Origin of the sequence: Candidatus Pelagibacter sp. HIMB1587 (assembly GCF_052047775.1) — a bacterium.
In the GTDB taxonomy this organism is placed as follows: Bacteria; Pseudomonadota; Alphaproteobacteria; order Pelagibacterales; family Pelagibacteraceae; genus Pelagibacter.
This window is the reverse complement of sequence record NZ_JBNAJJ010000002.1, coordinates 70,172-125,716: the sequence shown is the minus strand read 5'-3', so window position 1 is coordinate 125,716 and position 55,545 is coordinate 70,172. Positions and strand designations below refer to the sequence as shown.

General features: G+C 28.0%; 71 protein-coding genes and 2 tRNA genes (2 of these 73 only partly in view). 49 read left to right on the top strand and 24 right to left on the bottom strand.

All coding sequences use genetic code 11. From position 1 onward, the window contains the following. Together ACTTBE_RS05170 and ACTTBE_RS05165 are read left to right on the top strand one after the other, a co-directional pair. A protein-coding gene (locus ACTTBE_RS05170; protein ID WP_440677459.1) for an ATP-binding protein crosses the window boundary here: on the top strand, window positions 1-2,046 show its 3' portion. The gene continues 24 nt to the left of window position 1, outside the view; only the last 2,046 of its 2,070 coding nucleotides appear in the window; its start codon lies off the left edge, out of view; the stop codon is at window positions 2,044-2,046. A 2-nt stretch (window positions 2,047-2,048) separates the two neighbouring features. After that, window positions 2,049-3,329 carry an ActS/PrrB/RegB family redox-sensitive histidine kinase gene (locus tag ACTTBE_RS05165; protein WP_440677458.1) on the top strand — a complete coding sequence of 427 codons (1,281 nt, stop codon included), beginning with the start codon at window positions 2,049-2,051 and terminating at the stop codon, window positions 3,327-3,329. On the opposite strand, the gene ACTTBE_RS05160 is transcribed toward ACTTBE_RS05165, so the two are convergent. The 3 genes from ACTTBE_RS05160 to ACTTBE_RS05150 are packed head-to-tail and all read right to left on the bottom strand — an operon-like array spanning window position 3,326 to window position 6,617. Beyond that, the gene (locus tag ACTTBE_RS05160) at window positions 3,326-5,125 is read right to left on the bottom strand and encodes a cobaltochelatase CobT-related protein (RefSeq protein WP_440677457.1); all 1,800 of its coding nucleotides are present in this window, start codon (window positions 5,123-5,125) and stop codon (window positions 3,326-3,328) included. The two genes, ACTTBE_RS05165 and ACTTBE_RS05160, sit on opposite strands and share 4 nt — an antisense overlap. Beyond that, window positions 5,126-6,100: a cobaltochelatase subunit CobS gene (cobS, locus tag ACTTBE_RS05155; protein ID WP_440650635.1), complete on the bottom strand. Its 975-nt coding sequence runs from the start codon at window positions 6,098-6,100 to the stop codon at window positions 5,126-5,128. It lies immediately after the preceding gene. After that, on the bottom strand, window positions 6,084-6,617 hold the full coding sequence (locus tag ACTTBE_RS05150; RefSeq protein ID WP_428079254.1) for a J domain-containing protein: 534 nt from the start codon (window positions 6,615-6,617) through the stop codon (window positions 6,084-6,086). The genes cobS and ACTTBE_RS05150 overlap by 17 nt, the downstream gene beginning before the upstream one ends. A gap of 17 nt (window positions 6,618-6,634) precedes the next feature. Between ACTTBE_RS05150 and ACTTBE_RS05145 the strand changes: the two genes are divergently transcribed. Continuing rightward, window positions 6,635-6,895, top strand: coding sequence for a BolA family protein (locus ACTTBE_RS05145; RefSeq protein WP_440677456.1), 261 nt, complete (start codon window positions 6,635-6,637; stop codon window positions 6,893-6,895). Here ACTTBE_RS05145 and aroB read toward each other — a convergent pair. Both aroB and ACTTBE_RS05135 read right to left on the bottom strand, forming a co-directional pair. Further along, window positions 6,887-7,990, bottom strand: a complete 1,104-nt coding sequence (aroB, locus tag ACTTBE_RS05140) for a 3-dehydroquinate synthase (RefSeq protein WP_440677455.1) — start codon at window positions 7,988-7,990, stop codon at window positions 6,887-6,889. The genes ACTTBE_RS05145 and aroB overlap by 9 nt on opposite strands. Further along, window positions 7,977-8,489 (bottom strand): shikimate kinase, encoded by a 513-nt coding sequence (locus ACTTBE_RS05135; RefSeq protein ID WP_440677454.1) that lies wholly within the window; start codon window positions 8,487-8,489, stop codon window positions 7,977-7,979. Before ACTTBE_RS05135 ends, aroB begins: the two co-directional genes overlap by 14 nt. A gap of 57 nt (window positions 8,490-8,546) precedes the next feature. On the opposite strand from ACTTBE_RS05135, the gene ACTTBE_RS05130 reads away from it, so the two are divergent. The 5 genes from ACTTBE_RS05130 to truA are packed head-to-tail and all read left to right on the top strand — an operon-like array spanning window position 8,547 to window position 12,669. Then, the gene (locus ACTTBE_RS05130) at window positions 8,547-8,729 is read left to right on the top strand and encodes a hypothetical protein (protein ID WP_075505937.1); all 183 of its coding nucleotides are present in this window, start codon (window positions 8,547-8,549) and stop codon (window positions 8,727-8,729) included. Beyond that, window positions 8,704-10,461, top strand: a complete 1,758-nt coding sequence (locus ACTTBE_RS05125; RefSeq protein ID WP_440677453.1) for a hypothetical protein — start codon at window positions 8,704-8,706, stop codon at window positions 10,459-10,461. Before ACTTBE_RS05130 ends, ACTTBE_RS05125 begins: the two co-directional genes overlap by 26 nt. A gap of 24 nt (window positions 10,462-10,485) precedes the next feature. Further along, window positions 10,486-11,004: a peptide deformylase gene (gene def, locus ACTTBE_RS05120; RefSeq protein WP_440677452.1), complete on the top strand. Its 519-nt coding sequence runs from the start codon at window positions 10,486-10,488 to the stop codon at window positions 11,002-11,004. Window positions 11,005-11,007: 3 nt separating this feature from the next. Further along, window positions 11,008-11,928 carry a methionyl-tRNA formyltransferase gene (gene fmt / locus ACTTBE_RS05115; RefSeq protein WP_440677451.1) on the top strand — a complete coding sequence of 307 codons (921 nt, stop codon included), beginning with the start codon at window positions 11,008-11,010 and terminating at the stop codon, window positions 11,926-11,928. Next, on the top strand, window positions 11,929-12,669 hold the full coding sequence (truA, locus tag ACTTBE_RS05110) for a tRNA pseudouridine(38-40) synthase TruA (RefSeq protein ID WP_440633280.1): 741 nt from the start codon (window positions 11,929-11,931) through the stop codon (window positions 12,667-12,669). Here the strand turns inward: truA and ACTTBE_RS05105 are convergent. The 10 genes from ACTTBE_RS05105 to rpmH are packed head-to-tail and all read right to left on the bottom strand — an operon-like array spanning window position 12,649 to window position 20,035. Then, complete coding sequence (locus ACTTBE_RS05105; RefSeq protein WP_440633281.1) at window positions 12,649-13,140, bottom strand: SET domain-containing protein; 492 nt, start codon at window positions 13,138-13,140, stop codon at window positions 12,649-12,651. The genes truA and ACTTBE_RS05105 overlap by 21 nt on opposite strands. A 31-nt stretch (window positions 13,141-13,171) precedes the next feature. Beyond that, window positions 13,172-14,101 (bottom strand): histone deacetylase family protein, encoded by a 930-nt coding sequence (locus ACTTBE_RS05100; protein ID WP_440677450.1) that lies wholly within the window; start codon window positions 14,099-14,101, stop codon window positions 13,172-13,174. Further along, on the bottom strand, window positions 14,098-15,255 hold the full coding sequence (dapE, locus tag ACTTBE_RS05095; RefSeq protein WP_440677449.1) for a succinyl-diaminopimelate desuccinylase: 1,158 nt from the start codon (window positions 15,253-15,255) through the stop codon (window positions 14,098-14,100). Before dapE ends, ACTTBE_RS05100 begins: the two co-directional genes overlap by 4 nt. A 1-nt stretch (window position 15,256) precedes the next feature. Continuing rightward, window positions 15,257-16,084, bottom strand: coding sequence for a 2,3,4,5-tetrahydropyridine-2,6-dicarboxylate N-succinyltransferase (dapD, locus tag ACTTBE_RS05090; protein WP_440619350.1), 828 nt, complete (start codon window positions 16,082-16,084; stop codon window positions 15,257-15,259). Between the two features lie 4 nt (window positions 16,085-16,088). Next, window positions 16,089-16,760: a pyrimidine 5'-nucleotidase gene (locus tag ACTTBE_RS05085; RefSeq protein ID WP_440677448.1), complete on the bottom strand. Its 672-nt coding sequence runs from the start codon at window positions 16,758-16,760 to the stop codon at window positions 16,089-16,091. Continuing rightward, window positions 16,757-17,623 (bottom strand): acetylglutamate kinase, encoded by an 867-nt coding sequence (argB, locus tag ACTTBE_RS05080; RefSeq protein ID WP_440677447.1) that lies wholly within the window; start codon window positions 17,621-17,623, stop codon window positions 16,757-16,759. The genes ACTTBE_RS05085 and argB overlap by 4 nt, the downstream gene beginning before the upstream one ends. Next, a complete protein-coding gene (gene yidC, locus ACTTBE_RS05075) occupies window positions 17,623-19,299 on the bottom strand; it encodes a membrane protein insertase YidC (RefSeq protein WP_440677446.1) in 1,677 nt (558 codons plus the stop codon). The genes argB and yidC overlap by 1 nt, the downstream gene beginning before the upstream one ends. Window position 19,300: 1 nt before the next feature. Continuing rightward, window positions 19,301-19,549, bottom strand: coding sequence for a membrane protein insertion efficiency factor YidD (gene yidD / locus ACTTBE_RS05070; protein ID WP_075505949.1), 249 nt, complete (start codon window positions 19,547-19,549; stop codon window positions 19,301-19,303). Continuing rightward, window positions 19,549-19,890, bottom strand: a complete 342-nt coding sequence (rnpA, locus tag ACTTBE_RS05065) for a ribonuclease P protein component (protein WP_440633287.1) — start codon at window positions 19,888-19,890, stop codon at window positions 19,549-19,551. The genes yidD and rnpA overlap by 1 nt, the downstream gene beginning before the upstream one ends. Before the next feature lie 4 nt (window positions 19,891-19,894). Then, window positions 19,895-20,035: a 50S ribosomal protein L34 gene (gene rpmH / locus ACTTBE_RS05060; protein WP_023854404.1), complete on the bottom strand. Its 141-nt coding sequence runs from the start codon at window positions 20,033-20,035 to the stop codon at window positions 19,895-19,897. Window positions 20,036-20,130: 95 nt separating this feature from the next. Here rpmH and ACTTBE_RS05055 point away from each other — a divergent pair, with 95 nt between their 5' ends. The 33 genes from ACTTBE_RS05055 to ACTTBE_RS04895 all read left to right on the top strand — a co-directional run bounded on the left by ACTTBE_RS05055 (window position 20,131) and on the right by ACTTBE_RS04895 (window position 38,961). After that, on the top strand, window positions 20,131-20,853 hold the full coding sequence (locus ACTTBE_RS05055; RefSeq protein WP_440677445.1) for a TVP38/TMEM64 family protein: 723 nt from the start codon (window positions 20,131-20,133) through the stop codon (window positions 20,851-20,853). Window positions 20,854-21,024: 171 nt separating this feature from the next. Then, the gene (locus ACTTBE_RS05050) at window positions 21,025-21,225 is read left to right on the top strand and encodes a hypothetical protein (protein ID WP_440677444.1); all 201 of its coding nucleotides are present in this window, start codon (window positions 21,025-21,027) and stop codon (window positions 21,223-21,225) included. A 97-nt stretch (window positions 21,226-21,322) separates the two neighbouring features. After that, complete coding sequence (dcd, locus tag ACTTBE_RS05045; RefSeq protein WP_440677443.1) at window positions 21,323-21,883, top strand: dCTP deaminase; 561 nt, start codon at window positions 21,323-21,325, stop codon at window positions 21,881-21,883. Between the two features lie 3 nt (window positions 21,884-21,886). Continuing rightward, window positions 21,887-23,149, top strand: coding sequence for a UDP-N-acetylglucosamine 1-carboxyvinyltransferase (murA, locus tag ACTTBE_RS05040; RefSeq protein ID WP_440677442.1), 1,263 nt, complete (start codon window positions 21,887-21,889; stop codon window positions 23,147-23,149). Next, window positions 23,146-23,538: a DUF2948 family protein gene (locus tag ACTTBE_RS05035; protein WP_440677441.1), complete on the top strand. Its 393-nt coding sequence runs from the start codon at window positions 23,146-23,148 to the stop codon at window positions 23,536-23,538. The genes murA and ACTTBE_RS05035 overlap by 4 nt, the downstream gene beginning before the upstream one ends. Before the next feature lie 2 nt (window positions 23,539-23,540). Beyond that, window positions 23,541-24,827, top strand: a complete 1,287-nt coding sequence (gene hisD / locus ACTTBE_RS05030) for a histidinol dehydrogenase (protein WP_440677440.1) — start codon at window positions 23,541-23,543, stop codon at window positions 24,825-24,827. A gap of 2 nt (window positions 24,828-24,829) precedes the next feature. Next, window positions 24,830-25,045: a translation initiation factor IF-1 gene (gene infA, locus ACTTBE_RS05025; RefSeq protein WP_440677439.1), complete on the top strand. Its 216-nt coding sequence runs from the start codon at window positions 24,830-24,832 to the stop codon at window positions 25,043-25,045. 5 nt (window positions 25,046-25,050) lie between these two features. After that, a tRNA-Phe gene (locus ACTTBE_RS05020) sits at window positions 25,051-25,125 on the top strand. A 116-nt stretch (window positions 25,126-25,241) separates the two neighbouring features. Further along, the gene (locus tag ACTTBE_RS05015; RefSeq protein ID WP_075505957.1) at window positions 25,242-25,454 is read left to right on the top strand and encodes a cold-shock protein; all 213 of its coding nucleotides are present in this window, start codon (window positions 25,242-25,244) and stop codon (window positions 25,452-25,454) included. A gap of 227 nt (window positions 25,455-25,681) precedes the next feature. Then, window positions 25,682-25,753: transfer RNA gene (locus tag ACTTBE_RS05010), tRNA-His, on the top strand. Window positions 25,754-25,761: 8 nt separating this feature from the next. Continuing rightward, window positions 25,762-27,150, top strand: a complete 1,389-nt coding sequence (gene hisS / locus ACTTBE_RS05005; protein WP_440677438.1) for a histidine--tRNA ligase — start codon at window positions 25,762-25,764, stop codon at window positions 27,148-27,150. Next, window positions 27,128-28,174: an ATP phosphoribosyltransferase regulatory subunit gene (locus tag ACTTBE_RS05000; RefSeq protein ID WP_440677437.1), complete on the top strand. Its 1,047-nt coding sequence runs from the start codon at window positions 27,128-27,130 to the stop codon at window positions 28,172-28,174. The genes hisS and ACTTBE_RS05000 overlap by 23 nt, the downstream gene beginning before the upstream one ends. Next, the gene (gene hisG / locus ACTTBE_RS04995; protein WP_440677436.1) at window positions 28,171-28,863 is read left to right on the top strand and encodes an ATP phosphoribosyltransferase; all 693 of its coding nucleotides are present in this window, start codon (window positions 28,171-28,173) and stop codon (window positions 28,861-28,863) included. The genes ACTTBE_RS05000 and hisG overlap by 4 nt, the downstream gene beginning before the upstream one ends. Before the next feature lie 197 nt (window positions 28,864-29,060). Continuing rightward, window positions 29,061-29,228 (top strand): hypothetical protein, encoded by a 168-nt coding sequence (locus tag ACTTBE_RS04990; protein WP_440677435.1) that lies wholly within the window; start codon window positions 29,061-29,063, stop codon window positions 29,226-29,228. Beyond that, complete coding sequence (locus ACTTBE_RS04985) at window positions 29,225-31,996, top strand: M16 family metallopeptidase (protein WP_440677434.1); 2,772 nt, start codon at window positions 29,225-29,227, stop codon at window positions 31,994-31,996. Before ACTTBE_RS04990 ends, ACTTBE_RS04985 begins: the two co-directional genes overlap by 4 nt. 80 nt (window positions 31,997-32,076) lie before the next feature. Beyond that, on the top strand, window positions 32,077-32,331 hold the full coding sequence (locus tag ACTTBE_RS04980; RefSeq protein ID WP_440677433.1) for a hypothetical protein: 255 nt from the start codon (window positions 32,077-32,079) through the stop codon (window positions 32,329-32,331). Between the two features lie 48 nt (window positions 32,332-32,379). Beyond that, window positions 32,380-32,712 carry a hypothetical protein gene (locus tag ACTTBE_RS04975; RefSeq protein ID WP_440677432.1) on the top strand — a complete coding sequence of 111 codons (333 nt, stop codon included), beginning with the start codon at window positions 32,380-32,382 and terminating at the stop codon, window positions 32,710-32,712. A gap of 20 nt (window positions 32,713-32,732) precedes the next feature. Next, window positions 32,733-33,278 carry an MORN repeat-containing protein gene (locus ACTTBE_RS04970; protein ID WP_440677431.1) on the top strand — a complete coding sequence of 182 codons (546 nt, stop codon included), beginning with the start codon at window positions 32,733-32,735 and terminating at the stop codon, window positions 33,276-33,278. A gap of 133 nt (window positions 33,279-33,411) precedes the next feature. Next, window positions 33,412-33,864, top strand: a complete 453-nt coding sequence (locus ACTTBE_RS04965) for a hypothetical protein (protein WP_440677430.1) — start codon at window positions 33,412-33,414, stop codon at window positions 33,862-33,864. 69 nt (window positions 33,865-33,933) lie between these two features. After that, entirely contained in the window at window positions 33,934-34,113 is a 180-nt protein-coding gene (locus ACTTBE_RS04960) for a hypothetical protein (protein WP_440677429.1), read from the top strand. Beyond that, window positions 34,100-34,288: a hypothetical protein gene (locus tag ACTTBE_RS04955; RefSeq protein ID WP_440677428.1), complete on the top strand. Its 189-nt coding sequence runs from the start codon at window positions 34,100-34,102 to the stop codon at window positions 34,286-34,288. Before ACTTBE_RS04960 ends, ACTTBE_RS04955 begins: the two co-directional genes overlap by 14 nt. Next, complete coding sequence (locus ACTTBE_RS04950; RefSeq protein WP_440677427.1) at window positions 34,272-34,451, top strand: hypothetical protein; 180 nt, start codon at window positions 34,272-34,274, stop codon at window positions 34,449-34,451. The genes ACTTBE_RS04955 and ACTTBE_RS04950 overlap by 17 nt, the downstream gene beginning before the upstream one ends. A gap of 32 nt (window positions 34,452-34,483) precedes the next feature. Next, entirely contained in the window at window positions 34,484-35,281 is a 798-nt protein-coding gene (locus ACTTBE_RS04945; RefSeq protein WP_440677426.1) for a hypothetical protein, read from the top strand. 1 nt (window position 35,282) lies between these two features. Further along, the gene (locus ACTTBE_RS04940) at window positions 35,283-35,633 is read left to right on the top strand and encodes a hypothetical protein (protein WP_440677425.1); all 351 of its coding nucleotides are present in this window, start codon (window positions 35,283-35,285) and stop codon (window positions 35,631-35,633) included. 62 nt (window positions 35,634-35,695) lie between these two features. Then, the gene (locus tag ACTTBE_RS04935) at window positions 35,696-35,947 is read left to right on the top strand and encodes a hypothetical protein (protein ID WP_440677424.1); all 252 of its coding nucleotides are present in this window, start codon (window positions 35,696-35,698) and stop codon (window positions 35,945-35,947) included. Continuing rightward, the gene (locus ACTTBE_RS04930) at window positions 35,947-36,123 is read left to right on the top strand and encodes a hypothetical protein (RefSeq protein ID WP_440677423.1); all 177 of its coding nucleotides are present in this window, start codon (window positions 35,947-35,949) and stop codon (window positions 36,121-36,123) included. The genes ACTTBE_RS04935 and ACTTBE_RS04930 overlap by 1 nt, the downstream gene beginning before the upstream one ends. Continuing rightward, window positions 36,124-36,297: a hypothetical protein gene (locus tag ACTTBE_RS04925; RefSeq protein WP_440677422.1), complete on the top strand. Its 174-nt coding sequence runs from the start codon at window positions 36,124-36,126 to the stop codon at window positions 36,295-36,297. It begins immediately after the preceding gene. A gap of 95 nt (window positions 36,298-36,392) precedes the next feature. Next, window positions 36,393-36,863 (top strand): hypothetical protein, encoded by a 471-nt coding sequence (locus ACTTBE_RS04920; protein ID WP_440677421.1) that lies wholly within the window; start codon window positions 36,393-36,395, stop codon window positions 36,861-36,863. Next, on the top strand, window positions 36,860-37,033 hold the full coding sequence (locus ACTTBE_RS04915; protein ID WP_440677420.1) for a hypothetical protein: 174 nt from the start codon (window positions 36,860-36,862) through the stop codon (window positions 37,031-37,033). The genes ACTTBE_RS04920 and ACTTBE_RS04915 overlap by 4 nt, the downstream gene beginning before the upstream one ends. After that, complete coding sequence (locus tag ACTTBE_RS04910; protein WP_440677419.1) at window positions 37,026-37,193, top strand: hypothetical protein; 168 nt, start codon at window positions 37,026-37,028, stop codon at window positions 37,191-37,193. The genes ACTTBE_RS04915 and ACTTBE_RS04910 overlap by 8 nt, the downstream gene beginning before the upstream one ends. 475 nt (window positions 37,194-37,668) lie before the next feature. Then, window positions 37,669-38,202: a hypothetical protein gene (locus ACTTBE_RS04905; RefSeq protein ID WP_440655280.1), complete on the top strand. Its 534-nt coding sequence runs from the start codon at window positions 37,669-37,671 to the stop codon at window positions 38,200-38,202. Between the two features lies 1 nt (window position 38,203). Beyond that, window positions 38,204-38,578: a hypothetical protein gene (locus tag ACTTBE_RS04900; protein WP_440655282.1), complete on the top strand. Its 375-nt coding sequence runs from the start codon at window positions 38,204-38,206 to the stop codon at window positions 38,576-38,578. 5 nt (window positions 38,579-38,583) lie between these two features. After that, window positions 38,584-38,961, top strand: a complete 378-nt coding sequence (locus tag ACTTBE_RS04895) for a hypothetical protein (protein ID WP_440677418.1) — start codon at window positions 38,584-38,586, stop codon at window positions 38,959-38,961. Here the strand turns inward: ACTTBE_RS04895 and ACTTBE_RS04890 are convergent. Continuing rightward, complete coding sequence (locus ACTTBE_RS04890) at window positions 38,958-39,410, bottom strand: hypothetical protein (protein ID WP_440677417.1); 453 nt, start codon at window positions 39,408-39,410, stop codon at window positions 38,958-38,960. The two genes, ACTTBE_RS04895 and ACTTBE_RS04890, sit on opposite strands and share 4 nt — an antisense overlap. A gap of 39 nt (window positions 39,411-39,449) precedes the next feature. Between ACTTBE_RS04890 and ACTTBE_RS04885 the strand changes: the two genes are divergently transcribed. Further along, complete coding sequence (locus ACTTBE_RS04885) at window positions 39,450-39,632, top strand: hypothetical protein (protein WP_440655286.1); 183 nt, start codon at window positions 39,450-39,452, stop codon at window positions 39,630-39,632. A gap of 1 nt (window position 39,633) precedes the next feature. Here ACTTBE_RS04885 and ACTTBE_RS04880 read toward each other — a convergent pair whose 3' ends face one another. Genes ACTTBE_RS04880 through dndA form a run of 4 tightly spaced genes read right to left on the bottom strand, consistent with a single transcriptional unit; the run spans window position 39,634 to window position 42,664 of the window. Beyond that, on the bottom strand, window positions 39,634-40,239 hold the full coding sequence (locus ACTTBE_RS04880; RefSeq protein WP_440647260.1) for a hypothetical protein: 606 nt from the start codon (window positions 40,237-40,239) through the stop codon (window positions 39,634-39,636). A 40-nt stretch (window positions 40,240-40,279) separates the two neighbouring features. Beyond that, on the bottom strand, window positions 40,280-40,951 hold the full coding sequence (locus ACTTBE_RS04875; protein ID WP_440677416.1) for a DarT1-associated NADAR antitoxin family protein: 672 nt from the start codon (window positions 40,949-40,951) through the stop codon (window positions 40,280-40,282). Then, window positions 40,944-41,531: a DarT ssDNA thymidine ADP-ribosyltransferase family protein gene (locus ACTTBE_RS04870; protein ID WP_440655290.1), complete on the bottom strand. Its 588-nt coding sequence runs from the start codon at window positions 41,529-41,531 to the stop codon at window positions 40,944-40,946. The genes ACTTBE_RS04875 and ACTTBE_RS04870 overlap by 8 nt, the downstream gene beginning before the upstream one ends. Beyond that, window positions 41,531-42,664: a cysteine desulfurase DndA gene (gene dndA, locus ACTTBE_RS04865; RefSeq protein WP_440677415.1), complete on the bottom strand. Its 1,134-nt coding sequence runs from the start codon at window positions 42,662-42,664 to the stop codon at window positions 41,531-41,533. Before dndA ends, ACTTBE_RS04870 begins: the two co-directional genes overlap by 1 nt. Window positions 42,665-42,745: 81 nt before the next feature. Between dndA and dndB the strand changes: the two genes are divergently transcribed. From dndB to ACTTBE_RS04840, 5 genes are read left to right on the top strand one after another with little or no spacing between them, the layout of a single operon-like run. Further along, window positions 42,746-43,831, top strand: coding sequence for a DNA sulfur modification protein DndB (gene dndB, locus ACTTBE_RS04860; RefSeq protein ID WP_440677414.1), 1,086 nt, complete (start codon window positions 42,746-42,748; stop codon window positions 43,829-43,831). Further along, the gene (gene dndC / locus ACTTBE_RS04855; RefSeq protein ID WP_440677413.1) at window positions 43,821-45,308 is read left to right on the top strand and encodes a DNA phosphorothioation system sulfurtransferase DndC; all 1,488 of its coding nucleotides are present in this window, start codon (window positions 43,821-43,823) and stop codon (window positions 45,306-45,308) included. The genes dndB and dndC overlap by 11 nt, the downstream gene beginning before the upstream one ends. Next, entirely contained in the window at window positions 45,308-47,275 is a 1,968-nt protein-coding gene (gene dndD / locus ACTTBE_RS04850) for a DNA sulfur modification protein DndD (protein ID WP_440677412.1), read from the top strand. The genes dndC and dndD overlap by 1 nt, the downstream gene beginning before the upstream one ends. Beyond that, entirely contained in the window at window positions 47,275-47,652 is a 378-nt protein-coding gene (dndE, locus tag ACTTBE_RS04845) for a DNA sulfur modification protein DndE (protein ID WP_440677411.1), read from the top strand. Before dndD ends, dndE begins: the two co-directional genes overlap by 1 nt. A 5-nt stretch (window positions 47,653-47,657) precedes the next feature. Then, a complete protein-coding gene (locus ACTTBE_RS04840; RefSeq protein WP_440677410.1) occupies window positions 47,658-49,586 on the top strand; it encodes a DNA-directed RNA polymerase subunit alpha C-terminal domain-containing protein in 1,929 nt (642 codons plus the stop codon). Here ACTTBE_RS04840 and ACTTBE_RS04835 read toward each other — a convergent pair. From ACTTBE_RS04835 to ACTTBE_RS04820, 4 genes are read right to left on the bottom strand one after another with little or no spacing between them, the layout of a single operon-like run. Further along, window positions 49,583-50,098 carry a hypothetical protein gene (locus ACTTBE_RS04835; RefSeq protein ID WP_440677409.1) on the bottom strand — a complete coding sequence of 172 codons (516 nt, stop codon included), beginning with the start codon at window positions 50,096-50,098 and terminating at the stop codon, window positions 49,583-49,585. The genes ACTTBE_RS04840 and ACTTBE_RS04835 overlap by 4 nt on opposite strands. A 4-nt stretch (window positions 50,099-50,102) precedes the next feature. Continuing rightward, on the bottom strand, window positions 50,103-52,067 hold the full coding sequence (locus ACTTBE_RS04830) for a hypothetical protein (RefSeq protein WP_440677408.1): 1,965 nt from the start codon (window positions 52,065-52,067) through the stop codon (window positions 50,103-50,105). After that, complete coding sequence (locus ACTTBE_RS04825; protein WP_440677407.1) at window positions 52,068-52,229, bottom strand: hypothetical protein; 162 nt, start codon at window positions 52,227-52,229, stop codon at window positions 52,068-52,070. 2 nt (window positions 52,230-52,231) lie between these two features. After that, window positions 52,232-54,322, bottom strand: a complete 2,091-nt coding sequence (locus ACTTBE_RS04820; RefSeq protein WP_440677406.1) for a DEAD/DEAH box helicase family protein — start codon at window positions 54,320-54,322, stop codon at window positions 52,232-52,234. A 244-nt stretch (window positions 54,323-54,566) separates the two neighbouring features. Between ACTTBE_RS04820 and ACTTBE_RS04815 the strand changes: the two genes are divergently transcribed. After that, window positions 54,567-55,190: a hypothetical protein gene (locus ACTTBE_RS04815; RefSeq protein WP_440677405.1), complete on the top strand. Its 624-nt coding sequence runs from the start codon at window positions 54,567-54,569 to the stop codon at window positions 55,188-55,190. Next, window positions 55,180-55,545, top strand: partial view of a DGQHR domain-containing protein gene (locus tag ACTTBE_RS04810; protein ID WP_440677404.1) — the 5' portion only. Its footprint extends 1,272 nt past the window's final position; the window shows 366 of its 1,638 coding nt (coding positions 1-366); its start codon is at window positions 55,180-55,182; its stop codon lies beyond the right edge, outside the window. Before ACTTBE_RS04815 ends, ACTTBE_RS04810 begins: the two co-directional genes overlap by 11 nt.

Genomic DNA, 55,545 nt, shown 5'->3' with positions numbered 1-55,545 from the left:
GCTGACTCCATTAAGGTTTTAAAAGGTCTTGAAGCAGTCAGAAAAAGACCAGGGATGTATATAGGGGATACTGATGATGGTACCGGTTTACATCATATGGTTTATGAAGTTGTAGATAACTCGATAGATGAGGCATTAGCAGGTCATTGTAAAAATATTAATGTAAAAATTAATTCTAATGGGACAATTACTGTAAATGATGATGGAAGAGGTATCCCTGTTGACATGCACAAAGGGGAAAAAAAATCTGCAGCCGAGGTAATTATGACTCAACTTCATGCTGGCGGTAAGTTCGATCATGACTCATATAAAGTTTCTGGTGGACTACATGGTGTTGGTGTTTCAGTTGTTAATGCATTGTCGGAAAAACTGGAATTAGAAATAAATAGAGATGGAAAGAAACATTTTATAGAATTTAAAAATGGTGAAGCAAAATCCCCTCTTAAAGTAGTTGGAAAATCTAAAAATACAGGAACTCAAATAACATTCTTACCTTCAAAAGATATATTCTCATCAATTAAATTTAGTGCAAATATTTTAATTAAAAGGATGAGAGAGTTGGCATTTTTAAACAAAGGCATAAAAATAATTTTTACTGACGCTAGTCAAAAAAAAGAAAAGACATCTGAATTTAAATTTGATGGTGGTGTTTTAGAGTTTGTAGACTTTTTAGACGAGAAAAGAGAAAAATTACAAAATAAAAATGGTAATGATTTATTTCGAAAACCAATTTATATTGAAGGAAAAAAGAATAATATTGAAATAGAGTGTTCCTTAAAATGGAATGCTGGTTATGTAGAAGATATATTTCCATACACAAATAATATTTATCAAAAAGATGGTGGAACACATTTATTAGGTTTTAGAAGTGCTCTTACAAGAGTAGTAAATAAATATGCAAATGAAAATAATTTATTAAAAAAAAATAAATTAGCTATTTCAGGAGATGATATTAAAGAAGGCTTAACGTGTGTGCTTTCAACTAAAATCCCTGATCCTAAGTTTTCTTCACAAACGAAAGATAAACTAGTTTCGTCTGAGGTAAGAATGATTGTTGAAACTTTGGTAAATGAAAAATTATCAATTTGGTTTGATCAAAATCCATCAATTGCCAAAATAGTTTTGGCTAAAGTAATTCAAGCAGCTATGGCTAGAGATGTTGCAAGAAAAGCTAGAGAAAATGTAAGAAGAAAAGGAGCACTTGAATTAAGTGGATTACCAGGAAAATTAGCTGATTGTCAGATAGGAAAACAAGAGGGTACGGAATTGTTTATAGTTGAGGGAGATTCAGCAGGTGGTTCCGCTAAACAAGGAAGAAATAGAGCAAATCAAGCTGTTTTGCCCTTAAGAGGTAAAATTTTAAACACTTATGTCGAGGATATGAATTTAAAAAAGAATGGTAACGGCAACGGTAATGGTAACGGTTCAGATGTAAGAACAAAGGCTCTTGCAAAAATGATATCTTCAAATGAGATAGTAACATTAATTAATGCACTCGGACTTGATCCTAAATCTCAGGAAATAGATTTAAAAGATCTAAGATATGGTAAAATAATTATAATGACTGATGCCGATGTTGATGGTTCTCACATAAGAGCATTGTTGTTAACTTTTTTTAATAACAAACCATTTAATAAATTAATTGAAAATGGTCATGTTTACTTAGCTCAACCACCATTGTTTAAAATTAATAAAGGTTCAAGAGGGATTTATATTAAAGATGAAAAAGAATTAGAGGATTATATTGTAAATAATAACAAGGAATTAAAGAAATTGAAAAGAGGGTCAAAAGATTATTTAAATGCTTTAGATTTAGAAAAATCAAAAATGAACATACAAAGGTTCAAGGGTCTTGGTGAAATGAATCCAGAAGAGTTGTGGAATACAACTTTAGACCCCGAAACTAGAAATTTGCTTCAAGTACAGTACTCTAAAGATCTTAAAAAAGATCAAAGTCTTATCCATACACTAATGGGAAGTGATGTTGCGTTAAGAAAAGATTTCATAGTCTCAAATGCTATCAATGTAAAAAATCTTGATATTTAAAAATGAAGTTTTTTGAAACTTCAAAACACAATTCATTCAAAAAATCTACTTATATTACCTTAAGATGGATTGGTATAATTGGACAGTTAATTGCAGTCAATTTTGTATACTTTGTTTTAGATTTTAAATTTGATTTTATAACTTCTAATTTAGTTATATTGGTTGGTATCATAAGTAATTTTTATTTAATTTTTATTTACAGAAAAACTCAATTATCAGATAGATCAGCTTTTATTTTTTTAGTAATTGATATTTTGCAATTAGCTATTTTACTTTACTTGTCAGGAGGAATTCTTAATCCATTTGTTATTTTTATAATTATTCCAAGTGTATTTTCATCGTCTAATTTAAGTTTTAGAACAAATACTTTGCTTGTATTGTTAACAGCTTTCTCAATTATTTTTTTAACTTTTTATTCAAAAGAATTACCCTCTCCACTTAACGATCATTTTCATGTAAGCCCTTATTATTATTATTCTATTCCAATTGCTTTGATTGTTGCTCTTGTTTTTTTAAATTATTTTGCAATGACATTTGGAACTCAATCTAGGTTAAGAAAAGAAGCTCTTACGAAAATGGAAGAAGTAATGGCCAAAGAACATGAACTATTGTCCTTAGGTGGTCAAGCTGCTGCAGCTGCTCATTCGTTAGGAACACCTCTTTCAACCATAAAAATAATCACCCAAGAATTACTAAAACAATTTGAGGGTAATAAAGACCTAGAAAAAGATATTAATTTATTATCTAGTCAGGTTGAAAGATGTAATGAAATATTAAAAAAATTAACATTAAATCCAGATGAAGAAGATCAATTCATTGATAAGGATATTTCAATTAGAGATTATTTAAATGAAATTTTAAATTCATTTAAAGAAATAAGTACAAAGAACTTTATCTTTAATTTTGATCAAGACTCTAACTCCAAAAAAATAGTTAAATCCATAGAAATTGTCTATGGACTACGAAATTTCCTTGGTAATGCTAATAAATTTTCTGATGAAAATATTTTCATAAATTTAAAGAGTGATAGTGAAATTACCGAGATAAGTATTGAGGATGATGGTCCAGGCTATCCAAAAGATATTTTATCAAAAATAGGAGAACCGTATTTAAAATCAAATAATCCTCAAGATAAATCAAAAACAGGTCTTGGTCTAGGTTTGTTTATAGGAAAAACATTGTTAGAAAAAAATTTTGCCAATGTGATTTGTAGAAACTCCAAAACAAGATCTGGTGCTGAAGTGATAATTAAATGGAGAAATGCAGATTTATTTAATATTTAATGAAATTTTTTCTTTGTTTCGAACAAAGAGCTAAGTTGAGATATCATTACATCTCCTAACTCATTTACATCAGTAATTTTTATAGCTCTGTTGTAATACCTCGAAACATCGTGGCCAATACCAATAGCTAAAATTTCAATATCAGATTTATTCTCAATAAATTTAACCATCTTCTTCAAATGTTTTTCTAAAAAATCTCCTGAATTTACTGAAAGTGTTGAGTCATCAACTGGAGCTCCATCAGAAATTACCATTAAAATTTTTCTTTCTTCTTTTCTCTTTTTAATACGGTTGTATGCCCAAGATATTGCTTCTCCATCAATATTTTCTTTTAACAAACCCTCTTTTAACATCAGGCCTAAATTATTTTTTGCCTGTCTCCAATGTGTATCAGCACCTTTATAAATTATATGTCTTAGGTCGTTAAGTCTCCCAGGTGTCTTTGGTTTTGAATTTTTAGTCCAAAATTCTCTACTCTGTCCACCTTTCCAGTTTTTTGTAGTAAATCCTAAAATCTCTACTTTGACCGAACATCTTTCGAGTGTCCTTGACAAAATATCTGCACAAATAGCAGCAATCGTTATTGGTCTTCCTCTCATAGACCCAGAATTATCAATAAGTAAAGTTACAACTGTGTCTTTAAAGTCTAGATCTTTTTCTTTTTTAAATGACAAAGAGTTATATGGATCCATTATTATTCTTGGCAACTTTGAACTATCAAGTAAGCCTTCTTCTAAATCAAATTCCCAAGCTCTATTTTGTTTTGCTAGTAATTGTCTTTGAAGTTTATTAGCTAACTTGGTAATTACATCTTGGAAACCAATTAACTGCTGATCTAAATTTTTCCTAAGTTTGGTAGCTTCATCTGCATTTTCTAGATTTTCAGCTTTAACAACCTCATCATATTGTGTTGTAAATATTTTGTAATCAAGATTTACATTATCAATTTTTTTTTGAATTACCTGCTCAGAGTTTTGTTCATCAGAATCAACATCAGACAACTGCTCATCCAAATTAAACTCGTCTATACTATAATCAGCATCAACAGAAGCCTCAGTTTGCTGCTCATTATTTTCATCTTTGCTATCTTCATTGTCTTTATTTTGGTCATCATTTGAGGGATTATCTTGACCTTGATCTTGATTTTCTTCCTCTTCTTGATCTTCTTCATCGCTTTGAAAAATATCCATTTCTTCTAATATTTCAGAAAATTTAGAGCTGTATGTATTTTGATTTTCTAAATTATTTAATAAAAACTCTTTATGTTGCTTAATTGATTGCTCAAAATCTTTTTCCCAGAAATTAAGCATTCTAGATGTTAAAGGATTTAGGTCTATATTATGAAAATTTTTAAGCATATATAGCTCAAATGCTTCAGCAACAGGAACGTCTTCTTTTGTTTTAAGCTGATCTTTTCTTTTACGATTAATTATTTGTGAATAGTTTTCAGAAAAATTTTTTTGAATTCCTTTCAACATTTTGCCCCCAAGGGCCTCATATCTAATCTTTTCAGCTATATTATATAAAGATCTAGAAGAAGTGTTAGAAGGCAAATTTTTTCTATAAATTTTTTCATTAGAAAACCTTTTTTTAAGTGCTGTAGAGTCTGTTTCAGCCCTTAATTTTATAAAATCACTTGGACTAGTTAGATCATTTATTTCAAAAGATGAAACATCTTTCATTTTTTTATCTTCAGAAGATTTATTGTTTATATCAATATCGTCTGAGATTACTTTTGCTGTTGAAGATAAAGCAATTCTAAATTTTTCTTTTAAATTTGTTTCTTTATTGCTCATTTAAATTTGAATATTGATCAAAGACTCAGGCAATTCTTCACCAAAACATCTTTGATAATATTCTGCGATTGTATTTTTCTCAATATCATCGCACTTATTTAAAAAGGTTACTCTAAATGCATATCCGGTATCCTTAAAAATTTCAGAATTTTCAGCCCAATGAAGAACTGTTCTTGGACTCATTACAGTTGATATATCTCCAGCAATAAACCCTTTTCTAGTTAATGATGCTACTTTAATCATATTAGCAACTTTTTCTTTTCCCTTAGCATTATTTAAATTTTTATTCTTTGCTAAAACTATATCCATTTCTCTATCTAGGCTTAGATAGTTTAATGTTGTTACAATATTCCATCTATCCATTTGACCCTGGTTAATCTGCTGTGTCCCGTGATAAAGTCCAGTAGTATCACCAAGCCCAACGGTATTAGATGTAGCAAATAACCTGAAATACTTATTTTGACTAATTACTTTGTTTTTATCTAGTAGTGTGAAATTTCCTTCAGCCTCCAACACTCTTTGAATAACGAACATAACATCGGGTCTTCCAGCGTCATACTCGTCAAATACTAAAGCAACTGGATTTTGAATTGACCATGGAAGAATACCCTCATTAAACTGTGTTACTTGTTTTCCATCTTTAAGGACAATTGCATCCTTACCTATTAAATCTATTCTACTTACGTGACTGTCTAAATTTACTCGAATACAAGGCCAGTTTAATCTAGCAGCTATTTGCTCTATGTGTGTTGATTTTCCAGTACCATGATATCCTTGTACCAATACTCTTTTATTGAATGCAAATCCTGAAATGATTGCAAGAGTAGTATCTCTATCAAATTTATAATTTTTATCTATTTCAGGCACATATTCACTTCTTTTTGAAAAGGCATCCACTTCCATTTCGGAATCTATTCCGAAAGATTGTTTTAAAGAAACTTTTATGTCAGGTTGGATGTTAAGATTTGGAGTCAATTTTTTCCCTATAAGTGTTTTTTAGCTGTGTGTAAGCTAAAGTTATCAGTTTTAATTTTTCCTCGTATTTTTTATTTCCGGCATTCATATCAGGGTGAAATTTTTTAACAAGCACTTTGAATTTTTCTTGTATTTTTTGCCACTTTAAACCCACAGATATTCCCAATATTCCAAATGCTTTAATATCTTTATGATCAAATTTAAATTGACGCATATGATTATAGTCTCCATTGAATTTATCTTTATCAAATTCATCTTTTAAAGTTGTGTTCCATAGCACTTTAAAAAAATTATCTGAAGAACTAAAATTTTGAGTGGGTTTATGCCAAGTCATATCTGACTTTAAAAAATTGATTACTTGATTATCACTCATCCCAGAAAAATAATTCCAGTTTTTGTTAAATTCTTTAACATGTTCCAGACAAAGCATTCTATATTTCCTACTATTATCCTTCTCAATTGGCGCTCTGTATTCACCAATTTCATTACAATTATTCCAGTCACAAATATTTTTCATGATATAATATTTACTATATGGATATAAATGAATTAATTGCAATTATAAAAAAAAAATTATCAGATCAAATAAATATTCAAAGTATAGATATAGAAGATAAATCTTTTCTTCATAAAAATCACAAAGGTAATCAGGAAGGCAAATATCATTTAAAATTAAGTATAGTTTCTGATGAGTTAAAAAATATGAACAGAATTGAAAGCAATAAAAAAATTTATAAAATATTAGATAAAGAGTTGAAAGAAACTATTCACTCAATTCAAATTCAATTATCTTAAGTAATCATTAAAAAATTTTTTCAGTCTTTGTTTTGGATATTCAATATTAATTTGTGGAGAGCCAATTTTTTTTAAAAGTACTAAATTAATTTTTTGAGATTTATTTTTTTTATCCTTTGTCATGAAAAATAATATTTTATTTATATCTTTTTTTTTAAAAAATTTATTAACAGATATTGATAGATTTAGATTATTGATATGATTTAATATTAGGTTGTAATCACTTATTTTAAGTATTTTTAAATTTAAACTAAAACTTAATGCTGTCTTTATCCCTAGGATTACTGCTTCACCATGATTTAATTTCTTATTGTAATTTAAGCTTGCTTCATAAGCATGGCCAAATGTATGTCCGAAATTTAAAACTTTTCTTAAATTTTTTTCTTTCTCGTCTTTTTCAACTACATTTTTTTTAATTTTACAGCTTTCATAAATTGCTTTTTCAATAAATGGAGAACTCAGTTTGGTAATTTTATTCACATTCTTATTTAAAAATTTAAAGAAATTTTTATCTCTTATCAGAGAATGTTTTAAAATTTCACCATATCCACAAACAATCTCTCTTTTTGGCAACGATTTAAGAAAATCAACATCTGATATAACTAGGTTCGGTTGATAAAAACTACCAATTAGGTTTTTCCCATAATGTGAATTTATGCCAGTTTTACCACCAATTGAAGAGTCAACTTGGGATAAAAGCGTTGTTGGTATGTTTATAAATTTCATACCTCTTTTAAAAATACTAGATGCAAAACCACTTACATCACCTGTAATGCCCCCACCTATTGATATTATACAGTCATCTCTAGAAAAGTTTTTATTTAATAAAATTTCTAAGATCTTATTAATAATATTAAAGTTTTTATTGGCCTCGCTGGCATTAAAAAAACATATATGTATTTTCTTTTTTTTTAATGAATTTTTTATTTTAGTGATAAATATTTTTGGTACATTTTTATCAACTACAAGAAGACATTGATTGAATGTTAAGGAATTATTCTTAATTATTTTTGATAGGTTGGTAATTAAATTTGATCCAATTATTATTGGATATTTTTGAGTTTTTGTTTCAATTTTTAATTTAATTGGTTTCATAAATTTCTTTAATTTTTCTTACTATTTCATTTTTTGTAAGATTATCACATTTGATTTCATATAAGGCTTTAGAATAAATGTTAGTTCGTTTTTTAATTAAATCAATTAAATCATTATCTGTAGCATTAATTGTTAAAGGTCTTTTTTTGCTATTTTTAATTCTTTCAACTAAAATTTTTTCATTCCAATTTAACCAAAATGAATAATGATTTTTTAATACTTCATTTCTAATATTTTTATTTGCAAAAGCACCTCCCCCAAGAGAGACAACTGTAGAACTAAGTTTTAACTTTTTAAGTGTAGTTTTTTCCTCAATTTTTCTAAAATACTCTTCTCCTTTTGTTTCGAATATTTTTCGAATTGTTGTATTTAAATTTTTCTCTATTTCTTTATCTACATCTACAAAATTTAATTTAAATTTTTTTGCTACTAAAGAGCCTATAGAACTCTTACCAGATCCCATCATACCTAGAAAAACTAGATTTTTTTTTGATTTCATAAGTTTAAATATTGAAAAAACACAAATATGTCTTAATTTGAAATTAACTAAAGTTATATGCAATTCAACAAAAATACAAGTTCAGGTAAAAAAAGTATAATCGGACTAGTTGTTAAATCTATTTTTGGACTAGTAATTGTTCTTGGCGTTGTTTTAATTCTCAATTCAATTGATTTTCCTGCCCCTAAAAAGGAAATTGAAAAAATTATTCCTAATGAAAATTTTAAAATTGTTAAATAAAAAATTCTTTTTTATTTTTTTAAGCTATCTAATTATTTTAAATCCTATTCAAGCAGAAGATAATCCAATTGATATATGGAATCTTGAAAAAAAAGAAAATGAAACTGTTGAGGAAGCAGTTATTATCGAAGGTGAAAATAATAATGATCAAATAAGTGTTTTTGATATGCAGTCAGATAAAAATACTGGCTCGATAGAATTAGATGAAAATTTAATATCAAAAGAAGTCAAAATAGTAGGATTATACGATCCCGCAGAACACGGTTTGACTATTGATATGTGGACGAATTCTGATGGTCAAAAGTTAAAAAATTTATTTAACAGTTTAGAGAAAATTAATCTTTCTAATGATGCATTAGAAATTATGGAAGTCTCATTATTAACTAACGCTCATTATCCTAATCAAAATATTACTGAAAATGAATTTTTAAAATTTAAATCTGATTGGTTAATCAAAAATTCTAATTTAGAACTCATTGAAGAATTTTTGGTTAATAATCAAATTGTAAATTCTCATCCCAAACTAACCAGACACTTATTAGATAACTATTTATCAGATAAAAATATAAAGAAGACTTGTGAATTTTTTACAAAAATTAAAGAACCAGTTGAAGATGAATATTTATCTAAATTAAATTTATATTGTTTAGTAAATTATGGAAAAAATGAAGAAGCCCAATTAATTCTAGATCTTAAAAAAGAGTTAGGTTTTCAAGATGAGTATTTTGAAAATAAAATGAATTACCTGTTTGGTTATATTGAAGAAGCATCCAAAGAAGTCTCTGAAAGTTCAGTATTTGAGTTTCATTTAGCTCATAGAACAAATCCAGAATTTTCATTTGAACCCAATGAAAATACGCCTAAATTAATTTGGAAATATCTATCAAATTCAAATTTACTACCAGATCTAAGTAATGTTGATATAAATGATCAAGATAAAATCTTAATTATTGAGAAAGCTGCAAATTATAAAATTTTCTCAGAAAAAGACTTATTTGAATATTATAAAAAATTTCAATTTAATATTGATCAATTGTTAAGTGCAACTGATACTTACAAGTTGCTGTCTCCGTTAGAAGCCAGAGCATTAATTTATCAAAGAGCACTTTTAACGAGTGAACCAGAATTGAAATTGAAATTTTTACAGTTGTTGAAGCAGTTATTTGAGGATAACAAAATTGGTTTAGCTTTTGATAAAGAGCTCAATAACTTTTTGAATGAAATTGAAGTTGATAATGTTCCTTCAGATTATTTAAGTTTTTATAATAACTATTCAAAAAATCAGAATTCAGAGTTCAAAAAAATTCAATACAACAATAATATTTTACATCAATCTAAGTGGGTAAATTATTTTAGAGGAGATTATTCAAAATCTGAAATACAAGAAGATTTAAAAAAATTTCTTGATAGAATAATTTTTAGTAATGAAACTTTGTCCATTAAAGATATAATTTTTATAGAAAGTCTGAAATCAGATGGAGTAGAAATACCAAGTGAGTATGAAAGTTTGTATTCACAAAAACCTTTTGAATTAGACGAAAATTTAGCTGAGTTGATAGAAGCAAATGAAGTTGGAACAGTTTTATTATCTTTAATTGAGATAATAGGTAATGACAAAATAGAAAATATTGATGAAAAAAGACTTTATTTTATTTCGAATACCTTAAATCAAATAAATGCTGACTTAATTAGAAATAAGCTATTGCTGAAAGTTCTTCCTTTAAAAGTATAAAAATTATAATAACATACAAATTTTATGGCGATAAGAACGATTATTACAGAACCAAACAAATTACTTCGACAAGTATCAAAACCTGTAGAATCCGTTGGAAGTGAAGAGCAAAAATTAATGAAAGATATGCTCGATACAATGTATGATGCTAATGGTATTGGTCTTGCAGCAATTCAGATTGGTATACCAAAAAGAATTATAGTGATGGATATAAGCAAAGATGAAAACAAAAAAGAGCCTAGATACTTTGTAAATCCAGTAATAAAAAATAAAGATCCACTTAAGGCAACTTATGAAGAAGGGTGTTTATCTGTGCCAAATCAATTTGCTGAAATTGATCGACCAAGCAAATGTGAAGTAGAGTATTTAGATTACAATGGAAAGAAACAGTTGCTAAAGGCAGATGGATTACTTGCAACATGTATACAGCATGAAATGGATCATTTGGAAGGGATATTATTCATCGATTATCTCTCAAAACTAAAAAAATCAATGATCATAAAGAAACTTTCAAAATTAAAATCAAATACAGCTGAAGTTTAAAAAATGTCAAAAAAGTTAGTTTTTATGGGTACACCCATGTTTGCTGTACCAATTTTAAAATCTTTATATCAAAATGGATATAATATTTCTTATGTTTATACACAGCCACCTCAAAAATCAAAAAGAGGACAAAAAATTAATAAGTCTCCAATACAAGGTATTTCTGAAACTTTAAATTTGGAATATAGAACGCCGCCAGTTATAAATAATGAAGAGGAGTATAATTTTTTAAATTCTTTAGATGCTGATTTAGCAATAGTTGTTGCTTACGGACAAATCATACCTAAAAAATTTCTAAACCTAACTAAAAAAGGTTTTATAAATATACATGCATCTTTACTGCCTAAATGGAGAGGTGCCGCACCAATTCAAAGGTCAATTATGAATTTAGATCAGGAGACTGGAATAAGTATAATGAGAATTGCTGAAAAATTAGATACAGGACCAGTTTGTAATAATTATAAAATCCAACTTAATGAAAATTTGAATGCGTTAGAAATTAGTGAAAAGCTTTCTAGCTTAGCAGCAGAAAAAATTTTAGATAACGTAGATGATATTTTAGATGGTAAAGCAAATTTTATTGAGCAGGATCATTCGAATGCAACCTATGCATCTAAAATTCAAAAAACTGAAGGTCAAATTAACTGGGATGAAAATGCTGAAAAAATTATTGGTAAGATAAACGGTTTATATCCATCACCAGGAGCATTTTTTATGTTTAATGGAGAAAGATATAAAATTCTAAAAGCTCAAGTTGGAAGAGCTCAAGGAAATCCAGGGTTAGTATTGAGTGATAATCTTGAAATTGCTTGTGGTAATAATCAATCAATAATTATTAAGGAAATTCAGAGGCAAGGGAAAAGACCTCAAAATATTGGTGAATTTATTCAAGGTTCGCAGATAAAAAAAGGCTCAAAAATATAAATGTTTAGATATCAGCTTTTGATAGAATATTTAGGCACAAATTATAAAGGTTGGCAAATTCAAAAAAAAAATAAAACTATTCAAGGAATACTTCAAGACAAAATTAGAAAGTTATTAAAAGAAAATATTACCATAGTTGGATCAGGTAGAACAGATGCTGGTGTTCATGCTATCGAGCAGTCAGCACATTTTGATTTAAAAAATAAATTATTGAACTTAGATAAATTTATTAACTCAATTAATCACTTTTTAAAAAATGAAAATATTACAATTCTTAAAATAAGAAAAAGAACTAGTAACTTTCACTCAAGATTTTCTGCAAAAAAGAGAGTTTATAAATACTTCATTTTAAATAGAACAAGTTCACCTGTGATTGAAAAAAATCAAGTTTGGCATGTAAGAAAAAAATTGGATTTAGATTTGATGAAATTAGGTGCAAAAAAATTAGTTGGTACTAAAGATTTCTCAACATTTAGGGCTTCAAGTTGCAATGCTAAGAGTCCAATTAGAACGATGGATTTTGTAAAATTAAAATCTTTAAATGATAAAATAGAAATTCATTTTAAATCTCAATCTTTTCTTCAACAGCAAGTACGATCTATGGTTGGTTGTTTAAAATATTTAGGTGAAAAGAAATGGGATTTAAAAAAATTTGACAAAGCTCTAAAGTCTAAAAAAAGGTCACTGTGTGCTCCTCCAGCACCACCTACAGGATTATTTTTATCTAGAGTTTTTTATTAGATTTTTTTTATTACTCATGGCAAATTTTTTATTTATTCGCCATCTAGACTCTGCTCTTACAATGTACCCACAACAATTTTTTGACTTACACTTACAGGGAAATTGTTTGTAATTTTCATCATAACCAAAACCATAATCGCAGGTAAATTCTTCACCTTTTTTGATATCTCTAATTGCTTTAACCCAAATTTTTAGACCCTTACCATCATAATCACAATTATTGTCACAAGAATGATTAATTAATCCTGCAGTATTCCATGAAAAATCTCCATCAAGATCATACCTTTTGTTGATAGTAAATAAATAGATTGGTTTACTATTGTCATATTTATCAGACTCTTCAGTTTGTTTTTTTGTAATTAGTTTACCAACGTAATCGATTATCTTTGTACCTTCTTTGATATCTTTAGTAGCATAAAGTCCTCTACCTTTTTTATCGATATCAGATTTTTTAATTTTATATAATTTCATTGAGTTTTATTTAGTTTTTTATTGGGAATTATCAATTAAATTCTATTAAAGCATCAACATGTCTTTGTGTACTATCTTGTAGTGCTTTTAAGTCATATCCACCTTCCAGTATAGATACTACATTACCTCTACAAAATGATTTTGAAATTTCTAAAGTTCTTTTTGTAATTGTATAATAATCTTCAGCATTAAGTTTTAATTGTGCCAAAGGATCATCAATATGAGCATCAAAACCTGCAGAAAATAAAAGAAATTCTGGTTTAAATTCATTTAATTTTTTTAATACCAGTTCATATGCATTTAAATATTCTCTAGCACTTGTTCCAGCTTCAAGTGGAATATTTAAAATATTATTAAATTTTCCAATCTCTTTTTCTGAACCTGAACCTGGATAATATGGAAATTGATGAGTGGAAATATATAAAACTTTTTCATTATTGAAAAAAATATCTTGTGTCCCATTTCCATGGTGGACATCAAAATCAATTATAGCTATTTTTTTATAACCATATTTTTCAATTAAATAATTAGCCCCAACTGCAACATTGTTGTAAATACAAAAACCCATTGCTTTCTCTTTTTCTGCGTGATGGCCTGGAGGTCTTACTGCACAAAAAGCATTTTTGAATTCTTTTTTTTCAACACCGTCTATCGCTGCTATAATTGATCCAACAGCATCTTTTGTTGCTTCTTTACTACCAGGAGAGATAACTGTATCTCCATCTAAGAAATTAAATCCATTTTGAGGGTACGATTGATCGACATGATCAATATACTTAGAAGAGTGAGTTTTTATTAATATTGATTTTTCAAATTTGGAAGGCTTTTTCCAAATTAAATTTTTGTTATCTAATCTTTTAAAGTTATCAATAACAGCTGTAACTCTATCTATTTTTTCAGGATGTCCATCTCCTGTATTGTGATTTTTGTATGTATCAGAAGTAATTAAAGCTGTTTTCACTTAAAATAATTCTTTAAAATATTTGAATAAATTAAAGTTAATTTTTTTAAATCACCTAAAGAAACTGCTTCATCTACTTTATGCATTGTTTTTCCGACCAAACCAAATTCTAAACAGGGAGCAATCTTTCTAATAAATCTTGCATCAGATGTGCCTCCTGTTGTTGAGAGTTCAGGTTTAATTTTTGTAATCTTTTTAATTATATCTTGTATCATATATGTAGTTTGATTTGGTTTAGTAAAAAAAGCTTCACCAGATACACTATATTCAATTTTGTAATTTGACTTATTTTTATTACAAATTTTCTTCAATATTTTATTTATTTTTGTTTTAATTGAATTCGATGAATGTTTGTTATTAAACCTAATGTTAAATGTTGCATTAGCTAAACCTGGAATTACGTTATCGGCAGTATTATCAATATTTATTTTTGTAACTTCTAGGTTTGTTGGCTGAAAATCTTTTGTTCCTTTATCAAATTTAATTTCCTTCAATTCTTTCAATATTTGAACAAGAGTAGTTGATGGATTGTTAGCTCTATGAGGATAAGCAACATGACCTTGAACACCTATAATTGAAAGTCTGCCGGTCATACTTCCCCTTCGACCAATTTTAATCATTTCTCCCAATTTATTTGGATTAGTTGGTTCTCCAACTAAACAAAAATTAATTTTCTCTTTTCTTTTTTTTAAGTATTCAACAACTTTTTTTGTACCGTTAATAGCAATTCCTTCTTCATCACCTGTAATTAGTAAGCTTATAGAGCCATTAAATTCTTTGTTATTTTTAACAAAAATGCTGACAGCAGAAACAAAAGCTGCAATAGAGCTTTTCATGTCATTTGCTCCTCTTCCAATTAAATGTCCTTTTTTAATTGAGGGTCTGAAAGGATTTACTGTCCAATCTTTTAAGTTTCCAGCAGGTACAACATCTAAGTGACCAGCGTAGCAAAAATTTGGACCTTTGTTTCCAAGTCTCGCATAAAGATTTTTTACTGGTTTAGTGTTTTTTTCTTTAAACTCTAATATTTTAGTTTTGAAACCAACTTTTCTTAATTGTTTTTCTAAGAATTTCATTACTCCAGCATCTATTGGTGTTATAGACGGGTAACGAATTAGCTCTTTGGCTAATTGTAATTCATTAATGGTTTGCATTTTAATCTCTTAAAAGATCGTTTACTGATGTTTTAGATCTTGTTTTTTCATCAACTTGTTTGATGATCACTGCACAATATAACGAGGGTGCAGCAGGATTATTTTTGTCTGGTAATGATCCAGGAACAACGACTGAGTATGGAGGTATTTTACCGTGAGTTACTTCACCAGTTTTTCTATTAACGATTTTAGTTGATTGTCCAATATACATACCCATACTTAACACTGAACCTTCACCAACTATTACCCCTTCCACAACTTCTGACATAGCACCTACAAAAACATTATCTTCAATAATAGTCGGAAGCGCTTGTGCTGGTTCTAAAACTCCACCAATACCAGTTCCTGCTGAAATATGACAATTTTTTCCTATCTGACAGCAACTACCTGCACGACTAAATGTATCCATCATTGTTCCTTCATCTATGTAAGCACCAATATTTACATAACTTGGCATTAGAACAACATTTTTAGCAACATATGATCCTTTTCTCATTGCAGTATTTGGTACCATTCTAAAACCTGCTTTTTCAAAATCAGCGTTTGACCATCCGGCTGTTTTTCCTTTTAACAAATGAGCTTTATCTCTCCAAGCTGAGTAGGGACCATCTAAAGTTTCCATTCCATGAATTCTAAAACTTAGCATAATTGCTTTTTTTAGGTGTTGATGAGTTACCCATTCACCATCAATTTTTTCAGCAACTCTAGATTTACCACTATCTAGATCTTCTATTACTTGATTAATAGTATCTTTTAATTTTTGATCTGAATTTTGATTAACTTGATCTTTGTTTTCCCAAGCTTCATTTATAATGTTTTCTATACTCATAGTATTATTGGTTTTTTAATAACCTTATTTCTTTTAAAAATAAAGTAAGATTTTCAATTTTATAATCAATATATTCTTTATTAGATTCTTTTTTGCCCCATTCCTCATCATTAATTAACCAAGCAGTAATTGTTCCTCGCTCTTTACCTATCGATAAGTTTTTTGCTATATCTTCAATGTACAAAGTTTCTTTTGGATCAATTTTGAATTTTTCTACCATTAAATCGAAAGCTTTAGCTTCTGGTTTTGGGTGATATTCTGCATCTACGATATCAAATATGCCTTCAAATTGGTCGTCAATTCCTAGTGTTGTAGTGATGTGCTTTACATGATTGTAACTACCATTAGTGAAGACAAATTTTCTTAAATTTATATTCTCTAACTCATATCTTAATGCCGTATCTTTTTTTAAAAAAGATAAATCAATATCATGAACAAAATCTAAAAATTCTTTAGGATTAATTTCATGATGTATCATTAGACCATTTAAGCTTGTGTTATATTTGTGAAAGTAATTTGTCTGAAGTTCTTTGGCTTTTTTTAAATCTACATTAAGTTTACTTGAGATATATTCAGTCATTTTTCGACTTACTTGGCCAAATACTGCCTCTAGGTCACTATAAAGTACACCATCACAATCAAATAGAATATTTTTAATATGGCTTAAATTTTTCATTGTCTAATTAAAGTTCCAGATCCCTCATCTGATAAAAGTTCAAATAGAACAGAATGATTTTTTCTTCCATCTATTATAACAACTCCTTTTACTCCGTTACTAGCAACATCTAAGCAATTATTTATTTTTGGAATCATACCACCAGTAATTGTTTCATTATCGATTAAGTTTTTTATAGACACTGAATTGATTTCCGGAATTAGATTTTTATTGTTATCCAAAACACCTTCTACGTCACTTAATATAATCAACCTTCTGGCACTAATTTTTTTAGCAATATAGCCAGCTGCAGTATCTGCATTGACGTTATAAGTTTGATCATTTTTATCTAAACCTAAGGGGGCAATAATAGGCACTTTTTTATCTGCTATAATTTTATCTATTATTGATTGATCTACATTTGTAGGAGAGCCCACAAAACCAAGCTCTTCATTTTCTTGGACAACTGTTAAAATATTATTTTCTTTGGAATTAATACTCTGACTTTCGCAATTTTGCTTATCTAGAGCATTGATAATTTCTTTATTAAAATCAATTAATACTTCTTCTACAACTTTAATAGTATCTTTATCAGTTACCCTTAATCCTTTTATAAATTTACTTTCTAAACCTATCTCATTAAGTTTATTACTTATTCTTTTTCCACCACCATGAACAATAATAGGAGTAAATCCTAGTTTATTTAGTGTTGAAATATCTTTAATAAAAATATCAAAAAGATTTTGATCAATTAAAACACTACCACCACATTTAATAACAATATATTCATCGTTATATTTTTCTAAATATTTTTGTACTTCTTCTGTTGAAGGACCATCTAATGGTAGAATTGTTTTTAATTCTTCTTCTTTAATATCCAACATTAAGTTGTTGTTTTAACAGTGGTTCGTTTCATTATGAAAACTTGTTGTGCCATAGTTAAAATATTATTTACTGTCCAATATATTACCAACCCTGCTGGGAAAGGTGCTAAAATTATTGTTAGGAATAATGGAAAGAACATAAATATTTTTGCTTGCATCGGATCTGTTGGTGCAGGATTTAATTTTTGTTGAACCCACATAGAAACACCCATTGCGACAGGCCATGCTCCAATGACTAAAAATGATGGTACATCATAAGGCAATAATCCAAATAGATTAAACAAAGAGGTAGGGTCTCTCTCAGATAAATCTTGTATCCAGCCATAAAAAGGCATTTGTCTCATTTCAATTGTTACAAATAAAACTTTATATAAAGCAAAGAAAACTGGAATTTGCACAAGTATTGGTAAACAACCAGACATTGGGTTTACTTTTTCTTTTTTATATAGAGCCATCATCGCTTGTTGCAATTTCATTTTATCGTCCTTGTGTAGCTCTTTTAGTCTCACCATTTCAGGCTGTAAGGCTTTCATTTTTGCCATGCTTCTAAACGAAAAGTTTGCAAGTGGAAAAAATGCTAATCTTATACAAATTGTAATTGCTATAATCGCTAGGCCATAATTTCCGAGTAATTTAAAGAAATAATCTATTCCAAAAAATAACGGTTTAGTAATAAAGTATAAAAATCCCCAATCAATTGTTAAGTCAAATTTATCAATGTTTAAAGATTCAGCATATCCATCAATTACATCAACTCTTTTTGCAGCAACAATGATTTGTAAGGTTTCTTCAATCAATGAATTTTCATTAAGTTCCAATGGTTCTGTTGTTACAAAATTTGCTCTGAACTTATCTTTATAATCAAATGTTGTTTTAAATTCTTTTTCTCTAGGTGGAATTAGTGAAGTTACCCAGTATTTATCTCCAATACCTAGCCATCCTTTTTGAGCTGTTCTTGAAAATTTTTTCTCTTGTATGTCATCGTAGTCTTCCTCAATAAGTTCATCATCAAGTGTTGCCACCAATCCTTCATGAAGGATATAGAAGTTAGATATATCAGGCATTTCATTTCTAATGATTTGACCATAAGTATAAAAATCATATTTTTTATCTGTAGGATTGATTACACCTTGTTTAATTGAAAATAAATATTTGTCATCTAAGGCGATCTCTTTCTCAAATGTTATACCTTGATCATTTGTCCAAGATATTTTTATAGGCGATTGATCTGTTAACTTATTATTTCCTGAAACTTTCCAAATAGAATTTGAATTTGGAATTTCAACATTTTTATCAGATGTAATAAAACCACTTTCAATTAAATAACCATCTTTTGAATTTCTAGGTGAAAGAAGTGTAACTTTTTCTTGAGAGTCTAGACTGACATTATATTGCTTAAAAGTTAGATCATCAATAACACCACCTTTAAGTGAAATAGAACCAACAACACTCTCATTCTCAAAATTAATTCTTTCACTTTGATTTAAAGCTTCTTCTCTAGAAATTTCAGCAACATTTTCTTTTTGAACTAGTGAAGGTGTATCGCTGTTTTGTTCAACTTTATTTCCTTCAGCCATATTTTCTTTAGTAATTGGAGGAGGAGCAAAAAATAGTGAATACAAAACTATAACTGCTGCTGATAATGAAATTGCTGCTACTATATTTTTAGTATCCATATTATTTTAATTTTGTGTTTTTTTTAACAGGATCAAAACCTTCACCACCACCTAAAAATTTGATTGGGTGACAAGATAAGATTCTTTTAATACTTAAAAATGATCCTTTTAACAGACCAAATTCTTTAAGTGCATCAATACTGTATTCTGAGCAAGTAGGTAAATATCTACAAGAATGTCCAAATAAAGGGCTAATCAAATATTTATAACCTTTGATAATTTTAATTAATATATTTGTAAAAATATTCATTATTTTATTTTTTCAAAATCCTGAAATAGAGTTTCTTTTATTAATTTGTATTCATTATTTAGCATAGATGACTTAGCGATAACAAGGAATGAATAGTTAAAATTTATTGATATTTTTTTAACTGCCTCGTTTAAAATATTCCTTAATCTTCTTTTAATCTTATTTCTCTTAACAGCATTCCCTAATTTCTTTTTTGTTACAAAACTAATATTGAGTTTTTTATTATCTTTATTCATTAATTTACCAAAGAAAATAGTTACGTACTTATTTGAAAACTTTTTTTGTTTAAGTAAATTTTTAAATTCTTCGTTTTTTGAAAGAGCAACAATTTTGCTTTTCATTAATTTACACTGATACAGTTAAAGATTTTCTTCCTCTGGCTCTTCTTCTAGCTAAAAGTTTCTTTCCACCTTTAGTCTTCATTTTTGATCTAAAGCCGTGTTTTCGTGCTCTTTTTTTATTTGAAGGTTGATACGTTCTTTTCATAAATAAATTGATTAAATTTTATAAATTTTTGCCCCTTTATATTAGCAATAATAAAAATAGCAAATAGAAGATTTAGGAATAAAATAACAATATTCATGGAAAAAACAAAAAAAATTAAATTAATTATAGGTTTATCTTACTTATTAATTGTTAGTTTATTTTTATATTTTTTCTTTTCAAAATTCAGTCTTCAGGAGATTACATCTTATGATTTTTTGAGAAATAACAGATCTTATTTAATTGATTTGAAGAATTCTAATTTATTTTTAGTTTCAATTTCTTTCTTGTTTCTAACAGTGCTTTGGGTATTTCCTTTTCTAGGCTTTGGATCTCCTGTAGCCTTAATGGGTGGCTTTATCTTTGGCAAATGGATTGGAACACTAGTTGTGGTGACTGGTTTAAGTGTAGGTGCAACTTTTTTATATATATTTGGAAATTATTTTTTAAGAGATTTAATCAGAGAAAAATTTCTTAATAAATTTCAAAATCTTGAAATTAAATTTAAAAAATCTGAATTTTTTTATTTACTCGTTTACAGATTTATTGGAGGAGTTCCTTGGCAAATAAGTTGTCTATTGCCAACATTATTTAATGTAAGAGTAAAAAATTTTCTATTTGCAACTTTTTTAGGAATAATACCTCAGATTTTTTTGGCAGTTTCAATTGGAAGTGGGATTGAAAAAGTAATCGATCAAAATTCAGAAGTTCCTGGAATAATGGATATTATTTTTTCTCCAGATATTTATGTTCCTCTTTTAGCGTTTTTTGTACTAATTGTGTTTTCAATCATTTTTAGAAAAAAATTCTACAGAAATTGATGGTGCTCCGACCCTGTACTGACCAGGGAGCTAATCATTACCAATGACTTGATTTTCCATTAATCGACCGGAGCTTATAAACAATTTGTAATTAACTGATAATAGAGTATTTTTTCAAATTATTGCCTTAATTTTTAGAAAATATCATCTATAAATAAACAAGGATTTTTTATGGGAATACATTTTACTTACAAAAACAGTCGATCTGCAAAATTAATGGAGAAGCAGGCTAAAAAAGAACGTAAGCTCGCTGAGAAAAAAGCAAAACGTGCTTTAAAAGAAGGCTCAAAAAATGAGGAACCTGAAAACAAACCATTAGATCCTAATAAACCAATATCTTTAGATTTTTTGACTAATCCCAACAAAGAATGAGTTCAAAAGATAAAAATGAGCGTTTGAGCTTAGCTTTAAGAAAAAATTTAAAAAAAAGAAAACTATTTCAAAAAAAAAATAAAAAAAAATCTAAGTAATGTCTATTCAGCCTGACTCGTGGATTAAGAAGATGTGCAAAGAGCATAATATGATCGAACCATTTTTAGATCATCAAGTTGCGGAGGGAAAAATATCATATGGATTAAGTAGTATGGGTTATGATGTTAGAATCTCTGATGAATATAGAATATTCACTAATGTAAATAATTCCTTAGTCGATCCAAAAAATTTTTCAGATGACAATTTTATTGAGAAAAAGGGACCACATTGCATTATTCCTCCAAACTCATTTGTTTTGGCTAAAACAGTAGAATATTTCAGAATTCCAAAGGATGTACTTTGTGTATGTGTTGGTAAAAGTACTTATGCAAGAACAGGTATAATTTGTAATGTAACTCCTATTGAAAACGAATTTGAAGGAAATATAGTTATAGAGTTAAGCAACACTACACCTAATCCAGCAAAAATTTATTCTAATGAAGGTATAGCTCAATTTTTATTTTTTAAATCAGAAACTCAACCAGAGACAACTTATAAATCTAAGAACGGTAAATATCAGGGACAAACTACTATTCAGGTTGCTAAAATTAAAAAGTAAGTTATGGACAAATTTCTGATTGATGGTCCTAGCAAAATCAAAGGCAAAGTTTCAATATCAGGTTCGAAAAATGCATCATTGCCAATATTAGCAGCTACACTACTTTTTGATTTACCGGTAACTATTCATAACCTTCCAAGAGTAAAAGATATAAGCACTATGCTTAATTTACTTAAATCTCTTGGATCAAAAATCGAACTTTCTAAAGATAAAAAAACTGCAAAAATTTCAAACAATAAAAATATGAAAACTTTTGCCAGTTATTCATTAGTTAAAACAATGAGAGGTTCAATTTTAGTATTAGGACCCTTAGTTGCAAAATATCATAAGTCAAAAACATCATTACCAGGTGGTTGCTTAATTGGTGCGAGACCAGTTAATTATCATTTGTCAGCTTTAGAAAAACTTGGGATGAATTATGAAATTAAGGATGGTTACATATTAGCAAAATCTTTTGGTAAACTTAAAGGAGGGTTAATTAGATTTCCAAAAATTACTGTTGGCGCAACTGAAAATTCTATAATTGCTGCATGCTTGGCAAAAGGAAAAACAGTATTAAGAAATTGCGCTGTCGAGCCAGAAATAAAAGACCTTACTAACTTTCTTAATTCAGCAGGTGCAAAAATAAGTTGGAAAGGAAGAACATGCACTATTAACGGAGTAAGTTCTTTAAATTCAACAAATTATTCAGTGATGGCTGATAGAATTGAAGCTGGTACTTTTTGTGTAGCAGCAACTCTAGCTAAAGGAACTCTTGAAATTAATAATTTAGATCCAAAAATAATAAACACAGAACTTAATTTATTAAAAAAAACAGGAGCTAAAATAAAAGTGAGCAAAAATAAAATTCATATTAATGGACCAGAAAAAATTAAGTCTATTAAAAATATTAAAACAAAAGAGTTTCCAGGAATACCAACAGATCTACAGGCGCAATTAATGGTCTTAATGTGTAAAGCAAAAGGAAAAAGTTCAATTACAGAGAATATTTTTGAAAACAGATTTATGCATGTTGCTGAATTACAGAGATTAGGTGCAAATATTACGACCAAAAATAATAAAGCTTTTATTGATGGTAATACAAAATTTATCGGTGCAGAAGTTATGTCTAGTGACCTAAGAGCATCAGTGGCACTTGTCTTAGCAGCTTCGGTTGCACAAGGGAAATCTGTAATTAACAGGATTTATCATTTAGATCGTGGTTATGAAAAAATTGAAAATAAATTAAAAAATATTGGTGTTAAAATAAAAAGATTAAAAAGATGAACAAATATTTAGCCAAAATTATTGCTACTGACAAAGAGGGGTTGCAAATGATTTCAGCTTGTAGCTCAGGTGCTAAAGTAAAAGTTTCAGACATCAAGTATCTAGAAACTAATAAAGTATTTTTATTATCAATTGAACGTATTAAAGTAGAAAATGAAAATGAGGACAAAAAAGTCAATAGTATCTGCAGATTTGATTTTGTTGATAAGGTAAAATCAAAAAATATTGATCAATCAAATCAAGAATTGGTTTTAGAATTAGTAGGAATAGATTATTTGAAAAATAACGATGTTTATGAAATAAATCTCTTTTTTAGTAATAATGCTCATATCGCTTTGACTGCCGAAACGATTGAAGCAATATTAGAGGATCAAAGTGAAATAAATTAGAGATGAAGGTTTTAGATAGCAGTAAGAAAAATTTTGATAAAGCTTTAAGCATAATCCTTCTGAAAAGAAGTAAAAAACTTAAATCAAATTCTGTATCTGTATTAAGTATTATTAATGATGTAAAAAAAAATGGAGATAAAGCTCTATTAAAGTATGAAAAGAAATTTAATAAAAACAATATTATTGTTCCAACTGCTAAACAGATTAATAGTTCAATTAAATCTTTAGATAAAAAAGTAAAAAAATCTATCGATGATGCATACAATAGAATTTATAAATTCCATTCCCTGCAAAAGTTCCAAAACATTTCTTATACTGATAAATATAAAAACAAAATTGAGTACAAATATTTGCCACTAGAATCTGTTGCAATATATGTACCAGGTTCAACAGCATCTTATCCATCCAGTGTATTAATGAATGCTATTCCAGCGATTGTTGCAAAAGTAAAAAGAATTATCATGATAAATCCTGGATATAAGGGAAAGCAAAACCCTGCTGTACTTTATGCGGCTAGGAAATGTAAAATAAAGGAGATTTATTCAATAGGTGGTCCTTCAGCAATTGCTGCGGTTGCTTATGGAACAAAGAAAATTTCTCCTGTAAATAAAGTTATAGGCCCGGGCAATCAATTTGTAGCGGCTGCAAAAAAAGAAGTTTCAGGAGATATTGGTATAGAGGCGATGACAGCTGGACCCTCAGAAGTTTTAATTTTAGCTGATAAAAATTCAAATCCAGAATGGATTGCAAGCGATCTTCTTGGGCAAGCAGAACATGACCCATTAGCTCAATGTATTTTAATTTCAAAAAATAAAAATATTTTGGATGAAACTAAAAAAGAAGTTTTAAAACAATTAAAAGAACTACCAAGATCATCTATTGCTAACAAAAGCTTAATGATGAATGGAATTTTAATACAAGCTAATTCAGATAAAAAAATTATTGAAATTATAAATAAAATTGGACCTGAACATTTGGAATTAAATGTAAAAAATTATAAATATTTTGCGGGCAAAATTAAAAATTCAGGGTCTGTATGTCTTGGAAAGTATGCAGTTATGGCAATGACTGATTATGGAGTACCTGGAAGTAATCATGTTTTACCAACAAATACTACCAGTAAGTTTTCTAGTGGATTGAATGTTTCAGAGTTTATGAAAAAAATTTCATATATAACGCTATCAAAAAAGGGGATTGATAAACTTGGACCATCAGCTATAACGTTGGCAAATTATGAGGGTTTGCATGGTCATGCACAATCAATCATAAAAAGAATAAGGAGAAAATAAAATTGACAAAACAAGATCTGCTGGAATTTAAAGGCACTGTAAAAACATTATTAAAAAATGCAATGTTTGAGGTTCTGTTAGAAAATGGTCATACAATAACGGCACACACTGCAGGAAAGTTGAGAAAAAATCGAATACGTGTCCTTCAAGGCGATGCGGTTACAGTTGAAATGACACCTTATGATCTTACTAAAGGAAGAATTATCTTTAGAGGATAATAAATGGCTGAGTAGCTCAGGAGTAGAGCAGAGCCCTGAAAAGGCTTGTGTCGGAGGTGCGAATCCTTCCTCAGCCACCACAACGTTTTGGTGGCCATTTAATTATACCAGTTAGACTAATCTAAATTTATCTTGAAAAATTTTTTAAAAAAAATTAATCTTAATTAAAATTAACAACATAAGGACTAAGAAAAAAATGAGCACATTACAAGGAAAGATCAAGTGGTACAATGGGAAGAAGGGCTACGGGTTTATTGAAAGAGACGATAAAGAAAAAGATGCGTTTGTACATGCGAGCGCCGTGAAGGCCGCTGGTATGAGATTTTTAAATGAAGGTGATAAACTTGAGTTCACTTTAGAAGACGGCCCTAAAGGTCCTTCTGCAGTTAATTTAAAGAAAATAGACTAAATTTATAAAAATATTCTTAAAGGACGTTTTATCTGTAATAGATAAACGTCCTTTTTTATTTCTTGCATATCAATTATTTTTGTCTAAAAGACCGCTTATGAATATAAATATTACATACAGAAAAACTTTAAGAAGTACGCATAGACACTGTTTCCATAGCCATTAGGCTATTTATTTATATTATATTTTCAAATCCACGCAAAATAAGATAAAACAAAAAAGGATAAGCCCGGGTGGTGTAATGGTTAGCACGAAAGTTTGTGGAACTTTAAGTTTGAGTTCGACTCTCAGCCCGGGTAGACCAAAAATGAATAAAGATAATAAATTACAAGCCTCTTTACCTAAAGGTTTCAAAGATAGATGGGGCGATGAATTAGATCTTAAAAATAAACTAGTAGACACTATAAAAGAAGTATTTACGAGTTATAGCTTTGAGCAATTAGAAACACCAGAATTTGAAAAGAGTATTAATATAGGTTCATTTTTAGCTGAAGATGAAAGTAATCCAATGAGCGATGTATTTTCATTCACAAATGAAAAAGAATCTTTAACTTTAAGATATGATTTAAGTGCTCCTCTTGCTCGGTTTTGCGCAGAAAATTTTAGAGATTTAGTTTTTCCTTATAAAAGATTTGCTTACGGCAATGTCTTTAGGCAAGAAAAAGCTGATTCAGCAAGGTATCGTGCCTTCGCGCAGCTTGACGCAGATATAATTGGTGATGCAAATCCATCTCAAGCGGATGCAGAGATATGTAACATAATTGGAGAGTCATTTAAAAAAATTGGTCTGTCTAAAGAGCAGTTTACTATAAATGTTTCAAACAAAAAAATTCTACAGGGTTTAATTAACGAGCTAAAAATTGAAGAAGACATACAATATAAGGTGCTTAAATCAATTGATAAGTTAGATAGATTAGGTGTAAAGGGCGTAGAAGAACTACTAAAACAGGGCAGAACAGATCAATCAGGAGCATTTACTAGAGGATGCGAACTATCAGACAATCAAGCATCAGAGATTATTAGTTTTTTAACCTTAAAAGGAATTAATGATTTAAAGGCTAATCTTAAAAATCCTTTATCTTCAGAAGGAATAAATGATTTGGAAAAATTATTTGAAGTACTGTCTTATGGAAGTAATCAAGATTCAGTAAAAATTGATGTTACTAAAATAAGAGGACTCAGTTACTACACAGGGTACTTAGTTGAAACCAACCTTAATTTTAAAGTTACAAATGCAAAAGGAAAAGAAATAAATATAGGCAGTGTCGCATCTGGAGGTCGTTATGATAATCTAATTTCGAGATTTAAGGGTGCAGATTATAAAGGCACTGGTATGTCTATTGGAATAGATAGATTATTATATGCTGTAAACCAATTGGATCAAATTAAAATAAATAAAAATAGACCTGTTCTAGTTTGCATTTTGGACAAAGCCTTCATTAAAGAATATTATCAAATAGTTAATGAACTTAGAGCAAATAATATTCCATCAGAAATATATTTGGATCAAAATAAAAATCTAAAAAAACAACTTCAATATGCAGATAGAAAAAAACTAGACCTTGCGATAATTTGTGGAGAAAATGAGTTTAAAGATAACACTATTACCATCAAAAACCTTAAAGGGGTAAAAGGTCAAAATAGTCAAACAATTCCTAAAGAAAAGTTAATCGATGAAGTCAAAAAACTTATCTGAAAATATCCTTAGATCTGTAAAGTCTAAAGGGTTTAAGTACATTGATTTACCTTCAGTGATTGAAGCTGATCATATTGTTCAAAGGTCAGGTGAAAACTTTAGAAAATTTATATTCTCGTTTATTGATCAAAATGGTAGTGAGCTTTGTTTGCGGCCTGATTTAACTATCGTTTCGTGCCTTAGATATTTAGAAAATAAATTGAGAGGGAAAGAGAAAATATTTTACAGTGGTCAAGCTTATAGAAAATCAGACAACAAAAAAAATTCTATTATTAGAAATCAAGTTGGATTTGAAATCTTAGGGTCAAAGGATGAAAAAAATGACGACAAGGAAATTATTAACACATCTCTAAAAGCTTTAAAAAATTTAAAATATTCTTCAGGAACATTGACAATAGGTAATGTTGAGATCTTTAAATTATTGATCTCAAAATTAGAAATACCTGCCCGATGGAAATTAAGACTGTTAAGACATTTTTGGCGAGATGAATATTTTAATGACTTATTAAATCGTTTAGAAACAAATGCAGATATTGATCCCGTAGAGGTAGCAGTCGATAAAAAAAGGTACTTAAATTTATTAAAAAAAAACCAATCTACAATGATTGCAGGAAGGTCTATTGAAGAAATTTTAAAAAGATTTGATGCTAAAATGAAAGATCCAAGAAGAGCAAGCAAAGGTAAAAAGGTATCAGCAATTATAAGATCTTTTTTGAAGATTAAATGTCCAATTAATAATGCTGCAAAAGAATTAAATAAATTTTTTAAGAAAAATAAAATTAATCTTGTAGTAGATCAAAAATATTTTCCGATTTCTTCTAACAAAGTATCAAAATTAAATGTAATGTTTTCAACATCATTTGGACGTCAGCTTGAATATTATTCAGGAATGGTATTTAAAATTGACATTAAGTCCAATTCCAAAATTATTAACTGCTGTGCAGGAGGTCGTTATGATGGATTGATTTCTGATCTCGGTTCTAAAAAACAAATTCCAGCAGTAGGGGCTGCCTTTAATCTATGAAAGACTTAATTAAAATTGGAATTCCTAGCAAAGGTAGACTTCGAAAAGATGTTTTAAATATTTTTAAAAAAAATAAATTAAAATTAATCTCAAGTAGAGGTGATCGAGATTTAATTGGTTCTATTAAGGGAAAGCAAAATATTGAAATCATTTATCTACACGCACGTGAAATAATTGATCAACTAGCAAGCAAATCGCTTGATTTGGGATTTTCAGGATTAGATTTATTAAAAGAAAGTGAAATAAATATTCAAAATAAGATTAAAGTATTTAAAAAATATCCTTATGGACAAGCAACACTTGTTGTAGCAATTCCAACAGACTTCATAGACATTTTTAGCATGGCTGACCTTGAAGAAGTGGCATTTGAGTTCAAAGATAAGAAGAAAAAGAGATTAAGAGTGGCAACAAAGTACCCAAATTTAACACGAGAATTTTTTTATAGTAAAGGCGTAACTCAGTTTTCAATTGTTAAATCACTGGGCAGTACTGAGATAGCACCTTATACGGGGAGTTCTGAAGTCATAACAGATATCACTAGCACAGGCTCAACTCTTGCAGCTAACAATTTGAGAATTATTAATGATGGATATATTTTAAAATCTGAACTTTGCATGTTAGTTGCAAAATCATCCCTTCAGAATAAAAAATTACAACGATTAGCTAAATTACTTTCGACCAAATATTAAATCTTTCCAATAAATAAGAATAATTTTGATTATATCTAAATTTCTTAGTACCGCGTAAAGACCAATTAACAATCCAATACCAACTAATATTTTAAATAACAAAATTAATTCCATAACAAAACTTAGCTGAATAAATCAACTTATCAATAATATTATATTCTTAATTATGACATGAATTAATATTATTAATTTATGTAATGATTAATCAGTTTTTTAATTGGTGTGTCTATGTTTTAGAAGTAATTGGCAATGTTACTGGCATGGGATATGAACTTGCTAATATTGTTATTTTCGTAATTTTACAGCCAAGTTTAATCCTTTTATTCTTTATATTATGGAGAAAAGAAGTTAGGAAAAATAGGTGATAAGAATATTATTTATTTTTCTAATTTTATTAATTTCTCCAGTAAAATCTGAAAATATCTTTCCATTAGACCCTGCAATTAATTATGGAAAATTAGAAAATGGTTTAACCTATTATATTAAAGAAAATACCACTCCTGAAAATAAAGTATCGATGAGGCTTTATGTAAAGACGGGTTCTATAATGGAGGAGGATCATCAAAAAGGTTTAGCTCACTTAATAGAGCATATGGCTTTTAATGGTTCGAAAAACTTTCCAAAAAAAGCAATTGATGAATATTTATCTTCTATTGGTTTAAACTTAGGATCACACTACAATGCAAATGCTTCTTTTTTTAAAACTACTTATAAATTTGAAATTCCAACTGATGACATCAAGAATGTTGAAACAGCTATTCAAATTTTAGCTGATATTGCAAAGAATTTAAACTTAACTCCAGAGGCATTTGAGCGAGAACGAAAAATAGTAGAGGAAGAATATCGAACCGATATTGGCAGTGGTCAAAAATACTATGATCAAATAAGCAAATATATTTTTAAAAATTCAAGATTATTAGAACGAAGACCTATTGGCGATATAGAAGTTATTAGAAACTTTAAATATGAGGATGCAATTAGCTATTATAAAAAATGGTACCAACCTGAACGAATGGGATTATTTATAGTTGGTGACATTCAATCACAGGAAATAAAAAACTTTATTCAAAAGTATTTTGGTGATTTTAAAAATACTGAGAAAACAATCGTACCTGATTATAAAATCCCTGATTTTGAGGAAAACCAATTCTTTACTTATCAAGACGCTTTAGAGGAAGAAATTCAATTTACTATATGGAAAAAAGATGAGTTCAAAAAAACTAATACTATTGCAAATTATAGACATGCAATAATAGGCTACTTAGTAAGTGATATCGTTTATCGAAGAATGCAAGAAGTAAGAGAACTTAACCAATCTGCATTTAAAAGTGCTTATGTTTACGATTATCAAATTTCAGATTTAGATATGTATTATCTTTTCTCAACTTCTTTAAGACAAAACTCTATAAATCAAGGAATTGAAGATGCCCTTACTTTTGCAGAACAAGTAAAAAGATATGGATTTTTAGATAGCGAGTTAGAGCTTGCTAAGAAAAGACGAATTGATTATTTAAAACAAGCATTAATTGAAGAAAACACCAGAACTTCAGAGGATTTTATAGCAGAATATATTGATCATTTTATCTATGACGAGATGATCTCAGGACTTCAAAAAGAAATTGAGTATTCAGAAAATATTTTAAGTTCTATCACAGCTGAGGATTTAAATGATTATTTTAATAATCATTTTGAAGAAACAAATAGGATCATTTCTATTAGAGCACCTGATTTTATAAATAATTTACCAACGGAAAAAGATATTGAAAAAATATTTCAAAAAGTAAGTCAAAAACAAATAGAACCATATGAATTTGAAATTAACGAAGTTGAACTTATCAAAGAAGATTTAAAAGGTTCAAAGATCATAAAAAGAAAGAGATTTCCAAGAAGTAATATTATTAAAATAACTTTGGAAAACGGTGCTGATATTTTTTTAAAAAAAACAGATTTTAAAAAAGATGAAATTCAATTGAAAGCCTTTAGTTGGGGAGGATATTCTACGGCAAATATGGATAAATTAGCTTCAGCAAAATATGCTGAAGATATTTTAAATTATGCTGATCTTGGCGAGATATCATTAAATGAAAAAGAAAATTTATTTCAACAAAACTTTGTCGATGTATTTCCAAATATATCCGAAGGTACAGAAGGTGTCAGTGGAAAATCGAACAATCAAAACTTAGAAAACATGTTTAAGATGCTTTATTTAAATTTTACTGATTTGAGGGTAAAGCAATATCATGTTGATCGATTTAAAGAGAATAAAATTAATCAATACAATATCGATAAAGAAAACCCACAACACCAATCCAATTTAGATTATAGAAAAAAACTTTATCAAGACCATCCAAGAACAATGTATCCAACAGATGAAGTGTTTAATCAAATTAACCTAGAAGATGTTCAAAACTTTTATCAAGATAGATTTAAAGATGGAGGAAGTTTTGATTTTATAATTGTTGGTGATTTTGAGTTTGAAACAATAGAACCATTAATTGAAAAGTATATTGGTAGTTTATCTGATTTAAAAAGAGACGACCCATATATCGACCATGGTATTCGTTACACAAAAAAGCGTGAATATAATGAATATAAAGAAGAGGATGCCAAAAAGGCAAATATCTTTAGAGTTTATTTTAAAGAATATAATTACTCTTATAGAGACAAAACTAAACTGTATTTATTGATGTCTATCTTAGATAAAATGCTTTTTGATAAAGTTAGAGAAGAAGATAACCTTGTCTATTCAATTTCATCATCTAAATATTTAGACAATAAAATTCCTGAAGAAATTACTAGTTTTTATATCTATTATACAGGAGACCCTAAAAATGTAGATACTATCAATAACAGAATAGATGAATTGATAGATAGTATTAAAAATAAAGAATTTGATGTTCAAATTTTTAAAGATCAAAAAGTTGCTTTGAAAAAAGATTATGATGCCGGTTTAAAGACTAATAGTTTTTGGTTAAGCTCAATTTTAAATGCAGTGAAATATAGTCAAAATATTGAAAAGGTTACTTATCTAAATTCAATAGTCGATAGCATTACTCTTAATGAAATAGCAAGATTGGCTAAACAACTATTTGATGATCAATATTTTGTAAGTGCAGATTATTTAAGCGAGTAAATTTTATGTTGGAAGTAATAATAGCAGTAGAATTAGCTTTTTTAGCTTATAAATTGCTTATAGATTAGAGAGACAAAATTATGAAGAAAATTGAAGACAAGGTTAAAGGAATAAGCATCGAACTAGATCGAAGTACAAAGTTGAATGAATTAGATGAAGTAATCTTAGACTTTGAAAAAAATACCGATGATAAGCATGAAGTTGATGTGTCAGTTGATATTCAAAATGCCACTCTTCATATGAAAAGAATTAAAAAACCTCATATTTCTCTAGCAACAGTTGATGGCAAGGTTGTTAAGAAAGATAAAGAAATAGAAGTTAAAGTTAAAAAATAAAAGTTAATTTGTGCTGACATCTTTATATAATTATAATATTTTTTGATTATGAATCCATACGATTTTGGAACTTTTCATTTTATGTTTAAGTGTGATGAATTGACAAATGAAGAATTTATACAAAATAAAGGATATAAAAAACTCAATCATAATCAATTAGGAGAACTTGCTGAAATTTACTTTTATATTCGTTTAAGATTACGTCAGTTGTCTGACTTAGTTGAACCTAAAAATGATAAAGAAAAGGAAATACAAAAACAGGTAAATAGTAAAGAAATTGTTAATTTAACTTTTACTAATTTTATTAAAAAAAATTTTAATATAGATGAAAAATATCATTCAAAAATTCTTAAACCCATTGTTGATTCTTTAGATGATTAAAACAATAACAAAAATTTCTAATGAATTCTGAAGACTTAGAAAATAAATATCACTCACTACTTAATAGAATTGAGTTAATTAAACAAAAGGTATATCTCAGACATACCATTGAATTGTTGAATCAACTTAAAGAATTTTGCTCAAAAAAAAAGGAAACTAATTCCTTTACAATGGAGATCTATGAGCAGCAAACAAAAAATCTTGATAAAATTGAAAGCATGAATGATGATGTAATGGAAGAAATGAATGATGCTATAAAAAAAATTGAGGAAAATAGAAAAAAAACTTTAAATTACCCAGATGGTGGAATTTATGAAGGTGAATTTAAGGATGGCGTACCGCATGGAACAGGTACATTAAAATTCCCAGATGGAGGATCTTATATTGGTCAATTTAAAGATGGAATAATTAATGGTCAAGGAACCCTCATGTTTAAAGATGGAGGAAACTACTATGGCCAACATAAAGATGGCAGACCTCACGGTCATGGCACTTTAACATTTCCTAATGGAGAAAAGCGTGTTGGAAAATTTGAAAATGGTAAATTAGTAGGAAAAAATAATTAGTAATGGATAAAAAAGAGGTATCAAAAATAGTTAAAAATTATAAGTGAGGATGGGAACTGGAAAACCTACCTAACAAATTTAAAAATGTAGAAATAATCATAATTCTAACAATTTTATTTATTATTATTAACATGTGCGAAGAACCCTTATTTTTTTATTAACTTTTTTTATTTTAACAAATTCTTCTTTTGCAATCTTAAAAGTAACCAAACTTCCTCATGAAAATGCTGAGATTGAGAGAATATATAAATTAGATAATGGTAAATTTATTTTTATTGAGCAATTTGTAAGAGGTCATATTATTTGGGAATACGATCAAGAGTTAGATAAATTTAAAGAAATTGCTGGTGTTTGGGGGTTTATAGATCTTGCCTCTAAATGTGAGCAAATAAAAAGCAAAGATATTTATTTTGCAACTACTTTAGAATATTGGTTTGCTGGGGGAACTAATATTGATTATCCAGAAATAAGAATATTTAAATTATACGAACCCAATCCATGGAGAGATACTGATATAGGAATTACACCTAGTATGAAATATGCAAAGGAGTGGTGTACTTTTTATAAACCTTATTATATAAAATAAATACTGTCTGTGATTTAGAAATAACTCTACTTGCTTCAGACATTAAATAATTACGCTAAAGGAGGCAATATGGCAACAGTTAAAGAACTGTACGATCTAATCAAAGAGAAACAAAGAAATGGAGAAAAAATTGGTATTCTCCAACAATCAATTGTTGATGCTTATGAAGCAGAGGAACTACAAACAACAAAAGAGATAAGTGCTACTTTCATCAAAAACAAGAAAGGAGATGAAGATGGCAACAATTAAAGGGGTCTATGAAGAATTGAAAAAGATGAAAAGAAAAGGTGTAGACATTGGTATGTTTGGTGAAAGCTTCATTGAAATGTATGAAAAAGATCAAGAACCATCTACAACTAAAGAGGTTCATGTGACTTTTGTAAAAAATAAAAAGGAAGGAGGTTCTGATGGGAAAAATAATTAGTGCTAGACTTGCTACAGATGATTACGATCCAATGAATTTATTGGGTAGTGCTGGTGTGTTTTCACCTAGAAAACATAGAACAATAAAAATAAATAAAAAAAATAGGAACAGTAAGAAATCAAACTATAAAACTAAATTAAATAAAGATATTTCAAGCAAATAGACTCTTTGTTCAGGATTTGGTAATCTTAAATTGTGAAAAAAGTTTTAGGTATTTTTGTTCTAAGTTTGTTGTTGACTGGCTGCTTTGGTGGTGGAGCAGCATGGGATAGTCCATCAAAAAAGATTAATTATTCTACATCTGATTACTCTCAAAAGCAAAATACTTACATGTTTCAAACTATAAGAGTTCTATCTGCAAAACCAACACCAGGTCTGTTAACATATGATTTTAATAAGGGAATGTTTTATGGGTTTGGAAATACTCCATTTGAGGCTATTCAAGATGCAGTGGGACAATGTAGAGATTATATAATTGATCAAAATTTATCTGATAATAATTTATATTGTATTTCTACTGGTCTTCAAAAATATCATAGTCACCTAGGTTATTCAGATATTTTTTTTACTAAAAAGGGACTCAAGGTTCAAAAACAAATGAATTATCAAGCTGAACTTAATAAAAGAGAGCAGCTGAGACAAAAAAGATTAAATGCAAAAAAAAATAGATGTGTTGAAATGGGTTTCAAAGAGGGCACTGACAGTATTGCTGAATGTATTTTAAGATTAGAAGAAATTGAGGTTGCTAAAAAAAATAATCAATTAGAGAGACAAAGGAGATCGCAAGCTGCTTTAGCAGCTGCTTTAAGTAGTACAATGTCATCAATATATAAAACAAATAATACAAGTGTAATCAAAAAATCAGAGACTAGTGGAGGCTGGAATACTGGCTCAAGTTCATCAGGCATGTATAAAACTTGTTATTATAGATCTAGTCTAGGTACTAGAACCAAAACTGTATTTGCGTCTGCACCTTGTCCGATGGCATATTAATATGAGAAAACTTCTATCGATCTTGGTTCTTAGTTTGTTGTTTGAGGGGAGTGTTTATGCTGAAATTGTTAATTTACTATGTAAAAAAAATGAAAAAAAATTTTTGTCAGGAGACTACCCTTTAACAATTGATTTTATTAACAAAAAAATTATCAGAGCTCATACAAACTTTGTAATGGAAGTTGATGAAAATTATCTTTCAGCTAAAAGTGAAGAAGAAAGCAGTTTTAAAATATATTTGTTATTAAACAGAATGAATTTAGAATTAGATGTAACTTTTTATGAGGGTACAAAAATTGACACAAAAAATTCATATAAAACAACTTGTAAAAAAGTTAACAAAAAAATATGAAATTCAAAGGCCATTATAACCAATTCTTCAACTGTTTATCTTGCAACAAGAGAACTGATATAATGCTATATAACTGTACACATTGTGGATCAAGAACACCTGTTGATCAAAAAGATTATAGAATAATGAGAACTAGAAAGCTTAATGCAATTTTAATTTCTAAAATGGAAAAACATTTAAATAAACTTAATAATTTTTCTAAAAGATACCCAAATACTAAAATTGATTTTCCCAAACGTACAATAATGGATGATATAAAGTTTAAGGTGGGTCTTTATAAAGGATTAATAAAACACAAATTAGATTTATATTGATGAAAAACGTTCTTGATACAATTAATCATCCAAAAGCAACCCCAGAGAAAATAAAACAAATGAAAGATAATGGATGGACAGATCAAGAAATAGCTGAAAAATTTGCTTATATGGAGAAGGTTCACAAGCATATTGATGCTGCAGCTGGAAGAGTTAAAAAAGTTTTAGAAAATTAAATGAAAAACTTCCAAAAATATTTTAAAGAAGATACACCAGAAAAAACTATAGATAAATATATCAACTTAGTATTAAAAACTGTTGATCCAAATGATGAAGTAGAAATTTATCATGACTTCGAAGACGGAATGCAGAAAGTTAACATTAAAGTTTTGGACCGAGTTTTGAATTAATGAAATAGGCGACTATATTTAATAAAAAACTGAGGATAACTCATTATCTTATTTTGAAATCATAAATTCTATTTGTTACATTAATAAAAAATAAAATGCTGCAAACTAACGAAAAATCACAGAATTTAAGTGAAAAGCTAAAAAATTTAGAGGATAAAATATTAGAAACTCAAGATAAGAAGAGAAAACTTAGAGAAAAAGTTGAAAAACGAGAAAAAGAAATTCATTCAAAAGTAATTGAGATATGGAATAAAAAAGCACTGACCGACAAAGCTTTTCACAAAGATTTAGATAAAATCTTATCTACATTTAAGAAAATAGACACTGAAAACAAAAGGTATTTTTGGAGAACCTTTGAATTTGATATCTCTAAAAAAGAAACATTAAAAGATAGTTTTGCTTTTTTTGTAGATCACGAAAGGGTTGATTTTCAAATTAATCTAAATGGTTTGTATACAGACTTATCTGTTGCTGGAGAAAGCTTCAAGATTGACGACATTGAAAGTGCCAAAGAGCTATATTTGAATACAATTATCGAGACATTTGGTGCTCAAAATTATTTATGACCATTATTGAGAAACATTTTGAAGAAAAACTAAGTGACAAAGAAATAGGTGAGTTTATTGCTAATTTTATTGATTTAAAGGGTTATACAAACATGGATGTTATATATGATGAAAAAAATGAACCACTTTACATTAAATTTAAAATTTATGAGGATCAGTTAAATGGTTGAAAACTGGCAAATAATATTAGCAATTATTATTGTAGGACTTTCAATTGTAATGCCAATTTATTATTCACACCAAAAGAAGAAAAAGGCTCAGCAAGAAGAGCTAAATAAAATTAAAATCTATGGTGAGAATATAAATAAACAAACTCGAGATAAACATTAATACCTAAATTCTAAAATATTAAATAGATTTTTTTTGCATTTCATAAATAAAACAAGTTTGTAGCAAAATTCAAACATACACTATTGATTTATTGGGATCATGCATTGGATTTCAATCCTTTTCTTTAGAGTTCCGCTTTTTTTATTATCTCCCTTGTTGCGTAATTCTAATACGAAACAGAAAAGGGTTGGAACCATAAGTAACTATAAACTGTTAACCTTAAAAAAATCAATTAACCATAGGAGCTCTAATACATGGAAATAAACCGTGTACACAAGTATTGTCACGTCAATACCTATATAGCATACGATAACTGTTACCCTGTCTACAAACAATCATTTAAATTTGAAATAAAACCTGGAGAACACAACAGCTTAGTCTGGGATAAGATCATAAAAATATTTGAAAAAAATGGATACAAAGTGGAGCTCAAATCATGAAGAGAGTTTTACTTATTATTTTATCTCACTTACTGTTGTTTTTCATTGTCTTTGCATATCAAGCCCAAGCTCATGCGGAAGATGAGGAATGGACGATAGATAGTTTGGAAACTCTAGCTTATGCAAGGGTTTCAGGGGAAGTTATCCATGGTGATAATTTAAACTTCTTCATCGACTCCCGAGATGATTGCCAAAAAGTATGGAATAACTTTACTTTTGTCACCTACAATGACCCAGGAGATATTAAACAGCTTTTGGGAAAACACATTCCAATCACAATTAATGGAGAAGAAATAACAGCAAAAGTTGAGCATATTTCTCCATTTTTAAAACTTGGTTGGAGAGTACTTTTTACGATCGGCACATATCCTGTAAAAGAATACATCAATGTATTAAATAATTTCTATATTGAAGAAAAAAAATATGAAATCAAAATTATTGATGGCATTGATTTTAAAGCAGATAAATACTTCGATATTTCAGTAAACAGTTGGAAATTAGATAAGCTAGTTCCATCTGTCTTAGCGGCTCATAAGCTTTGTAAACAACTAAATGATATGGAGAGTTAAAATGTTTAGAATTTTTTTGTTATTTATCCTTTTATTTCCTAATATTTCTCATGCAGACCAAGGTCTCAATCTTACCTGTAAAAATTTATTATCAGCACTTGGGAAGCAATACGAACCTTTAAACTTTAAGCTTGAAGTAACAGGCTTTCATTATTTTGATAAAGATCACAATGAATTTAAGGTCATTCCATCAGAGGAATTGGTATTTGGAGACGACATGTTTGTTGCTAAATTTCCTGAGTATGAATTAGGGTTTCAAAGAATAGTATATGCTGGCGAAACTGAGCAAATTATTACTATGTCTAAATATGATTTTATAAATGATAAATTTTTAGCTCATTATGAATGTGATATAGAAACAACAAATATCGATTAATTATTATGTTTATTAAAAATAAGAAAGAAACAATCTATTATAGTGGTTTTTCAATGGAACCATCTGAAACTGTAGAACTTTTAGATAATTCAAAAGGAAAGATAATTTCAAATCGAACGCACAAGATTGTAAAATTAGAAGAATATAAGATCTTATCTTTTTGGGATAAAATAAATGAATTAGGAGTATGGAATTGGAGTAAAAAATATCCAGTTAAAGAACCAGAATTAGAACAACTCTTAGACGGGTATAGATGGGAATTAAAATTAAGAGATAGAAATGGTAAAGCTAAATATTGTTCAGGCTACATGAGTTTTCCAAGAAAGTTTAAGGAATTAATTAAAGAATTAAATTATTTGTTTGGCAGCAAAATTAGATTTTAATTATTATCTTTTTGCTCGTAATACCATTTTTTTTGTCTGTCTCTTTTAGCTTCTAATTGTTCCTCAGTTAAATTGGCATAGATTTTTTTATCATATTGTTCTTTTTCTTTTTGGCTCATTTCATCTCTTATTTTTTTAGTAGAAGCTCTATTTTTTAATACACTTATATCTATTTCACCCTTTTTGAATTCTTGAATACTCTCTTTAGTAGAGTGCTTTAAAATGTTGTTCATATTTATTCTTTTACCTGAATGATAAAATTTAAGACCTGGTCTATCAGTTTCTTTTCTAGTTAAATATTTTACCTGATTTAATTTTGTCTCGCCTCTAAAATCTTTCTTAGTCCAATTTCGAGGTTTGCTATCAATTATTTTTTGAAGCTCTTCATCTGTTCTTAGTTCCCATTGATTGTTACCTTTAGGATTTCGGTTGAAGTCTTTTTTGATCATTAGTTAATTAAATAGATAAGATCTATGTTATTATAATTTATGAAAAAATTTAATGAAAAGTTAAAAAAAATTTCTGAAATTAGATGTGAAGAATTGCACAATCATGAAGATGGCACTCATATGTACGTAATATATTTTCATCATGCTAGTGGTAGAGTTGAATTGATAGCCAAAAGTTCAATTAAACCAATATTTGCAAGGCAAGTATCAAAGGTCTACTAATTTAGGCTTTTTTAAACTCAAATAATTTCAAGGATATAAAGTCTCTTCTAGATATTTTCTTTTTTAATTTGGGTATTTTAACTTTGAGAGATCTTACAAACTTTAAATATTCAAAAAATCTAAGTGTAGAGACAGTTTTTCTAACAACAGCTGCAATACATAATCCTACTAAAAAGCTTAGTAAAGAAACACCCATTGCTTTTACTGTTAAAGCAAAAGCACTAACACTAGCACCACCTTTAATAATTCCCCACTTAAGGTTTCGCATCTCTTGTTTGTTAGAGGATTGATCATATCGATAAGCAAGCACTACTATTGAAGTAATAGAACCAACAGGGTCTCCATGTACAAAACTAGAAGCAAGTACTCCTGATGCTATTTCAGAAAACTCTTCTTTATGTCTTTTTTTCCAATTAAAAAATAAAGCAAGTGGTCCAATAGAACTTGCTAGTAATTCATTAAATTCAACATGCTTAATATCGTCTAGCCATCTTTGAGGAATCTTGATGGCCTCATTAAATTGATCATAAATAATTGTATATGATTTAGAGTAAGTTGAATGTATGGCAGATGAAATAATAGGTAGTGAATGCAAAATTTTTTTCACAGTAAAGTCTTATAACACAAAATAGGCAAAAGTTTTAAATTTATATTAATTTTTGCTGATAATTTTTAAACTTTTTTGAAGGTATTAAATTTTTTAGCTCTTCAAGCTTATATTCTTTATTATTATTTAATATTTTATTATGAACCATTGATGAATATAAAGCTGCACTATATGCCTGACAATTTAATGATTTTTCTGGATTAAATTCTATATCAGTAAAAGCTTCATAATTCAGGATTTCAGCTTTCAAATTATTGTTTTGATTTAAAGCTATGAAATAAAGCCATGAATAAAAATCAAAATCTAAAGAAAAAGTTTCACCAAAAAAACTAAATTCTTTTAAATCACTTCTTTTTATTCTTTCATCTTTTTTTGCATCAATCGATGACATTTCATAAATATCTTCGTTTGGTCCTTGGTCAGTAAATATTTTACTACCTTGAAACAAGCTTTCTAAAAAATATTCTTTATTTTTATAATTAATTATTAAATTGAATGCACTTAATTGAATTCCTAATTTATTTTCAGATTTAGTTGAGATTTCTAATATTTTATCCAACTTAAATTCTTTAGATATATTTTCATGAAAAGATGAAATAGATTTTTGTTTTTGACTTTTTGCAAAACCAGAGAACCATGTGAATTCAACTGAATTTGTTGTGACTAGTTCTTCTTTATCTTGAGACGGTATAAAAAAAGGTCGTTTAGCCATTTTGTAATTGTTTTAGTTCTTCCAGGTTAATAAATTTTTCTGACTGTATATTCCCAATCAGGCATATTTCAGCCTGAGAACAAGTTGTTTCATTTGGTTTTTGATTAAATCTTTTAATTTTGCCTCTTTCATTAAGCGTGTGTCTTTTAACTGTTTTTTTGAACATACCATCAAAAGCCAACCACGTTTTTAAAATTGCTAATTCGTCATCGTTTTGTCTATATTGATCAAATGTGTGACTTGCTGCATTAGTATCACAAAATATGCACTCATTTTCAACGATTACTGATGGATCTATTTTAATTTCAACAAAATCACTATCATTTAATTTTTGTCTTCTTTTAAAACTCTCAAAAAGAAATGAATTTTTATAGGTTATCGATAAAGATATTGCATAATTCCAATCGTCTCTTCTCTCTGGATCATTATAAACATATTCTAAATTTCTTTTTTTTAATTCTTCAAGACTTAACAATCCATTATTGAGAATAGAATTAACATTTTGTCTTTTTGTAAAATGAATTAATTGTGTAATTTTCCTTGTCTCTAAAATATTTAAAATTCTCTCTCTTCTTTCCATTAAATGATATTTTTTACTCTAGAAAATATATCATCAATTGGTAGCTTTTCATTAGTTAAATGGCACCATGAAATTCTGATTGCTCCTTTTAGTCTGTTTTCATCATCAGTCATAGCTTTTATCACATGAGATGGTTCATATGTAGATGATGTACACGCACTGCCATTTGATACAGAAATAAGATCTTTAGTTGTCAACATAAATGCTTCTGCATCTACATTTGGTACTGAAAAATTGATACAATTTCCTAATAAATATTTTTCATCACCATTTAAATTTCCATTTAAACTTTTCATTAATTTAATTATTTGATTATAAATTTTTTTATTTTGTTCCTGTCTTTTTTTTAAATTTTTCTTAGCAATTTTGGCAGCTACACCTAAACCAACAATTAAATGAACTGGAAGAGTACCAGGTCTTAACTTTGCTTGTTGTCCACCACCAAAAAATAATGGTTGCAAAGGTGGCTTATTAAAATTTCTTAATCTAGTAACTAATGCCCCAATTCCTTTAGGACCAAACACTTTATGACCGCTAATGCTTATTAGATCAATTCTTTTATTCGAAAGTGTATCAATATCTTTTCCATACATTTGTGCTGCATCAACATGAAAATAACAGTCATGATCTTTAATAATTTCTATTATTTCATTAATAGGTTGTATTACACCTGTCTCATTGTTAACTCCCATAATTGAAATAAGAAGAGTATCTTCTCTTAATTTATCTTTGATATCTTTTTGATTTACTCTTCCAGATTTATCTACATTTATAATATCAACTTCAAATCCTACTTTTTCTAATTCCTGAATTGGTTCTAGTACTGCTTTATGTTCTATTGCTGAAGTGATGATATGTTTTTTATTATTTTTTAAACCATAATCTTTTAGACCAAAAATACTCAGGTTATTCGATTCTGTTGCACCACTTGTGAAAATTATTTCATTTCTCGATGCATTCACCAAACTTACTACATGGTCTGTCGCTTCATGAACTGCTTTCTTTGCAATAGAACCAAAGCTGTGTGTATGAGAACCTTCGTTACCAAAGTCTATCGTTAAATAATTATTCATCTTCTCTACAACCTCAGGTTCAATTGGAGTGGTAGCGTTGCAGTCTAAATAAATGCTCATTTTAGTATGTTGAATTTTAATATTTGTATGTTAAATAAATAACATACAATATATAAATAATCTAATATTTTATTGATTTTTATGACTTTAAATGTTCACAAATTTGCAGCCATCAAAGGGCAACAATCAGGAGATGATTATTACACTGTTGTTTGTGAAATGGCAATTATTCCAAGATTATTTTTATTTAACGAAGCAACTATTCCAACAGAACTTCGCGCACAAAGACATATCAATAAATCAAGGATCCCTGAAATGGCAAGATACATTGTTGATAATCCTAAGAACTATATTTTTTCTGCACTTACTGCATCAATAGACGGCAATGTTACTTTCAAACCATTAAAGTTAAATGGGAAAGACAGCGAAATAGGTGAACTAGAAATTGCTGGTGATGCAAAATTAATGATTAATGATGGTCAGCATCGTCGTGCAGCAATTGAAAAAGCATTAACTGAAAATCCAGATTTAGCAAAAGATACTGTTGCAGTTGTATTTTTTAAAGACAAAGGACTAAAAAAATCACAACAAATGTTTTCTGATTTGAATCGACATGCTATTCGACCAGCAACAAGTATTGCAAAACTTTATGATCATAGAGATCCAATTGCTGAAGTAATAAGAAGAGTTGTTTATGAAACTGAGGTATTTAAGGGCGTAGTTGAAATGGAACGATCCACAATTGCTGAGCGGTCTTCAAAATTATTTCCATTTTCAGGAATTTATTCAGCTTCAAAAACATTAATTGATTTAGAAAAGAATAAAAAAATTGATCAAGCTGTCAATTTGGTAAGTTCTTTTTGGGAAACTGTTGGAGAAAACATGGACCAATGGCGTGGAGTTAGAATAGGAAACTTGTCACCTGCAGAGGTTAGAAGAGATTATATTCACACGCATGTAATTATCTTACAAGCAGTAGGTCATGCTGGTAAAGATCTAATTGCACAGTTTCCAAGTAATTGGAAATCTAAGTTAAAGAATTTAAAAAAAATTAATTGGTTAAAGAATAATTCTGTATGGCATCAGAGAGTAATTATTAATGGTAGAGTAGTTAAAAATAACAACAGTATCATTTTAGCCTCAAATATAATTAAAAAAGCTTTGGGAGTTAAATTAAATACAAAAGAGAAAGCATTAGAAAGTCAGGTGAAAAAAAGTGGAAAGTAAAAGAAAATCTTTTTTTAATGAAATTGGTTTCAAGCCAACTATTGAAAAATTAGTAGATTTAACTGCTAAACTTTATTTAGAAGATGATAATCCATGGGTTGTTGGTTATTCGGGTGGAAAAGATAGTTCTGCTTGTTTGCAATTGATGTGGAGAGTATTAGAAAAAATTAAATCAGAAAATAAACCCATTAAACCATTACAGGTAATTACTACAGATACATTAGTTGAAAACCCTGTAGTTGCCACTTGGGTTCGAACTTCATTAGATTTATTGAGAAACAAAGCAAAAGAAAAAGGACTACCAATCTTTCCAAATTTATTAACACCTAATATTGAAGAGACATTCTGGGTAAACTTAATTGGTAAAGGTTATCCAGCGCCTAATACTAAATTTAGATGGTGTACAGAACGTATGAAAATAAGGCCTAGTGACCGTTTTTTAAGGAAAATATCATCAGAAAGTGGAGAAGCTGTTTTAGTTATTGGGACTAGAAAGGCGGAGAGTTCTAATAGAGCTATTTCCATTACTCGTTTTGAAAAAGAGGCAACAAGAGAAAACTTTTCAAAACATGTAAACCTTATGAATGTCAGTTCATATTTACCTATCAAGGATTGGACTAATGATGATGTTTGGCTTTATTTACTTCAAGAACCTTCTCCGTGGGGAATAAATAATAAAGATCTTCTATCAATGTATCAGGGTGCAACAGACGGTGGAGAATGTCCTTTAGTAGTCGATACTTCAACACCATCATGTGGAGATAGTAGATTTGGTTGCTGGGTTTGTACACTTGTTAAGCAAGATAAATCAATGTCAGCTATGGTTCAAAACGACTCTGAAAAATCATGGATGGAACCTTTGTTACAACTAAGAAATGATCTAACTATTAAAGATCACGATAAAAGAGATTTTAGAAGACTAAAAGGTCACGTACAATTGATGGGACCTGAGGATGAAGAAACAACAGTACCAGGACCTTATACCAAAACAAGTAGAGAAGAGTGGCTAAGAAAATTATTACAGGCACAAAATAAAATTAGAAGTAACAATCAGCTTCCTAAAGATTTGAAAAAGATCCAACTTATTAATCAAGATGAATTAGATCAGATTAGAAAAATTTGGTTTTATGATAAATTAGAAACGGATGATATTTTACCTAAAATTTGTGAGACAGAAGCTAAAGGAGAATACAACTTTGAACCTTTGGAAGATAGTCATGTCTTTGACCATGATATTTTGAAAATATTAAAAGAAACTTGTGGTGATGATGAGATGATTTTTGAAATCGCAAGAAGCCTTTTAGAGGTTGAGCGTAAACATTTTAAAAGTAATCGTCGAACAGGTTTATTTGATGAGTTTGAAAATATTTTTAGAAAATCGTTTTATAAAGATAAAACAGATGCGATTGAATACGCTAAGCAAAAGAAGAAAATTAAAAATCAAGCAAATAAACAATTACCTTTAGAGACTAATTAATGATCTTCGAAAATTTATTAATCAATAATTTTGGTGTTTATTGTGGAAAACAGAATTTTGATTTAAGTACAAAGTCAAAAAAACCAGTTATATTAATTGGGGCTCTTAATGGTTCCGGTAAAACTACATTTTTACAAGCAATAGATTTTGTACTTTATGGTAAATTTTCAAATTACTTTTATTCACAAAAGCTTTCTTATGAAAACTTCTTAACTAAAAATATTAATAAAAAGAACTTTGATGAGGGTGCACAAATAGAACTAACCTTTAATAGAAAATATAAAGGTAAAAAACAAAAGTTTAAAATCTCAAGAAACTGGAAGTTGGTTGGAAAAAAAATGAAAGAAGAATTCTTTGTTTTTATTGATGATAAATACGATGAAGACATCACTAAAGATTGGGATAATTTTGTAGATCAGATTTTGCCTTCAAGAGTTGCTTCTTTATTCTTTTTTGACGGAGAAAAGATTGAACAATTGGCAGACTTAGACCAGTCACAAAAAGTATTGAAAAAAGCCATTAATTCATTGTTAGGCCTTGAGATAGTGGATCAATTAAATGTTGATGTTGATGAGTTTCAGAAAAGATCTTCTCTTCAAATAAAAGATGATGACGAAAAAAAAGTAATTGAGGAAATGGAAGCAAAGATCAAAGAGTATGAAAAAGAAATTAAAGTTATTGATGAGAAAATTGTTAAGGAAGAAGATAAATTAACTAAAGTAAAATATGAGACGAGAGAACTAGATATAGAACTATCCCAAAAAGGGGTAGCTTACTATGATAAGAAAAAAGAATATGAAAAAGAACAATTAGAAATTGATGAAAAAAGAAAAACTTTGCAAGAAGATTTAGTCAAAGTTGCAGCAAGTGAAGCACCATTACTTATTGTAGAAAAAGAACTAAATGAAATTAATTTACAATCTAAAGAACATAATTCTTCTATAGATCAGTCAATTATACAGGAAAAAATTAATCAGTTAGTAGATCAATTTAATGAATTTTCTGAAAAAAATTGTTCAGATAAAGATTATCTAGGTAAATTTAAAAAATTTAGTGATCAACAAAAAATTAAAAAAGATACAAATAATCAAAAGACTGAATTTTTATTAAAAAGTATCAATCCATTTGAAACAAATTTTTTACTTAATGAAAATCTTCCAAATACGAAAAAAGATATAGATAAATTAACATCTAAAAAAATTAAATTAGATGAAGAATATGAAAAAGTTAGTCAGTTGATAAATAAAATACCAAGTGATGATGAAATTAAACCTTTAATTGAGAAATCAAAAAAACTTAAAAAAGAAGAAGAAACTTTAATTACTAAAATGAATCTTTTAAGAGAAGAACGTGGAAGATCAAATGGTCCTTTAATAAAATTAAATTTTGATCTTAAAAAAGAATATGAAAGAAAAACAGCAAAAGATATTGATAATTTAGATAATAAGAGATTTATTGATTACTCAATTAAAGTTAAAGACGTTTTAAGTTCTTTCCATGTAAAAGCACTAGATTATCATATTAAAAGATTGGAAAAATTAATTTTAAATTGTTTCAAAAGTCTTCATCGTAAAAAGAATTTTATTAAATCAATCAAAATTGATACAATTGAATTTGATTTAAAAATTTCAGACAAAAAAGATACTGAGATAAATACAGAGGATCTTTCAGCAGGTGAAAGACAACTACTTGCTGTAGCTATTTTGTGGGGACTTGCAAAAGCATCTAATAGCGCAGCACCAACTATTATTGATACTCCATTAGGAAGGTTAGATAGTGAACATCGGTTTAATTTGGTAGAACAATATTTTCCAACTGCATCTAAACAAGTAATTTTATTGTCAACAGATGAAGAGATTAATAAAAAATATCACAAGTTTATTTCTCCATATTTATCAAGATCTTACAAAATTGAATATGATGAGAAATTAAGTGGTAGTAAATTATCGGAGGGTTATTTTTTCTAATGGATATTGATCTTGATGTACTGAGAACCTCAACCAATGTTAAAAATTCTTTAACAAGAATTAAGACACTTACTGGAATACCTAATTGGAATATTATTTGTAGATGGGCTTTTTGTTTATCTATCAAACAAACCGCTCTACCTAGAGAAGTAGAAGAGAAGTTGGATGGAATAGAGATAAGTTATGATGTTCTATTTGGTAAAAATAAACCAATATATACGCAGCTTTTAATTAATAATTTGGTTACCCATAAAGTTGAAATAGATAAGAAAAATCTAACTAAATACCTATACGCCCACGTCAACCGAGGTGTAAATATTATTTATACTAACAAGTTAAAAGATATTTCAGGGTTGATGGCCTTTACAAATTCTTAAAAAAATTGACGAAAATATTTTTAAAAAAGAGAAATTACCAAGCTTTTGTTAAGTTAGAAAATAAAGACAAACTATCTATAGAATTAAAAGATTTAGAGTTTTCTGTTCGTGCAATGAACTCCTTATCCAATCAAGGAATTAAAACTCTAGGTGAATTAATTGTTTATACTGAAAATGATTTAAAATCTTTTCCTAACATGGGAAGGACAAGTATTGAAGAAATTAAAAATATATTAGAGGATTTTTCTTTATACCTAGGTATGAATTTAGAACCAATCAATTTTGAGGAAAATAATAATACAGTAGAACCAGAAAATAAGGAATGGACAGAAGTTTCAAAAACATTACTTCTAGAATTGATCAAAGATTTTAACGAAATTCCATTACCTTTGAGAGCAAAAAATGCTTTATTAAATTTAGGTTGTAATTATGTGGGTGATATAATTTTGTTAAATAAATCAGAATTATTTAAAATCAGAGCTCTTGGCTATAAATCAATCTTGGAAATTGAAGATTATTTAAAAAATTTAAATTTGGATTTTGGTGATCAGTTATCCCCTTGGGATAAAGATATTGTAATTAAATTACGAGAGGAATTAAGAGAAGAAGTTTCAGAAACAAAAAAATTTGAGTTAATTGATCAAGATAAATTATTAGAGATAGAATTAAAAAGAGTTTTAAATGAAGCTATTCGAATATCAAAAAAAGATAAATCACATAAAGATCGAGTAGTAGATATTTTAAATAGTAGATTTGGTTTAGATGGTTCACCAGCAAAAACATTAGAGATAATTGGTCAAAAATATAATGTAACTAGAGAACGTATAAGACAAAATGAAAGTTATGGATTAAGAAAATTAAAATTTTCAAAACCAATTACTCCAATTTTAGATAAGATTTTTGAAATTTTAGATCAGTCGCTTCCAATTACAGAAATTGAATTTAATAAAATATTAAAAGATAAAGGACTTACAAACCTTGAGTGGGATTTTAAAGGGCTGCAAGATTTTTATGAAAGTTTTATGTTAAAGCAAGATTTTTATATTTCAAAAGTTAATAATATAAAGATTATTTCTAAGTCTTCAATTGATAATCTTTTTAGAGAAGTGATAAAAAATATAAAAAAAAAAATTTCTAATTCAGGCTTGCTATCTCTATCTGAGTGTATGAAATTTAAAGAAGTTTATCTAAATAATATTAAAAAAGAAACTGTTAAAAAATTTATACAAACAATGCAATTGTTTACCTGGTTAGATCATGAAGAAGAATGGTTTACTTTTTATTCAAATAGAAACCGATTATCAAATTTAATTTCAAAAGCTGCTACTGCCAGAAGACAAATAAATATAAATGATTTATTTTTTAAAATTCAAAACAATCATAGGTTGGGTAGTATTGATTTTGATAAGAATGTTTTTATAAAATTTTGTAAAAAAAGCTTTGATTGCTATATAGAAAAAGAAGAATTAATATTTAATTCATCAAAATCAAAAATCTCAGAGTACGAAGGTTATAAAGGTGAAATAATTGCACCAAATGAAGCAATTATCATTAAAGTGTTTAAAGAATATGGACCAATTTTGAACTGGAGAGATATAAAAGATCTCTCTGGAAAAGAGGGTGTTAGCGAGCATTCTTTCAACATGATCATGCAGTTTTCAATTTTATTCAAAAGAATTGATAAGGCTACTTATATTTTGAATGGAGAAAAATTAGAAAACTTGAAAATTAAGAATTATGTAAAAATAGATTTAATGACAAATACATTTAGAAAAGAAAATTGCCCAATGATTAAAAATAATGGTCAATTTTATATAGAGGTTTATAGATCTAAAAAATATATTAAAACTGTTGCGTATCCACAAACTTTGAGAAAAATAGATGAAAAGGATAAAGGTGTTTTGTTTGACAACAAAATTTATCCCCTAATTTAATCATCTGTAACAAGTTTATTGATAGTAGAAAAAAACATTAATAAATCACTTGGTAATTTATTATCTAATTTTTTCATAATTTCAAAATAACCACCAAAAGCATAACAATGCAAATCAATCATTCCTTCATCACTTATTGACCTAACTGGATTTTTTCCAAGTTTTTCATTTAAAATTTTTTGTATTTCAGGTTTATTTTCATAATTTTTGTCCTTTTCATTAATCATATGAGATACAAATAATGCAACCAGTAAATCTTTAGAAACTGATAAATTATCGGTCCAATTAGGAACCATATCTCCTTTGATGTATTTTGTATCATTAAAATCAATTTTTTTATTTTTTTTTAAACCAACTAGTAAAGAAAGATAAAATAAATCCATAATATCTTCAATTGGACTAAACATTTTAGATGAGTTATTTTTTTGAAATTTTATATGGTCAGTCATTTCACTCATACCTTTAAATTTTTCATCATCTTTCAAACCTTTTAAATATTGAAATCTTTGCATTATTTTAAATATTATTTTTTATATTTGTTTTAAATTCCCAAAAGAATTCTTTATTATTTTTACTTACAATAAATTCCTCATTATTTTTTTTGGATATATTATACTTTTTAGCTAATTGAATTAAATTTGATGTTTCTTTTTCAATTGTATTGAAAGCAACAATAAGGTTTATTTTATTATTAGTTTTTTTTTCCAAAACATCTACAAAGTCTGTTTTTTCAGTTGGCAAGATTAAGCCGATGTACTGATTATTCAAATGAGTTGCAATAGTTGTTGCAATTTCTTCTCTACTTACATCATCCATAGCAGTTGCTGGACTGTCAACGATAAATGGAAAATTAAAATTTGGTCTATCTAAAAGTTTTATTAAAAACAAATATGCTATTCTAGCTTGTTGTCCAGCTGATCCAGAGTCTTTCCCTTCAAGAGTAATTTTATCTTTAATATCTTTAACAAACACTTTTTCGAAAGGCATTACTCTAGGAATTTCTTTATTTATTTTTTCAACTAAATCATTTGTTAAAAAATTTAAAGACTTTTGCTGTGTTTTTTTAAAAACATCTTTTATCACCTTAATTCTGCTGCTAATTTTTTCTGTTTTGGTTGCCTCTCCAATTTTTTTACCAACAATTTCAAGTAAATTATTTATTTTATTAATACTATTATCATCTGGCGTATCTTGTTTTGATGGTGCTTCATTATATTTCTTAAAAAAATCATCTAATAATTGAATTTTCTCATTAATTTTTAACAATTTTTCTTTTGCATCATCATATTTTTTATCGTCAATTCCCTCAACAATCTCATTCTCTTTTCTCTCCTCAATACTTAATATTTGTTTTTTTTCTGCAATTAATGAAATTGCATCATTAAGGTCTATTATTTCATTATCTGATTCTTTTCTTATCTTATGTTTCAGCACACTTAGTATTAACCAAGTATCTTCAGAAAGAATACTTTCTTTGCTTTCTAAAATCTTTTTTTTCATTTCCTCGTTCATTTCATGTCCACACAAACATTGATTAGCCTTAATTAAATCATCAAAAAAAGCTTTACCGACACTTTCAGGTATTTTTAAATTATTTAAATTTTTTTCAAAATTGATTAATTTTTCTTTAAAATCTTTGTTTATCAACATTGGATTTCTAATTTTTAAATAGTAATCATCATATGCTCTTTTTAAGTCATTTTTAGCTAAAGAAATTTTTTCTCTGGCAGTATCAAACTTTTCTTTTATACTTTTTTTACTACTTTCAATATCATCTTTAATTTTTTCATATTTTTTTTTTTCTTTTTTTAAATTTTCATATTCTGTTTTATTTTTTTCATTTTCAGTAATTAGCTCATCTCTTTTTTTAAATAATTTCTCTCTATAATTTTTAAGTTCCTCTAACTCTCTTCTGCTTATATTTTCTGTTTCACTTTCATTTTGTTTTTTTACTAAATAACTATCAAGCGCATTACTAACTTGATCAAAATAATATAATTTGTAGAGTTTATTTATAGAGTCTATTGCTGCAGTACTTTCAAATAAATCGTCAACTAGCTCAAGATCAAAAAATGTTTTTTCAATATATTCTTGATCTAAATATTTTTTGATTTCTTCAGGTAGATTTAGCCCGGGTAGAGTACCATCTATTGGGTCTGTAGTTTCATAACTTAGACTTTTTTTATTAAAATCAAAAATTGTCTTAATTCTATATTTTTCATTATTAACTTTAATATTTAAAACAAATTCACCTTTATCTTCTTTAGATTTTGATTTTTGAAATGAACTAATATTTTTCTTTTCAAGTATATTAGAATAATCACAGAACGAAAACCTTAGTAAATTTAGAGTTGTTGTTTTACCCATACCACTAGGCATCATTAGCACAGATGTTTTTTTACCATTCTCTGGATCTATATCTATTTCCCAATCAGGGACTCGTAAACCTTTTGATTTCCAACTTATTATTTTTACATCCATTTATTTTTCATTCTCAACTAGTTTTTCAATATCTTTATCGATATCTTTTCCGGTGTCCCACTTTTCTAATATATTTTCTAAATTATTTTGAAATTCATGATCTAGTTCATTTTCTTCACAAACTTTTTTTAAAATTTCTAAAATTTTTGTGTCAATTGCCATATTTAAACTAATTTTTTTATTTCGGATAATTCTTTGAGTTTTTTATATCTATTATAATCAGATCCCTCTTTTTTTTCCATGTCATCTTCTTCAAAAAAATCAATAACACAGGCTCTCTTCTGAGGAAATTTACTATCTGTTCTTAAGACTCTGCCAAGTCTTTGAATTAATTGAATTCCTTGTGGGGTTGCAAATAACACTATGTTGTTAACATCTTTTACATCTATCCCCTCTGATAATTTTTCACAGTTTAACAAACAATCAATTTCTCCATTAGAAAATTTAATAATATTTTCATATTTTGATCCATCGGTATGTTTTCTAAAATTGATATTTTTATGAACTAAAACATTTAAAACTCTATCAACATAAACTTTTTCATTTGCATAAATAAAACTACGATGCAAATATTTTGATATTTTGTTAAAATTATTTTCAAACACTCTTACTTTGTCTACACAATTTTTCTTAATTGCTGATAGTTTTAAATTTTTTTTTTTCTCTGCAATTTTTGGATTTACACCATTTTTAATATCTTCTTCATAAGCTGAATACGCTCTTGACCTTTTTTTTCTGTCACTTTCTAGCAATTTATAATCTAAACGAATTAGATCAAACTCAACCAATACACCATCCTGAATAGCTTTTTTTAGAGGATATTCATCTACAATCTCCCCTATTTCTTTGAACAATATTTTTGTTCTCTCTGGTTCAAATTTATTTTCAATAGTAGCTGACAACCCAAGTCTATATTTTATATTTTTTTGCAGACCTTCAATATCTGGAATAGTTTTATCTGAAAATAAACCATGTACCTCATCATGTATAATTATTGTTTTAGTTAAATCTTTTTTATTAATTTTTTTTAAAAGTTTTGGAAGATTATGTTTGCTGACAATCAATAATTGTACGATATTGCTTTGCAAACTTAACGTAAATTCCTCTAATTGATTTTTGTTTTGAGCAAATTTTAAGAGATTAATATCTTCATATGTTTCGGTTTTTAGCCATTCACGAATATTTTTTTCCCATTGACTAATTAAGTTATCTTTTTCTAATTGAATTATAATATTATTTATTTCTTTATCTTTTATTAGTTGAGTTACAATTGATAATGCTGTTCTTGTTTTACCGGTCCCTGTAGCCATTTCTAAGATACCGCATTTAGCTTTTATAAATTTCTCTCTTGCTTTTTGTTGAAATCTCCATTTTTCATCTTTTACCTCAAGATAATTTTCTTTGAGTTCATTTTCCTCTTCTTTTATAGATCCAATTTGTTTTAATTTTTTAATCTGATCTTCGTCCAGTAAATCACCAAGCGTATCCTTGTTTTTTTCAAAAGCTTTTTTAATAATGTTTTGAATTTCTTTTTTTGATTTGGGTGCTTCCAGTGTTATTTTATCAAGTGTTTTCTTTGATAAAGGTTTTGTCTGAAAACCAGGTGCTTTGTCATCCCAAGCTAAATCAAATTTATATTCGAAATCGTTTATGTGTACATCTTCTCCGTTGATGTTAGTAAATACATCAATACCTTCTATATTTCTCTCATGTCCACCGTGACTTTCATTTGGTCCTCCATTAAATCCAACTTTAAGACCTTCATCAAAATAAAACATGCCTTTTTTCCAATGAAACATACCTGGATTTTCAATGTGTCTAGGAAAACCAAATTTGAGAATTAATTTTTTTTTTGCTACCAAATAAGCAAATATTTTTAATTTAATATCTCTTTCATCTTGTTTTTCTAAATCTTTATTTACTAATAATTTTGCATCTTCATAAATTTTATCACTGATCTCATTCCAAAAATTATCATCTTTCATTTCTATGGTTTTTTTTAATGCCTCAGCGTCAAAAGCATTTAAACTTGGATTTGCTATTATTTTGACTATGCATTTTTCATCTTCATTATCTAAAATTTTTAAAAGAGCTTTTCCCCAATCAAAAATTACACTGCTTCGGAATTCACCCGTCATTCTTTTGTATTGTTTGCAGTTTTCTAAACATGGAGAGTAAAAATCTTTACCTAAATTATCTCCATAAGCGTTATCGTAAGTTGGCTTAAGATTTTCTATAAATTTTTTAATTTCCATAATTAATGATAAGTTTTAACCACTATATAAGCTAAAATATATTTAAGGATTATTGTCTCTAAAATAATAGTTTAGATCAGATTTAATTTAAAAAAAAATTCAAAAAAGACCGTAAAAATGCAATTTTTTTATCAATTTCTTAAAAAACCCCTATTTTATTGATTTTTTTATCGTAAAAAAAAGTATAAAAAATTTAAAATAAAGCTTGCAATCGTATATTAAAGTTGATAATCGTAAAAAAATTATGAAAAATTTTAAAATAAATATAAACAGCAAACAAAAAGGAGGTGCTCTAATTGCAAACAACACTTCAAATCCAGTTGATGCTCATTTTTCAACTGGATCATTGGAGCAGCCTTCAAAAACAGAATTTAAGAATACTCATGGTTGTCCTTTTGTTAGTCATAGAAGTGGAGGTGAAAATGATGTGAAGCCAAAAATTAGGGCTAGTAAAGTATTAACTAGCCCTAATCTAAACAGCCAAGAAACAGAATTACTTAACAAATGTAATAGTTGGAGCAAATATGTAAGTACATTTCAGGCTAAATATGAAGTCGATACTGGCCCAGGAATTTATATATTTACTGAAGTTGATGAGCTTTACGGGATAATTATGAAATCCAGAATAGCTTATATAGGTAAAACTACTAGAAGCTTGGGCTCAAGAGCAAAAGAACACTTTAGAGAATGTGTTGATCCCAACTTTCATCATTGGTTAAGTAAAGCCGAGAAAAATAAAAAACTAAAAATTTTATTTAAACGATTTCCAGAAAAAAATTTAAGTAAAATTGAACAGTTTTTTATTAATAAATTAAATCCAATTTTCAACAAATTACATAATAACGGAGGTAAGAAATATGTCAGATAATTTAATAGATAATGTTCAAAAAATGGATGAAATGGAAAGACAAACAATTAAATCTTTAGGTTCTGGATTTAAAGCGTTTCAAAATAGACATCCAAACTACATCTTAGTGTCAAAAAATACTATGGGAGAAAATATTTCTTTTACTGGCTCTATGACATTAGACTCTTTTGGTAAAAATATTAAGTTCGCAATGCAAATGCCATTGTTTTCACAAATGGTAACAACTGAGAACGGGAAGCTTAAGCTTGATAGAGATCCTCATATGCTTAATGAGTTAACTCAAAGGGAAGTAGATTATAAAAGAGAAGCAGATTTGGTTAGATATCTTTTAGATGATCAAAGAAAATTTCCACCG

Excerpts from the sequence above, each read along its gene's own strand:
- ACTTBE_RS05165 (WP_440677458.1), top strand. The coding sequence starts at position 2,049 with ATGAAGTTTTTTGAAACTTCAAAACACAATTCATTCAAAAAATCTACT.
- ACTTBE_RS05160 (WP_440677457.1), bottom strand. The coding sequence starts at position 5,125 with ATGAGCAATAAAGAAACAAATTTAAAAGAAAAATTTAGAATTGCTTTA.
- ACTTBE_RS05150 (WP_428079254.1), bottom strand. The coding sequence starts at position 6,617 with ATGAAAAATATTTGTGACTGGAATAATTGTAATGAAATTGGTGAATAC.
- ACTTBE_RS05145 (WP_440677456.1), top strand. The coding sequence starts at position 6,635 with ATGGATATAAATGAATTAATTGCAATTATAAAAAAAAAATTATCAGAT.
- aroB (WP_440677455.1), bottom strand. The coding sequence starts at position 7,990 with ATGAAACCAATTAAATTAAAAATTGAAACAAAAACTCAAAAATATCCA.
- ACTTBE_RS05135 (WP_440677454.1), bottom strand. The coding sequence starts at position 8,489 with ATGAAATCAAAAAAAAATCTAGTTTTTCTAGGTATGATGGGATCTGGT.
- ACTTBE_RS05130 (WP_075505937.1), top strand. The coding sequence starts at position 8,547 with ATGCAATTCAACAAAAATACAAGTTCAGGTAAAAAAAGTATAATCGGA.
- ACTTBE_RS05125 (WP_440677453.1), top strand. The coding sequence starts at position 8,704 with ATGAAAATTTTAAAATTGTTAAATAAAAAATTCTTTTTTATTTTTTTA.
- def (WP_440677452.1), top strand. The coding sequence starts at position 10,486 with ATGGCGATAAGAACGATTATTACAGAACCAAACAAATTACTTCGACAA.
- fmt (WP_440677451.1), top strand. The coding sequence starts at position 11,008 with ATGTCAAAAAAGTTAGTTTTTATGGGTACACCCATGTTTGCTGTACCA.
- truA (WP_440633280.1), top strand. The coding sequence starts at position 11,929 with ATGTTTAGATATCAGCTTTTGATAGAATATTTAGGCACAAATTATAAA.
- ACTTBE_RS05105 (WP_440633281.1), bottom strand. The coding sequence starts at position 13,140 with ATGAAATTATATAAAATTAAAAAATCTGATATCGATAAAAAAGGTAGA.
- dapE (WP_440677449.1), bottom strand. The coding sequence starts at position 15,255 with ATGCAAACCATTAATGAATTACAATTAGCCAAAGAGCTAATTCGTTAC.
- dapD (WP_440619350.1), bottom strand. The coding sequence starts at position 16,084 with ATGAGTATAGAAAACATTATAAATGAAGCTTGGGAAAACAAAGATCAA.
- ACTTBE_RS05085 (WP_440677448.1), bottom strand. The coding sequence starts at position 16,760 with ATGAAAAATTTAAGCCATATTAAAAATATTCTATTTGATTGTGATGGT.
- argB (WP_440677447.1), bottom strand. The coding sequence starts at position 17,623 with ATGTTGGATATTAAAGAAGAAGAATTAAAAACAATTCTACCATTAGAT.
- yidC (WP_440677446.1), bottom strand. The coding sequence starts at position 19,299 with ATGGATACTAAAAATATAGTAGCAGCAATTTCATTATCAGCAGCAGTT.
- yidD (WP_075505949.1), bottom strand. The coding sequence starts at position 19,549 with ATGAATATTTTTACAAATATATTAATTAAAATTATCAAAGGTTATAAA.
- rnpA (WP_440633287.1), bottom strand. The coding sequence starts at position 19,890 with ATGAAAAGCAAAATTGTTGCTCTTTCAAAAAACGAAGAATTTAAAAAT.
- rpmH (WP_023854404.1), bottom strand. The coding sequence starts at position 20,035 with ATGAAAAGAACGTATCAACCTTCAAATAAAAAAAGAGCACGAAAACAC.
- ACTTBE_RS05055 (WP_440677445.1), top strand. The coding sequence starts at position 20,131 with ATGGAAAAAACAAAAAAAATTAAATTAATTATAGGTTTATCTTACTTA.
- ACTTBE_RS05050 (WP_440677444.1), top strand. The coding sequence starts at position 21,025 with ATGGGAATACATTTTACTTACAAAAACAGTCGATCTGCAAAATTAATG.
- dcd (WP_440677443.1), top strand. The coding sequence starts at position 21,323 with ATGTCTATTCAGCCTGACTCGTGGATTAAGAAGATGTGCAAAGAGCAT.
- murA (WP_440677442.1), top strand. The coding sequence starts at position 21,887 with ATGGACAAATTTCTGATTGATGGTCCTAGCAAAATCAAAGGCAAAGTT.
- ACTTBE_RS05035 (WP_440677441.1), top strand. The coding sequence starts at position 23,146 with ATGAACAAATATTTAGCCAAAATTATTGCTACTGACAAAGAGGGGTTG.
- hisD (WP_440677440.1), top strand. The coding sequence starts at position 23,541 with ATGAAGGTTTTAGATAGCAGTAAGAAAAATTTTGATAAAGCTTTAAGC.
- ACTTBE_RS05015 (WP_075505957.1), top strand. The coding sequence starts at position 25,242 with ATGAGCACATTACAAGGAAAGATCAAGTGGTACAATGGGAAGAAGGGC.
- hisS (WP_440677438.1), top strand. The coding sequence starts at position 25,762 with ATGAATAAAGATAATAAATTACAAGCCTCTTTACCTAAAGGTTTCAAA.
- ACTTBE_RS05000 (WP_440677437.1), top strand. The coding sequence starts at position 27,128 with ATGAAGTCAAAAAACTTATCTGAAAATATCCTTAGATCTGTAAAGTCT.
- hisG (WP_440677436.1), top strand. The coding sequence starts at position 28,171 with ATGAAAGACTTAATTAAAATTGGAATTCCTAGCAAAGGTAGACTTCGA.
- ACTTBE_RS04990 (WP_440677435.1), top strand. The coding sequence starts at position 29,061 with ATGATTAATCAGTTTTTTAATTGGTGTGTCTATGTTTTAGAAGTAATT.
- ACTTBE_RS04980 (WP_440677433.1), top strand. The coding sequence starts at position 32,077 with ATGAAGAAAATTGAAGACAAGGTTAAAGGAATAAGCATCGAACTAGAT.
- ACTTBE_RS04975 (WP_440677432.1), top strand. The coding sequence starts at position 32,380 with ATGAATCCATACGATTTTGGAACTTTTCATTTTATGTTTAAGTGTGAT.
- ACTTBE_RS04970 (WP_440677431.1), top strand. The coding sequence starts at position 32,733 with ATGAATTCTGAAGACTTAGAAAATAAATATCACTCACTACTTAATAGA.
- ACTTBE_RS04960 (WP_440677429.1), top strand. The coding sequence starts at position 33,934 with ATGGCAACAGTTAAAGAACTGTACGATCTAATCAAAGAGAAACAAAGA.
- ACTTBE_RS04955 (WP_440677428.1), top strand. The coding sequence starts at position 34,100 with ATGGCAACAATTAAAGGGGTCTATGAAGAATTGAAAAAGATGAAAAGA.
- ACTTBE_RS04950 (WP_440677427.1), top strand. The coding sequence starts at position 34,272 with ATGGGAAAAATAATTAGTGCTAGACTTGCTACAGATGATTACGATCCA.
- ACTTBE_RS04940 (WP_440677425.1), top strand. The coding sequence starts at position 35,283 with ATGAGAAAACTTCTATCGATCTTGGTTCTTAGTTTGTTGTTTGAGGGG.
- ACTTBE_RS04935 (WP_440677424.1), top strand. The coding sequence starts at position 35,696 with ATGCTATATAACTGTACACATTGTGGATCAAGAACACCTGTTGATCAA.
- ACTTBE_RS04930 (WP_440677423.1), top strand. The coding sequence starts at position 35,947 with ATGAAAAACGTTCTTGATACAATTAATCATCCAAAAGCAACCCCAGAG.
- ACTTBE_RS04925 (WP_440677422.1), top strand. The coding sequence starts at position 36,124 with ATGAAAAACTTCCAAAAATATTTTAAAGAAGATACACCAGAAAAAACT.
- ACTTBE_RS04920 (WP_440677421.1), top strand. The coding sequence starts at position 36,393 with ATGCTGCAAACTAACGAAAAATCACAGAATTTAAGTGAAAAGCTAAAA.
- ACTTBE_RS04915 (WP_440677420.1), top strand. The coding sequence starts at position 36,860 with ATGACCATTATTGAGAAACATTTTGAAGAAAAACTAAGTGACAAAGAA.
- ACTTBE_RS04910 (WP_440677419.1), top strand. The coding sequence starts at position 37,026 with ATGGTTGAAAACTGGCAAATAATATTAGCAATTATTATTGTAGGACTT.
- ACTTBE_RS04900 (WP_440655282.1), top strand. The coding sequence starts at position 38,204 with ATGTTTAGAATTTTTTTGTTATTTATCCTTTTATTTCCTAATATTTCT.
- ACTTBE_RS04895 (WP_440677418.1), top strand. The coding sequence starts at position 38,584 with ATGTTTATTAAAAATAAGAAAGAAACAATCTATTATAGTGGTTTTTCA.
- ACTTBE_RS04890 (WP_440677417.1), bottom strand. The coding sequence starts at position 39,410 with ATGATCAAAAAAGACTTCAACCGAAATCCTAAAGGTAACAATCAATGG.
- ACTTBE_RS04885 (WP_440655286.1), top strand. The coding sequence starts at position 39,450 with ATGAAAAAATTTAATGAAAAGTTAAAAAAAATTTCTGAAATTAGATGT.
- ACTTBE_RS04875 (WP_440677416.1), bottom strand. The coding sequence starts at position 40,951 with ATGGCTAAACGACCTTTTTTTATACCGTCTCAAGATAAAGAAGAACTA.
- ACTTBE_RS04870 (WP_440655290.1), bottom strand. The coding sequence starts at position 41,531 with ATGGAAAGAAGAGAGAGAATTTTAAATATTTTAGAGACAAGGAAAATT.
- dndA (WP_440677415.1), bottom strand. The coding sequence starts at position 42,664 with ATGAGCATTTATTTAGACTGCAACGCTACCACTCCAATTGAACCTGAG.
- dndB (WP_440677414.1), top strand. The coding sequence starts at position 42,746 with ATGACTTTAAATGTTCACAAATTTGCAGCCATCAAAGGGCAACAATCA.
- dndD (WP_440677412.1), top strand. The coding sequence starts at position 45,308 with ATGATCTTCGAAAATTTATTAATCAATAATTTTGGTGTTTATTGTGGA.
- dndE (WP_440677411.1), top strand. The coding sequence starts at position 47,275 with ATGGATATTGATCTTGATGTACTGAGAACCTCAACCAATGTTAAAAAT.
- ACTTBE_RS04835 (WP_440677409.1), bottom strand. The coding sequence starts at position 50,098 with ATGCAAAGATTTCAATATTTAAAAGGTTTGAAAGATGATGAAAAATTT.
- ACTTBE_RS04830 (WP_440677408.1), bottom strand. The coding sequence starts at position 52,067 with ATGGATGTAAAAATAATAAGTTGGAAATCAAAAGGTTTACGAGTCCCT.
- ACTTBE_RS04825 (WP_440677407.1), bottom strand. The coding sequence starts at position 52,229 with ATGGCAATTGACACAAAAATTTTAGAAATTTTAAAAAAAGTTTGTGAA.
- ACTTBE_RS04820 (WP_440677406.1), bottom strand. The coding sequence starts at position 54,322 with ATGGAAATTAAAAAATTTATAGAAAATCTTAAGCCAACTTACGATAAC.
- ACTTBE_RS04815 (WP_440677405.1), top strand. The coding sequence starts at position 54,567 with ATGAAAAATTTTAAAATAAATATAAACAGCAAACAAAAAGGAGGTGCT.